Annotated in this window: 59 protein-coding genes, 1 other RNA gene and 1 pseudogene (2 of these 61 cut by a window edge); 19 read left to right on the top strand and 42 right to left on the bottom strand. The window is 65.0% G+C overall.

The window, feature by feature from the left end; translation table 11 throughout:
- The 3 genes from N5D20_RS10810 to N5D20_RS10800 all read right to left on the bottom strand — a co-directional run.
- Nucleotides 1–1,066: the 5' portion of a prephenate dehydrogenase gene (locus tag N5D20_RS10810; protein WP_197579544.1), read on the bottom strand. The gene continues 59 nt to the left of window position 1, outside the view; only the first 1,066 of its 1,125 coding nucleotides appear in the window; its start codon is at nt 1,064–1,066; the stop codon falls past the left edge of the window.
- The gene (gene pdxY, locus N5D20_RS10805) at nt 1,063–1,971 is read right to left on the bottom strand and encodes a pyridoxal kinase (RefSeq protein WP_010484478.1); all 909 of its coding nucleotides are present in this window, start codon (nt 1,969–1,971) and stop codon (nt 1,063–1,065) included. Before pdxY ends, N5D20_RS10810 begins: the two co-directional genes overlap by 4 nt.
- 586 nt (nt 1,972–2,557) lie before the next feature.
- On the bottom strand, nt 2,558–3,757 hold the full coding sequence (locus tag N5D20_RS10800; protein WP_197579543.1) for an MFS transporter: 1,200 nt from the start codon (nt 3,755–3,757) through the stop codon (nt 2,558–2,560).
- 72 nt (nt 3,758–3,829) lie between these two features.
- Here N5D20_RS10800 and N5D20_RS10795 point away from each other — a divergent pair, with 72 nt between their 5' ends.
- Nucleotides 3,830–4,627 carry a helix-turn-helix transcriptional regulator gene (locus N5D20_RS10795; RefSeq protein ID WP_197579542.1) on the top strand — a complete coding sequence of 266 codons (798 nt, stop codon included), beginning with the start codon at nt 3,830–3,832 and terminating at the stop codon, nt 4,625–4,627.
- A gap of 2 nt (nt 4,628–4,629) precedes the next feature.
- Here the strand turns inward: N5D20_RS10795 and N5D20_RS10790 are convergent, their stop codons facing one another.
- From N5D20_RS10790 to hrcA, 5 genes are all read right to left on the bottom strand, one after another.
- Nucleotides 4,630–5,520: a hypothetical protein gene (locus N5D20_RS10790; protein ID WP_279914382.1), complete on the bottom strand. Its 891-nt coding sequence runs from the start codon at nt 5,518–5,520 to the stop codon at nt 4,630–4,632.
- A 69-nt stretch (nt 5,521–5,589) separates the two neighbouring features.
- Nucleotides 5,590–6,717, bottom strand: a complete 1,128-nt coding sequence (gene dnaJ, locus N5D20_RS10785) for a molecular chaperone DnaJ (RefSeq protein ID WP_197579541.1) — start codon at nt 6,715–6,717, stop codon at nt 5,590–5,592.
- A 154-nt stretch (nt 6,718–6,871) separates the two neighbouring features.
- Nucleotides 6,872–8,797, bottom strand: coding sequence for a molecular chaperone DnaK (gene dnaK, locus N5D20_RS10780; RefSeq protein WP_197579540.1), 1,926 nt, complete (start codon nt 8,795–8,797; stop codon nt 6,872–6,874).
- Between the two features lie 182 nt (nt 8,798–8,979).
- A complete protein-coding gene (gene grpE / locus N5D20_RS10775) occupies nt 8,980–9,495 on the bottom strand; it encodes a nucleotide exchange factor GrpE (RefSeq protein ID WP_010484465.1) in 516 nt (171 codons plus the stop codon).
- A 63-nt stretch (nt 9,496–9,558) separates the two neighbouring features.
- Nucleotides 9,559–10,623 (bottom strand): heat-inducible transcriptional repressor HrcA, encoded by a 1,065-nt coding sequence (hrcA, locus tag N5D20_RS10770; protein ID WP_010484463.1) that lies wholly within the window; start codon nt 10,621–10,623, stop codon nt 9,559–9,561.
- A 115-nt stretch (nt 10,624–10,738) separates the two neighbouring features.
- Here hrcA and recN point away from each other — a divergent pair, with 115 nt between their 5' ends.
- Nucleotides 10,739–12,400 (top strand): DNA repair protein RecN, encoded by a 1,662-nt coding sequence (gene recN / locus N5D20_RS10765; protein ID WP_197579539.1) that lies wholly within the window; start codon nt 10,739–10,741, stop codon nt 12,398–12,400.
- A 134-nt stretch (nt 12,401–12,534) separates the two neighbouring features.
- Here recN and N5D20_RS10760 read toward each other — a convergent pair whose 3' ends face one another.
- Entirely contained in the window at nt 12,535–13,452 is a 918-nt protein-coding gene (locus N5D20_RS10760) for a LysR family transcriptional regulator (RefSeq protein WP_019338370.1), read from the bottom strand.
- Nucleotides 13,453–13,549: 97 nt separating this feature from the next.
- Here N5D20_RS10760 and N5D20_RS10755 point away from each other — a divergent pair, with 97 nt between their 5' ends.
- The gene (locus tag N5D20_RS10755; protein WP_197579197.1) at nt 13,550–14,794 is read left to right on the top strand and encodes an SGNH/GDSL hydrolase family protein; all 1,245 of its coding nucleotides are present in this window, start codon (nt 13,550–13,552) and stop codon (nt 14,792–14,794) included.
- 58 nt (nt 14,795–14,852) lie between these two features.
- Here the strand turns inward: N5D20_RS10755 and fur are convergent, their stop codons facing one another.
- Entirely contained in the window at nt 14,853–15,260 is a 408-nt protein-coding gene (gene fur / locus N5D20_RS10750; protein ID WP_005409235.1) for a ferric iron uptake transcriptional regulator, read from the bottom strand.
- Between the two features lie 103 nt (nt 15,261–15,363).
- On the opposite strand from fur, the gene bamE reads away from it, so the two are divergent.
- A complete protein-coding gene (gene bamE / locus N5D20_RS10745) occupies nt 15,364–15,756 on the top strand; it encodes an outer membrane protein assembly factor BamE (RefSeq protein ID WP_010484453.1) in 393 nt (130 codons plus the stop codon).
- A gap of 36 nt (nt 15,757–15,792) precedes the next feature.
- On the opposite strand, the gene N5D20_RS10740 is transcribed toward bamE, so the two are convergent.
- Together N5D20_RS10740 and N5D20_RS10735 are read right to left on the bottom strand one after the other, a co-directional pair.
- On the bottom strand, nt 15,793–16,050 hold the full coding sequence (locus N5D20_RS10740) for an RnfH family protein (RefSeq protein WP_049411568.1): 258 nt from the start codon (nt 16,048–16,050) through the stop codon (nt 15,793–15,795).
- Between the two features lie 3 nt (nt 16,051–16,053).
- Nucleotides 16,054–16,479 (bottom strand): type II toxin-antitoxin system RatA family toxin, encoded by a 426-nt coding sequence (locus tag N5D20_RS10735; RefSeq protein ID WP_010484449.1) that lies wholly within the window; start codon nt 16,477–16,479, stop codon nt 16,054–16,056.
- 57 nt (nt 16,480–16,536) lie between these two features.
- On the opposite strand from N5D20_RS10735, the gene smpB reads away from it, so the two are divergent.
- A complete protein-coding gene (smpB, locus tag N5D20_RS10730) occupies nt 16,537–17,040 on the top strand; it encodes an SsrA-binding protein SmpB (protein ID WP_010484447.1) in 504 nt (167 codons plus the stop codon).
- Between the two features lie 126 nt (nt 17,041–17,166).
- Here smpB and N5D20_RS10725 read toward each other — a convergent pair whose 3' ends face one another.
- The 13 genes from N5D20_RS10725 to N5D20_RS10665 form a co-directional block, all read right to left on the bottom strand.
- Nucleotides 17,167–17,739 carry a hypothetical protein gene (locus N5D20_RS10725; protein ID WP_049434935.1) on the bottom strand — a complete coding sequence of 191 codons (573 nt, stop codon included), beginning with the start codon at nt 17,737–17,739 and terminating at the stop codon, nt 17,167–17,169.
- Between the two features lie 142 nt (nt 17,740–17,881).
- Nucleotides 17,882–18,313, bottom strand: a complete 432-nt coding sequence (locus tag N5D20_RS10720) for a GNAT family N-acetyltransferase (protein WP_197579198.1) — start codon at nt 18,311–18,313, stop codon at nt 17,882–17,884.
- A gap of 85 nt (nt 18,314–18,398) precedes the next feature.
- Nucleotides 18,399–19,442 (bottom strand): hypothetical protein, encoded by a 1,044-nt coding sequence (locus N5D20_RS10715; RefSeq protein WP_279914385.1) that lies wholly within the window; start codon nt 19,440–19,442, stop codon nt 18,399–18,401.
- A gap of 439 nt (nt 19,443–19,881) precedes the next feature.
- Nucleotides 19,882–20,484, bottom strand: a complete 603-nt coding sequence (locus tag N5D20_RS10710; protein ID WP_197579200.1) for a hypothetical protein — start codon at nt 20,482–20,484, stop codon at nt 19,882–19,884.
- 510 nt (nt 20,485–20,994) lie between these two features.
- Nucleotides 20,995–21,927 carry an SOS response-associated peptidase family protein gene (locus tag N5D20_RS10705; protein WP_197579201.1) on the bottom strand — a complete coding sequence of 311 codons (933 nt, stop codon included), beginning with the start codon at nt 21,925–21,927 and terminating at the stop codon, nt 20,995–20,997.
- Between the two features lie 128 nt (nt 21,928–22,055).
- Complete coding sequence (locus N5D20_RS10700; protein ID WP_197579202.1) at nt 22,056–22,628, bottom strand: DUF4145 domain-containing protein; 573 nt, start codon at nt 22,626–22,628, stop codon at nt 22,056–22,058.
- Between the two features lie 359 nt (nt 22,629–22,987).
- The gene (locus N5D20_RS10695; RefSeq protein ID WP_197579203.1) at nt 22,988–23,407 is read right to left on the bottom strand and encodes a hypothetical protein; all 420 of its coding nucleotides are present in this window, start codon (nt 23,405–23,407) and stop codon (nt 22,988–22,990) included.
- Nucleotides 23,408–23,439: 32 nt separating this feature from the next.
- Nucleotides 23,440–23,649, bottom strand: coding sequence for a hypothetical protein (locus N5D20_RS10690; RefSeq protein ID WP_197579204.1), 210 nt, complete (start codon nt 23,647–23,649; stop codon nt 23,440–23,442).
- Between the two features lie 246 nt (nt 23,650–23,895).
- Nucleotides 23,896–24,192 carry a hypothetical protein gene (locus N5D20_RS10685; protein WP_197579205.1) on the bottom strand — a complete coding sequence of 99 codons (297 nt, stop codon included), beginning with the start codon at nt 24,190–24,192 and terminating at the stop codon, nt 23,896–23,898.
- 4 nt (nt 24,193–24,196) lie between these two features.
- Entirely contained in the window at nt 24,197–24,526 is a 330-nt protein-coding gene (locus N5D20_RS10680; RefSeq protein WP_154344351.1) for a hypothetical protein, read from the bottom strand.
- Nucleotides 24,523–24,849: a hypothetical protein gene (locus tag N5D20_RS10675; RefSeq protein WP_197579206.1), complete on the bottom strand. Its 327-nt coding sequence runs from the start codon at nt 24,847–24,849 to the stop codon at nt 24,523–24,525. The genes N5D20_RS10680 and N5D20_RS10675 overlap by 4 nt, the downstream gene beginning before the upstream one ends.
- 44 nt (nt 24,850–24,893) lie before the next feature.
- Nucleotides 24,894–25,178 (bottom strand): glycoside hydrolase family protein, encoded by a 285-nt coding sequence (locus N5D20_RS10670; RefSeq protein WP_279914384.1) that lies wholly within the window; start codon nt 25,176–25,178, stop codon nt 24,894–24,896.
- A gap of 163 nt (nt 25,179–25,341) precedes the next feature.
- Nucleotides 25,342–25,968: a hypothetical protein gene (locus tag N5D20_RS10665; RefSeq protein WP_279914380.1), complete on the bottom strand. Its 627-nt coding sequence runs from the start codon at nt 25,966–25,968 to the stop codon at nt 25,342–25,344.
- Nucleotides 25,969–26,157: 189 nt separating this feature from the next.
- Between N5D20_RS10665 and N5D20_RS10660 the strand changes: the two genes are divergently transcribed.
- Nucleotides 26,158–26,655 carry a hypothetical protein gene (locus tag N5D20_RS10660; RefSeq protein ID WP_197579208.1) on the top strand — a complete coding sequence of 166 codons (498 nt, stop codon included), beginning with the start codon at nt 26,158–26,160 and terminating at the stop codon, nt 26,653–26,655.
- A gap of 6 nt (nt 26,656–26,661) precedes the next feature.
- Here N5D20_RS10660 and N5D20_RS10655 read toward each other — a convergent pair whose 3' ends face one another.
- Complete coding sequence (locus N5D20_RS10655; protein WP_279914379.1) at nt 26,662–27,096, bottom strand: hypothetical protein; 435 nt, start codon at nt 27,094–27,096, stop codon at nt 26,662–26,664.
- Nucleotides 27,097–27,110: 14 nt separating this feature from the next.
- A complete protein-coding gene (locus tag N5D20_RS10650) occupies nt 27,111–27,710 on the bottom strand; it encodes a hypothetical protein (RefSeq protein ID WP_279914378.1) in 600 nt (199 codons plus the stop codon).
- Between the two features lie 291 nt (nt 27,711–28,001).
- Between N5D20_RS10650 and N5D20_RS10645 the strand changes: the two genes are divergently transcribed.
- Complete coding sequence (locus N5D20_RS10645; protein WP_279914376.1) at nt 28,002–28,511, top strand: site-specific integrase; 510 nt, start codon at nt 28,002–28,004, stop codon at nt 28,509–28,511.
- 40 nt (nt 28,512–28,551) lie between these two features.
- On the opposite strand, the gene N5D20_RS10640 is transcribed toward N5D20_RS10645, so the two are convergent.
- A complete protein-coding gene (locus N5D20_RS10640; protein WP_197579209.1) occupies nt 28,552–29,688 on the bottom strand; it encodes an XRE family transcriptional regulator in 1,137 nt (378 codons plus the stop codon).
- Entirely contained in the window at nt 29,678–30,319 is a 642-nt protein-coding gene (locus tag N5D20_RS10635; protein ID WP_229295571.1) for a hypothetical protein, read from the bottom strand. Before N5D20_RS10635 ends, N5D20_RS10640 begins: the two co-directional genes overlap by 11 nt.
- A 274-nt stretch (nt 30,320–30,593) precedes the next feature.
- Between N5D20_RS10635 and ssrA the strand changes: the two genes are divergently transcribed.
- The 3 genes from ssrA (at nt 30,594) to N5D20_RS10620 (ending at nt 33,456) form a co-directional block, all read left to right on the top strand.
- Nucleotides 30,594–30,986: a transfer-messenger RNA gene (gene ssrA / locus N5D20_RS10630) on the top strand.
- A 341-nt stretch (nt 30,987–31,327) separates the two neighbouring features.
- Nucleotides 31,328–32,827 carry a S8 family serine peptidase gene (locus N5D20_RS10625; RefSeq protein WP_279914375.1) on the top strand — a complete coding sequence of 500 codons (1,500 nt, stop codon included), beginning with the start codon at nt 31,328–31,330 and terminating at the stop codon, nt 32,825–32,827.
- 143 nt (nt 32,828–32,970) lie between these two features.
- A complete protein-coding gene (locus N5D20_RS10620; RefSeq protein WP_197579210.1) occupies nt 32,971–33,456 on the top strand; it encodes a hypothetical protein in 486 nt (161 codons plus the stop codon).
- 14 nt (nt 33,457–33,470) lie between these two features.
- Here N5D20_RS10620 and N5D20_RS10615 read toward each other — a convergent pair.
- Nucleotides 33,471–33,928: pseudogene (locus N5D20_RS10615) on the bottom strand (isoprenylcysteine carboxylmethyltransferase family protein).
- 153 nt (nt 33,929–34,081) lie between these two features.
- On the opposite strand from N5D20_RS10615, the gene N5D20_RS10610 reads away from it, so the two are divergent.
- Nucleotides 34,082–36,103: an alpha/beta fold hydrolase gene (locus N5D20_RS10610; protein ID WP_197579211.1), complete on the top strand. Its 2,022-nt coding sequence runs from the start codon at nt 34,082–34,084 to the stop codon at nt 36,101–36,103.
- A 75-nt stretch (nt 36,104–36,178) separates the two neighbouring features.
- Here the strand turns inward: N5D20_RS10610 and N5D20_RS10605 are convergent, their stop codons facing one another.
- Nucleotides 36,179–36,871: an alpha/beta hydrolase gene (locus N5D20_RS10605; protein WP_279914374.1), complete on the bottom strand. Its 693-nt coding sequence runs from the start codon at nt 36,869–36,871 to the stop codon at nt 36,179–36,181.
- Between the two features lie 17 nt (nt 36,872–36,888).
- Here N5D20_RS10605 and N5D20_RS10600 point away from each other — a divergent pair, with 17 nt between their 5' ends.
- The 6 genes from N5D20_RS10600 to N5D20_RS10575 all read left to right on the top strand — a co-directional run bounded on the left by N5D20_RS10600 (nt 36,889) and on the right by N5D20_RS10575 (nt 41,148).
- The gene (locus N5D20_RS10600; RefSeq protein ID WP_279914373.1) at nt 36,889–37,902 is read left to right on the top strand and encodes an AraC family transcriptional regulator; all 1,014 of its coding nucleotides are present in this window, start codon (nt 36,889–36,891) and stop codon (nt 37,900–37,902) included.
- A 70-nt stretch (nt 37,903–37,972) separates the two neighbouring features.
- Nucleotides 37,973–38,845 carry a glyoxalase III HchA gene (gene hchA, locus N5D20_RS10595; RefSeq protein WP_019338355.1) on the top strand — a complete coding sequence of 291 codons (873 nt, stop codon included), beginning with the start codon at nt 37,973–37,975 and terminating at the stop codon, nt 38,843–38,845.
- A 5-nt stretch (nt 38,846–38,850) separates the two neighbouring features.
- Nucleotides 38,851–39,555 carry a PA1136 family autoinducer-binding transcriptional regulator gene (locus N5D20_RS10590; protein WP_197579213.1) on the top strand — a complete coding sequence of 235 codons (705 nt, stop codon included), beginning with the start codon at nt 38,851–38,853 and terminating at the stop codon, nt 39,553–39,555.
- A gap of 87 nt (nt 39,556–39,642) precedes the next feature.
- Entirely contained in the window at nt 39,643–39,768 is a 126-nt protein-coding gene (locus N5D20_RS10585) for a hypothetical protein (RefSeq protein ID WP_279914372.1), read from the top strand.
- A gap of 141 nt (nt 39,769–39,909) precedes the next feature.
- Nucleotides 39,910–40,155, top strand: coding sequence for a hypothetical protein (locus N5D20_RS10580; RefSeq protein ID WP_197579214.1), 246 nt, complete (start codon nt 39,910–39,912; stop codon nt 40,153–40,155).
- A 138-nt stretch (nt 40,156–40,293) separates the two neighbouring features.
- The gene (locus N5D20_RS10575) at nt 40,294–41,148 is read left to right on the top strand and encodes an endonuclease/exonuclease/phosphatase family protein (protein WP_197579215.1); all 855 of its coding nucleotides are present in this window, start codon (nt 40,294–40,296) and stop codon (nt 41,146–41,148) included.
- A gap of 19 nt (nt 41,149–41,167) precedes the next feature.
- Here the strand turns inward: N5D20_RS10575 and N5D20_RS10570 are convergent, their stop codons facing one another.
- On the bottom strand, nt 41,168–41,431 hold the full coding sequence (locus N5D20_RS10570) for a hypothetical protein (RefSeq protein WP_010484415.1): 264 nt from the start codon (nt 41,429–41,431) through the stop codon (nt 41,168–41,170).
- Between the two features lie 139 nt (nt 41,432–41,570).
- On the opposite strand from N5D20_RS10570, the gene N5D20_RS10565 reads away from it, so the two are divergent.
- Entirely contained in the window at nt 41,571–41,948 is a 378-nt protein-coding gene (locus tag N5D20_RS10565) for a VOC family protein (protein WP_054171485.1), read from the top strand.
- A 41-nt stretch (nt 41,949–41,989) separates the two neighbouring features.
- Here the strand turns inward: N5D20_RS10565 and N5D20_RS10560 are convergent, their stop codons facing one another.
- The 6 genes from N5D20_RS10560 to N5D20_RS10535 form a co-directional block, all read right to left on the bottom strand.
- Entirely contained in the window at nt 41,990–43,411 is a 1,422-nt protein-coding gene (locus N5D20_RS10560; RefSeq protein ID WP_197579216.1) for an efflux transporter outer membrane subunit, read from the bottom strand.
- Nucleotides 43,405–44,142: an SDR family oxidoreductase gene (locus tag N5D20_RS10555; protein ID WP_043399260.1), complete on the bottom strand. Its 738-nt coding sequence runs from the start codon at nt 44,140–44,142 to the stop codon at nt 43,405–43,407. Before N5D20_RS10555 ends, N5D20_RS10560 begins: the two co-directional genes overlap by 7 nt.
- A gap of 64 nt (nt 44,143–44,206) precedes the next feature.
- Entirely contained in the window at nt 44,207–47,377 is a 3,171-nt protein-coding gene (locus N5D20_RS10550) for a multidrug efflux RND transporter permease subunit (RefSeq protein WP_054171484.1), read from the bottom strand.
- 112 nt (nt 47,378–47,489) lie between these two features.
- Complete coding sequence (locus tag N5D20_RS10545; RefSeq protein WP_032128263.1) at nt 47,490–48,716, bottom strand: efflux RND transporter periplasmic adaptor subunit; 1,227 nt, start codon at nt 48,714–48,716, stop codon at nt 47,490–47,492.
- A gap of 91 nt (nt 48,717–48,807) precedes the next feature.
- The gene (locus N5D20_RS10540) at nt 48,808–49,578 is read right to left on the bottom strand and encodes an SDR family NAD(P)-dependent oxidoreductase (RefSeq protein ID WP_049400332.1); all 771 of its coding nucleotides are present in this window, start codon (nt 49,576–49,578) and stop codon (nt 48,808–48,810) included.
- Entirely contained in the window at nt 49,575–49,802 is a 228-nt protein-coding gene (locus N5D20_RS10535) for a hypothetical protein (RefSeq protein ID WP_010484401.1), read from the bottom strand. The genes N5D20_RS10540 and N5D20_RS10535 overlap by 4 nt, the downstream gene beginning before the upstream one ends.
- A 147-nt stretch (nt 49,803–49,949) precedes the next feature.
- On the opposite strand from N5D20_RS10535, the gene N5D20_RS10530 reads away from it, so the two are divergent.
- Nucleotides 49,950–50,981, top strand: a complete 1,032-nt coding sequence (locus tag N5D20_RS10530) for a LysR family transcriptional regulator (protein WP_005409107.1) — start codon at nt 49,950–49,952, stop codon at nt 50,979–50,981.
- A gap of 330 nt (nt 50,982–51,311) precedes the next feature.
- On the opposite strand, the gene N5D20_RS10525 is transcribed toward N5D20_RS10530, so the two are convergent.
- The 4 genes from N5D20_RS10525 to N5D20_RS10510 all read right to left on the bottom strand — a co-directional run.
- Nucleotides 51,312–52,007, bottom strand: coding sequence for an OmpA family lipoprotein (locus N5D20_RS10525; RefSeq protein WP_008267948.1), 696 nt, complete (start codon nt 52,005–52,007; stop codon nt 51,312–51,314).
- Nucleotides 52,008–52,146: 139 nt separating this feature from the next.
- Nucleotides 52,147–53,562: a deoxyribodipyrimidine photo-lyase gene (locus N5D20_RS10520; RefSeq protein WP_197579225.1), complete on the bottom strand. Its 1,416-nt coding sequence runs from the start codon at nt 53,560–53,562 to the stop codon at nt 52,147–52,149.
- An 89-nt stretch (nt 53,563–53,651) separates the two neighbouring features.
- Nucleotides 53,652–54,266 carry an inorganic diphosphatase gene (locus tag N5D20_RS10515; protein ID WP_197579217.1) on the bottom strand — a complete coding sequence of 205 codons (615 nt, stop codon included), beginning with the start codon at nt 54,264–54,266 and terminating at the stop codon, nt 53,652–53,654.
- 10 nt (nt 54,267–54,276) lie between these two features.
- Nucleotides 54,277–55,133, bottom strand: partial view of a metallophosphoesterase family protein gene (locus tag N5D20_RS10510; RefSeq protein WP_279914383.1) — the 3' portion only. It continues 493 nt past the right edge of the window; 857 of the gene's 1,350 nt are visible here — the last part of the coding sequence; its start codon lies off the right edge, out of view; the stop codon is at nt 54,277–54,279.

Here is a 55,133-nt window from a genome sequence, read left to right as displayed (position 1 = left end):
CAACCGGGTCGCTGCCCGCCACGAATCCGATACGGAAATGCACTTCGCCGCCGGGCGTGCGCGAAGAATGGATCGAGGCCAGGCTGATGCGGTGCTGCTCGAACACGTTGAGCAGCTCACGCAGCGAGCCCGGCCGGTCTTCCGGCAGGTGCACCGACAACGCATTGCGCTCGGTCAGGTCAGCCAGCAGATAACCCACGCGTTCGAATGTGTAATTGCCGTCCGCAAGCGCCTGCTCGCCGAAGGCAGTGCGATTGGCCGACAGCAGCTGCTCCCGGAATGCAGCACGTGCACCGTCGTCACCCTGACCGACCTGCGCCTGCAGGGACTGCAGCTGGCCGACCAGCCGCTCCAGCATCGGCGCTACGTATGGGTTGCCGAACTGGATGTCTTCGTAGATCGCCGGGTTGAGCGACAGGATCCGCGAGATGATCGCCGTATCCAGCTCGAACGATGCCGACCGATACGGCATCATCGCGGCCAGATTGCCCAGCTGCGGCTGGTACTGGCGCAGCACGCCGGCCTGGGCCAGGTGAGTGGCATGCACCATCGCCTGTACCAGCGCCATCATCTGGTCGTGGTGCTGCGGCGTGGCGCGCACGCACTCAGCCTGCAACGCCGTGCACAGCGTATCGACCCACGGCTGCCACTGCTGCAGCCGCGCTTCGCAGACCACCATCACCCGGCCCTTCAGGGTCGGCGCCTTGGGCGGAGCCGTCATCGGGTGCAGGCCGACCACTTCGGCTTGAGAGGCCAACATCGCCTGGACCGGCGCTTCCTTTACCGAGGACACGTCCAGCCACAGCCGGTCCTGCTCGCGGCCGGCCGACTGCTGCACGTACTCGGCAATCAGAGCCGGCGTATGCCGGATCGGTGCCGAGAACACCAGCACGTCGGCCTGCGCCAGCAACTGTTGCGGCGTATGCGAGTCCGGATCGGCCGGATCGTGGCCGATCACCTGCAGCTGCATGTGCTGCTGGAAGAAGCGGGTCAGCCAGCGCCCGTAGGCGCCGGCACTGCCGATGATGCCGACCGTGCGCGGCGTACGTTCGAGCAGGCCGCTCATGCCACGCGTTCGGCGCGGAAGCGCGACCCTTCGGCCAGCGCGGCAGGCGCTGCGGCGATCACGTCGAACTCTTCGAAGCCGTTGTCCAGGGTCGCCTCCAGCGCCGCGTGGGTGCCCGCAATCGCACGCGAGATCGCCTGCTGCATCGATTCGCCGCGCAGCAGGAACGACACCACCAGCGACATCAGCACGTCGCCGGTACCGGCCACGTCCACCGGCAGCAGGGGCGAGGTCCAGCGCCAGGTCTCCTCGCGGCCGACCGCCAGGGTCACCAGTTCGCCCGGGTTGCCGCCCACGCTGTGCGCGATCACCCAGTGCGGGCCACGGTCCAGCAGCGTGCGTGCGGCGGCGATGGCATCGGCCTCGGCGAGTGCTGGCATGCCGGTCAGGCGATTCAATTCAAAGGCGTTCGGGGTCACCAGCCAGGCATGCGGCAACAACCGCTCTGCGAAGATCGCTTCCAGGCCCGGTTCCACGTAGGGGCCGGTGTGAGTATCACCGATCACCGGATCCAGGCAGTAACGCAGCTGCGGGCAGGCCGGCAGGATGTCGTCCAGCCAGTCGGCGAAGGCAGCACCGTTGGCCGTGCTGCCAAAGTAGCCGGAGACGAGCATCTTCGCCCGCTGCGGCAGGCCGCGCTCGTGGGTGCCCAGCAGCAGGTCGGCGAACCAGTCGGCGGGCAGCACACGGCCGCGGGTGGTGTCGTAGAACGGCGCATTGCTCAGCAACACGGTCGGGATCTCCGCCACGCGCACGCCGAGTGCGCGCATCGGCGGTACCGCGGCGCTGTTGCCGGCATGGCCGTAGACAAGTTGCGACTGGACCGAGATGACATCGATCGGCGACGGGCCGTCGGGCCGCTGGCGGCGGCCGTGGACCAAGTGGTTATCAAGGGATTCGCTCATGGCCGCATTCTACGCTCAAGGGGGTTTTCGGCAGGGCTTGCAGCCCTGCACCTGCCAAAGCTTCAAGCAACGGCAAAGGCAAAAGCCAAAGCGAGCTATCCGTGGGATGGCGGGGCGGTGTCGGAGTGCGGGGACGCCGTGAACCCGTCCATGGGGGCTTGGCCGCGGCATCCATGCCGCGGACACCCCGCACTCCGACACCGCCCCACCTTCGACAGGTTCACGCGGCTGTTGGTAACTGCGGCTGTTGTGCCGCACGGCTGTTGGTAGGTGTCGACCTTGGTCGACACATCTGTCAGACATCGAATGAATTCATCCACGCATGGCATGGATCTACCGTGTCGACCAAGGTCGACACCTACCAGAGCAGTAAGCCGTTCCGGCAGATCACGGAAAACTGTCGAAGGCGGGGTGGGTCCGGTTGCAGGGGTGTCCGCGGCATGGATGCCGCGGCCAAGCCCCCAGGGATGGGTTTACGGCGTCCCCTGCAACCGGACCCACCCCGCCAACCCACGGATAGCCCGCTTCTGCTGTTGACGTTGCCTCTGCAGGTGCAGGGCTGCAAGCCCTGCAAACCCACCCTCCCTCAGTGAGCAGCAGGCCGAGACGGCGGCAGCCATGCCGCCACGATGCCCAGCAGCGGCAGGAACGCGGTCAGCTGGTAGACGTACTCAATGCTGGTCTTGTCCGCCAGTAGGCCCAGCACGGCAGCACCCAGTCCACCCATGCCGAAGGCGAAGCCGAAGAACAGGCCGGACACCATGCCGATGCGGTGCGGCATCATCTCCTGCGCATACACCACGATCGCCGAGAACGCCGACGACAACACGAAACCGATCAGCACGGCCAGCACCGTGGTCCAGAACAGATCCGCATGCGGCAACATCAGGGCAAACGGGGCCACGCCGAGGATCGAGGTCCAGATGATCGGCTTGCGGCCGATGCGGTCACCCAGCGGGCCGCCGAGGAAGCCGCCGGCGGCGGACGCCACCAGGAACGCGAACAGGTGCAGCTGCGCCTGTGCCACCGGAATGCCGAAGTGGTGGATCAGGTAGAAGGTGAAGTAGCTGCCGATGCTGGCCATGTAGAAGTATTTGCTGAAGATCAGCACCAGCAGGAGCGCCAGCACCTTGGCCACGGTGCGCGACGGATGCCGCGGGGCCATCGACGCGGTGCTGGCCGGACGCGGGGTGCCCAGATGCAGCGCATACCAGCGGCCGACATAGGTCAGCAACGCGATGCCGATCAGGGCGGCGCCGGCAAACCACGATGCGGCATGCTGGCCATACGGCACGATCACCGCCGCGGCAATCAGCGGGCCCAGCGCGGTACCGAAGTTGCCGCCGACCTGGAACACCGACTGTGCAAAACCATGGCGACCGCCCGAGGCCAGCCGCGCGATGCGCGAGGCTTCCGGATGGAAGATGGCCGAACCAATACCGACCATCGCCGCCGCCATCAGCACCACCGCGTAGTTCGGTGCGAAGCCCAGCAGCAGCATGCCGCACAGGGTCGAGGCCATGCCGATCGGCAGCGAGTACGGCGCCGGGCGGCGGTCGGTGGCCATGCCGATCAAGGGCTGGAAGATCGAGGCGGTGAGCTGGTAGGTCAGCGTGATCAGGCCGATCTGGGTGAAGCTCAGGTTGAAGCCGCCCTTGATCACCGGATAGATGGCCAGGATCAGCGACTGCATCATGTCGTTGACGACATGCGAGGTGGAGATGGCGGCCAGCACGCCGGGGGCCACCGGGCGTGAGGTCGTTGTTGGAGAAGCCAGGGTCGACATGGACACAGTCAGGTTGGGGGCGAGCCACGCATGCTACGGTGACCTCCTCCTCCCTTCTGCCGCGTTCGGGTCATGGCATATCGCAAAAAGGACACCCCTTGCCAGGTCCGCGAGACTGCGCCGTGGAACGAGGTTCCGGTGCACCGCCCGGTGACCTGCCGCGCCCGCCATTACAAGCCCGGGACCCACATCGCGCCCCACCGGCACCGCCGTCACCAGCTGGTGTTCGCCATGTCCGGACTGATGGTGGTGCGTGCAGACGGCGGCCATTGGGTGGTGCCATCGACCCGCGCGATCTGGGTGCCGGCCGGTATGGCGCACGCCGTGGACTGCATCGCCGAGGTACACATGCGCAGCCTGTACGTGGAGCCGGACTTCGCGCCGCAGCTGCCGGACGAGGCATTTGCGGTACAGGTAGCGCCGCTGCTGCGCGAGCTGCTGCTGGCCGCCAGCCTGATCGAGACCGCGCATGTGGACGACAGCCGCGACGGCCGCCTGGTGCGCCTGCTGCTGGACGAGCTGCACCGCATGGACGTGCTGCCGCTGCACCTGCCCTCCCCCACCGACCCGCGCCTGCAGCGGATCTGCCAGCACATCCAGAAGCATCCCGGCGACGACGCCACGCTGCAGGATTGGGCGCAGGCGCTGCAGGTGGACGTGAAAACCATCCAGCGCCATTTCGCCAGCGAACTGGGCATGACGTTCGGCCAGTGGCGACAACAGGCGCGGCTGCTGGCCGCGATGGAACGGCTGGCCGTCGGCGACAAGGTCATCGATGTCGCGCTGGCGATGGGTTACGACAGCCCAAGCGCGTTCACCAGCATGTTCAAGCGGCAGCTGGGGCAGACACCGGCGGCGTTTTTTCGTTGATGCTAACGATCCGCGGGCACATGTGGATCGCGCATCAGACGAAATTCCCATGTATCACTGTCCACCAGCGGATAGTGCAACGGGAAAACCTGTCCTGCCACGCGTGCCTGCACCGGCACACCCTCGATCCGGCAACCTCCGGGCTGGTGGAATCCGACCAGCTCGGTAATGCTCAGATTGTCGGTGTCGTCCTCTGCAGAGAAGTACGCGGCAAACGCCGGATTGCCGCTGACACGACGCCGCAGTACGACCCGCCCAACGTCGGGTGCGTACCAGCTGATGCTTCGCTCCAGGCCCTCGACCACGCCATCACCTGCATTGGGCCTGTCCGCTCCGACAACTGCGCGCGCATTGGACTTCCGCCAGCGCGCTTCACGCTCGATGCGATAGGCGCTGATATCTCCCAGTGCAGTGCGCACGGTTTCGATGGCCGTTACCCGGCTCTGGCCCTGTTCTTCGTAGTCGTAACGATAACGGCCGGAACGCGCGTTGAACTCTCCGGGCTCCTCGAACCTGTCCTGCCACTGGTCACCCACCTTGAGCGGGAAGCGCAGCAGCACTTTGTCGCCCTTGCGCAGCGGATTGACGTCGGCGTACGTATCGATCCATTCACGCCGTAGAGTTCCCTCCGCGATCTCCAGTTCACGCTGACCGTTCTGGGCTACCTTCAGCAGCATTGGCGTCGCCGGGAAACCCGCTCCGCCGGAGTAGGTCCATTGCGTGCCCGGAGCTGATGTCGGCGCTTCCTGCGGGCCGGACAAGGGCGCGTCCAGGCGGCACTCTTCGGCCGATACCGTGCCGATGAAGGACAAGGCTGCAGTCAACGCCCCGCACAGAATGGCGCGAGGTGCCATGCGCGGTTCGAAATGCAGGTGCAGGATCATGTCGCGCATTGTAAGACCCTCGGACACGAAAACGCCGGGCATCGCCCGGCGCTACCGTTCAACGCTTGGGTTGAAAACTCAGGACGTCATCCGGTCCCAGAAGCCCTTCACGCCATCGATGAAGGTGGCCGACTTCGGCGAATGCTTGCGCGCTTCCTCACCGACGAAGGTGGCTTCGAACTGCTCCAGCAGCTTGCGCTGCTCGTTGGTGAGGTTGACCGGGGTCTCCACCACCACACGGCAGTACAGGTCGCCCTCGCTGCGGCTGCGCACCGAACGCACGCCCTTGCCACGCAGGCGGAACAGCTTGCCGGTCTGGGTCTCGGCCGGAATGCGGATCTCCGCTTCGCCGCCGAGAGTGGCCACGCGCACGGTGTCGCCCAGTGCGGCCTGCGAGATGCGGATCGGCACTTCGCAGTGCAGGTCGTCGCCATCGCGCTGGAAGATCGCATGCTCACGCACGCGCACTTCCACGTACAGGTCACCCGGCGGCGTACCGGCCGGGCCGGCTTCGCCCTCGCCCTGCAGGCGGATGCGATCGCCGGTATCGACGCCGGCCGGCACCTTCACCGACAGCACCTTGTCTTCCTCGACACGGCCATTGCCGTGGCAGGTCTTGCAGGGCTTGGCGATGATCTGGCCACGGCCGCCGCAGTTGTGGCAGGCCTGCTGCATGGCGAAGATGCCGCGCTGGATGCGCACCTGGCCACGGCCATGGCAGACGTTGCAGGTCTCGACCTTGCCGTCTTCGGAGCCACTGCCATCGCAGTCGCCACACTCGGCCAGGGTCGGGATCTCGATGCGGCGCTCGACGCCGCGCACGGCTTCTTCGAGGTCCAGCTCCATCACGTAGCCGATGTCGGCGCCGCGACGGGCCTGGCGCGGACCACCGCCGCCGCCGCCAAAGATGTTGCCGAAGATATCGCCGAAGATATCGTTCATGTCCGGGCCGCCCGGACCGCCGCCGCCACCCATGCCGTGCTCGAACGCGGCGTGGCCGTGGCTGTCATACATGCGGCGCTTGTTGCCGTCGGACAGTACTTCGTAGGCTTCCTTGCACTCCTTGAAGGAGGCTTCGGCCGCCGTATCGCCCGGGTTGCGGTCCGGGTGGAACTTCATCGCGCAGCGGCGGTAAGCCTTCTTCAGCTCGTCGTCGGTGGCGGTGCGGGCAACGCCCAGCACTTCGTAGTAATCGCGCTTGCTCATATCGTGAATCGGGTTCCGGAAAGTCGGGATTCGTCAAAGCGGAAGAGCGGAACCAGGTCCGCTCTTGCGTCGGGCGCCCCGACACGCCGGTGGGCGGTCAGGACCCTGATGCGACAACGGGACGCTGATGGCCAGCGTCCCGTGTCGGTCCGGATCAGGACTTCTTGTCGTCCTTGACTTCGGTGAACTCGGCGTCGACCACGTCATCCTGCGCCTTGCCTGCGTTGCCGGCTTCGGCACCCGGGGCAGCACCGCCCTGGTCGGCCGAAGCGGCAGCGAACAGCGACTGGCCAGCTTCTTCCAGCGCCTTCGACTTGGCTTCGATCTGTGCCTTGTCGTCACCCTTCATCGCGGTTTCCAGATCGGCCAGGGCCGCCTCGACCTTGCCGATCACTTCGCCACCGACCTTGCTGCCGTGCTCGGTGATCGCGCCGCGGGTGCCGTGGATCAGGGCGTCGGCCTGGTTGCGGGCCTGCACCAGTTCCTGGAACTTCTTGTCTTCTTCGCGGTTGGCTTCCGCGTCGGCGACCATGCGTGCGATCTCTTCCTCGGACAGACCCGAACCGGCCTTGATCTCGACCTTCTGTTCCTTGTTGGTCTTCTTGTCCTTGGCCGACACGTGCAGGATGCCGTTGGCGTCGATGTCGAAGGACACTTCCACCTGCGGCAGGCCGCGCGGCGCCGGCTCGATGCCGGACAGGTCGAACTTGGCCAGCGACTTGTTGAAGCGGGCCTGTTCGCGCTCACCCTGCAGCACGTGCACGGTCACGGCCGACTGGTTGTCCTCGGCGGTGGAGAACACCTGCGAGGCCTTGGTCGGGATGGTGGTGTTCTTCTCGATGATCTTGGTGAACACGCCACCCATGGTTTCGATGCCCAGCGACAGCGGGGTCACGTCCAGCAGCAGCACGTCCTTGACGTCGCCACCCAGGACGCCGCCCTGGATCGCAGCACCCAGTGCCACGGCTTCGTCCGGGTTGACGTCCTTGCGCGGTTCCTTGCCGAAGAACTCGGTCACCGCCTGCTGCACCTTCGGCATGCGGGTCTGGCCACCGACCAGGATCACTTCGCTGATGTCGCTCGAACGCAGGCCGGCATCGTTCAGGGCGACGCGGCACGGCTCGATCGACTTCTTGATCAGGTCTTCCACCAGCGCTTCCAGCTTGGCGCGGGTCAGCTTGATGTTCAGGTGCTTCGGACCCGACGCGTCAGCGGTGACGTAGGGCAGGTTCACTTCGGTCTGCTGGGCGCTGGACAGCTCGATCTTGGCGCGCTCGGCAGCATCCTTCAGGCGCTGCAGGGCCAGCGGATCCTTGCGCAGGTCGATGCCCTGGTCCTTGTTGAATTCTTCAACCAGGTACTCGATGACGCGGTTGTCGAAGTCTTCGCCGCCCAGGAAGGTGTCGCCGTTGGTGGCCAGCACTTCGAACTGCTTCTCGCCGTCGACGTTGGCGATCTCGATCACCGAGACGTCGAAGGTGCCGCCGCCCAGGTCGTACACCACGATCTTGCGATCCTTGTTGTCGCCCTTGTCCAGGCCATAGGCCAGCGCGGCCGCGGTCGGCTCGTTGATGATGCGCTTGACGTCCAGGCCGGCGATGCGGCCGGCGTCCTTGGTCGCCTGGCGCTGGCTGTCGTTGAAGTAGGCCGGCACGGTGATGACCGCTTCGGTGACCTTCTCACCGAGGAAGTCCTCGGCGGTCTTCTTCATCTTTTCCAGCACCTTGGCCGAGATTTCCTGCGGGGCCATCTTCTTGCCGTCGCTGGTCGACACCCAGGCATCGCCATTGTCATGGGCGAGGATGCCGTACGGGACGTGGGCGATGTCCTTCTGCACTTCGGCGTCGGTGAACTTGCGGCCGATCAGGCGCTTCACCGCGTAGAAGGTGTTCTTCGGGTTGGTCACGGCCTGGCGCTTGGCCGAGGCGCCGACCAGGACTTCGCCGTCCTTGGTGTAGGCGACGATCGACGGGGTGGTGCGATCGCCTTCCGAATTCTCGATGACGCGGGCCTTGCCGCCGTCCATGATCGCCACGCACGAGTTGGTGGTGCCGAGGTCGATACCAATGATCTTGCCCATGGGGGAGACTCCTGAGGATGCTTGTTGGGGTCAGTCCGGCCGTTCGGCCGGTGGATGAATACGATGTGGGGGAGGCTCGTGGAACATTCAAGCCATCTCCCGAACGCTGTGTTCAGCGCCTGGAAAACCTTGCCAGGCATGGCCTGGCTCGACCGGGGCCGGGCATCACCCGGCCCAGTCAATCAATCGGCGGCCACCACCACCAGCGCCGGCCGCAGCAGGCGCTCGTTCAGCAGGTAGCCCTTCTGGAACACGGTCACCACGCTGCCCGGGGCGGCGCCCGGGGCCGGCACCTGGCTGATGGCCTGGTGGTGTTCCGGGTTGAACGGCTGGCCAGTCGGGTCCAGCAGGACCAGACCGTTGTCGGCGGCAACCTTCAGCAGCTGCTTGTAGGTCAGCTCCAGGCCTTCGCGCAGCGGGTGCGGGTCGTCGCCGGCGGCCTTCAGGCCGGCATCCAGGCTGTCGAACACCGGCAGCAGCTCGCCGAGCAGCTTCTCGTTGGCGAACTTGCGGGCCTGCTCGATGTCACGGGCCACGCGCTTGCGCTGGTTCTCCAGGTCGGCGCGCTCACGCAGCGCATCGGCCTTGATCTGCTCGACTTCGGCGCGCAGGCGCTCCACTTCGTCGTTGACGCCGGCGGCGGCAGCCGCATCAGCGGCACTCTGCTGGGATTCGATATCTGGCTGTTCGTGGTTCATGTCTGGGTCCCTGGCGGTCACTCTCCGCCTCCACCCACCCTAGTGTGGGCGGGATGCTGCGTTTCAAGCGTCGGATGTTCCGGGAGTGCGCCCGGCCGGTGAAAAGGCCGCGCCGAGCACATCGGCGGTGGCCTGCACCAGCGGGATCATGCGGTCGTAGGCCATCCGCTTGGGGCCGATCACGCCCAGCACGCCCAGCACCTGGCCGTTGGCGGTGTACGGGGCGGTGACCAGCGAGACGCCCTGCAGCGGCATCATCCCCGTCTCCTCGCCGATGAAGATGCGCACGCCCGGCGCCTGGATGGTCCGCTCCAGCAGCTGCAGGATCTCGCGCTTGCTGGAGAACAGCTCGAACAGTTCACGCAGGCGCTCCAGGTCGGACAGGTCCTGCACCCCCATCAGGCGGGTCTGGCCGGCCACCAGCATGTCGTCGGCCGCTGGCTGCAGGGCCTGCTCGGCCAGCTCGATGCTGTGCGCCAGCAGCTGTTCCAGCTCGGAGCGGGCGTCGCGCAGTTCCAGAAGCAGGCGGGTGCGGATCTCGGCCATCGGCAGGCCGGCGAAATGGGCATTGAGGTAGTTGGCGACCTGCTCCAGCTGGCCTGGCGCGAACTCCTGCCGGGTCTCGATGACCCGGTTCTGCACCTCGTTGTCGGCGAACACCAGGATCGCCAGTACGCGGCGCCCGTCCAGCGCCACGAAATCGATCTGGCGGAAGGCGAACTGCTCGCGCCGCGGCGCGCTGACCACGCCGACGAAGTGGCTCATGGCCGACAGCAGCTCCGAGGCGCTGCCGAGCAGGGCCTGGGTGCTGCCGCCGCCAGCCAGTTCCTGACGCAACCGGGCCAGCTCGCCCTCGCCCGGCGGCTGCATCTGCAGCAGGCTGTCGACGAACACCCGGTAGCCGTGTGCGGTCGGGACGCGCCCGGCCGAGGTGTGCGGCGAGGCCAGCAGCCCCAGGTCCTCCAGGTCGCCGAGGATGTTGCGGATGGTGGCCGGGCTGACCTCCAGGCCGGCCACGCGCGCCAACGTCTGCGAGCCGACCGGCTCACCGTCCTGGATGTAACGCGCGATCAGCGTGCGCAGCAGATGGCGCGCACGCGGGGCAAGCTGGTCGGGAGAACCGTGCATGGAATCAACCTGTGAGACACGGACACTAGATAATGGCGGCGCATCACCTTGGCAAGTCATTGGACCTCCCTCGCCCACGTGCTAGCGTTGCGCGGCTGCTGATACCCCCTTACCCATGCTCAGACATCTTTCGATCAAGGATTTTGCCGTCGTCCGCGCCACCGAACTGGAGTTCGGGCCAGGCATGACCGTCGTTTCAGGCGAGACCGGCGCCGGCAAGTCGCTGATGGTCGACGCGCTGGGCTTCCTGTCCGGCCTGCGCGCCGACAGCGGCGTGGTCCGCCACGGCGCCGCGCGCGCCGAGCTTTCGGCCGAGTTCGCGCTGGACCAGCTGCAGGCCGCGCGCCAGTGGCTGGCCGACAACGAGCTGGACGACGAAGAACAATGCCAGCTGCGCCGCGTGATCCGTGCCGACGGCGGTTCGCGGGCGTGGATCAATGGCCGCCCGGTGACCCTGGCCCAGCTGGGCGACCTGGCCTCGTTGCTGGTGGAGATCCACGGCCAGCACGAACAGCAGGCCCTGCTGGCGCGCCCGTCGCAGCTGGCCCTGCTGGATGCCTATGCCGGCAACGAGAACGAGCGCCGCCAGGTGCGCCGCGCCGCGGCCGCATGGCAGGCACTGGTCGATGAATCGCTGGCGCTGTCGCAACAGGGCGACGTGAGTGACCGAATCGGCTTCCTGGAGCACCAGCTGCGCGAACTGGACCGCGAAGACCTGGAGCCGGAGTCGATCGTGGCGCTCGGTGCCAGCCATCGCCGCCAGGCCCACGCCAGCGCCCTGCTGAGCGCCTGCCAGGCCGCCAGCAACCAGCTCAACGGCGATGACGGCAGCTCCGCGCTGGACCTGCTGCAGCAGGTGCGCCACGAGCTGTCGCGCCTGATCGAACACGACCCGCGCCTGGGCGAGGTGGACGGCCTGATCGAGAACGCCTCGATCCAGCTGCACGAAGCCCTGTCGCTGCTGGACCGGGTGCACGATGACCTCGATGCCGACCCGGAGCAGTTCGAAGAGAACGAGCGCCGTCTCGGCCGCCTGCACGACCTGGCCCGCAAGCACCGCGTGCCGATGGACGAACTGGGCGCGCAGCGCGAGCGCATGCACGCCGAAGTGGAGCAGCTGCGCGGCGCCGACGAACGCTTGCAGCGCCTGGCCGGCGAGATCGACAAGGCCGCCGCCGCCTGGCGTGTGCAGGCTGAAGTGCTGACCGCCAGCCGTCGCAGCGCTGCTGCCGAACTCTCGGCCACCACCACCGGCATCATCGCCGAGCTCGGCATGGGCGGTGGCCAGTTCCTGATCGAGCTGGAGCCGCAGGATGCCGGCAAGCCCGATCCGCAGGGTGCCGAGCGCGTGGAGTTCCTGGTCGCGGCCAATGCCGGCCAGCCGCCGCGCGCACTGCGCAAGGTGGCCTCAGGCGGTGAACTGTCGCGCATTTCGCTGGCCATCGAAGTGGCCGCGCTGGACCTGGATGCGGTGCCGACCATGGTGTTCGACGAGGTCGACTCCGGCATCGGCGGCGCCGTGGCCGACATTGTCGGCCAGAAGCTGCGCGCCCTCGGCGAGAAGCGCCAGGTGCTGTGCGTGACCCACCTGCCACAGGTCGCTTCCAAGGGCCATGCCCATTACCGGGTCAGCAAGGCCCCGGTGGAAGGCATGACCCAGAGCGCGGTGGAAAAACTGGACAGCAAGGCACGCGAGGAAGAGCTGGCGCGCATGCTCGGCGGCGTGGAAGTGAGCAAGGAAGCGCGCGCCGCCGCACGCAAGCTGCTGCAGGCCTGAGGCCTGTTCACGGTTATCCACGCATCGCGTGGATCTACAACCCACCCGCACGGTAGTGCCGGCCGCTGGCCGGCAACCCAACACCGGTGGACGATGTTCGAGAGGTTGCCGGCCAGCGGCCGGCACTACCCGTATCACCCCAACGGCCGCTCCAGATCCACGTTCTCCACCAGGTAATCCAGGAACGCGCGCACCCGCAGCGGCAGGTAGCCGCCCTGTCCCAGGAACACCGCGTGCACCTCTTCCAGGTCACCGGGATTGGCTTCCTCCAGCACCGGCAGCAGGCGTCCGGCAGCGATGTCGGCCTGCACCTGGAACGCTGCCAGCCGTGCCATGCCCAGACCACCCAGCACCAGCTGCCGCAGTGCATCACCGTTGCTGGCGCGGGCATTGCCACTGGGCAGCACCATCCGCTCGCGTCCGTCCTGCAGCAATGGCCAGCCCTGCATCGCCCGGGCATGGCCGATGTCCAGCCGATTGTGCGACTGCAGCTCCTCAGCGTCGCGCGGCAGCCCATGCCGCTGCGCGTAGGCCGGCGCGGCCACGATCATCATCCGCGTCGCGCCCAGCCGCCGCGCCACCAGGCTGGAGCTCTTCAGCGGCCCGGCCCGCACCGCCACATCGGTGCGCTGCTCCAGCAGGTCGATCACCTCGTCGTTGAGGGTCAGGTCCACGCCCACCTGCGGGTTGCGCTCCAGGAACGCCGGCAGCAGCGGCAACAGGAAGTGCTGGCCAAACGGCACGTTGGAATTGACCCGCAGCCGTCCGCGCGGCTCGGCATGTGCGCTGGCGCAGCGTTCGGCCTCCTCCAGGTCGGCCAGCACGCGCAGGCCACGTTCATAGAACGCGCAGCCTTCCGGGGTCAGCTGTAGCTGGCGGGTGGAGCGTTGCAGCAGGCGCGTGCCCAGCCGCTGTTCCAGCCGGGCCACCAGCTTGCTCACCGCCGAGGGCGTCATGTCCAGGGTGCGGGCGGCGGCGGAGAAGCCACCGGTCTCGATCACCCGCACGAACACTTCCAGCTCGCCGGATCGGTTGATGTCAGGTCGCGCCATGGCAATGAATCCAGTTCACAGATGATTATCCATGCGCAGTCTAGTTCACAGATAACCACGGAATCACCATGGTGGTCCCTCCACCCGGGACCGCCCGATGAACCGCTTGAGCCACCTCACCGCCACCGCCCTGCTCGCCCTGTCCGGTGTCGCCAGTGCCGCATCCGCCCCGCACTGGGTTGCCAGCTGGCAGGCCAGCCCGCAACCGGTCTGGGGCGCGGATTTTCTGTTCCCGACCCTGGTCCCGGCCACGCTGCATGACCAGACCTTCCGCCAGACCGCGCGCATCAGCCTGGGCGGGCCTCGGCTGCGGGTGCGGCTGAGCAATGCTTACGGCACCCAGCCGCTGCGGATCGGGGCAGCGAGCGTGGCTGCCCGGGCGGGGGACACACCGCAGCCGCTCAGTTTCGACGGCCAGCCCGGGGTGCTGATCTCCCCCGGGCAGGAACGGCTGAGCGATCCGCTGCCACTGGTCACGGATGACCGGCAGGCACTGCAGGTCAGTGTCTTCGTGCCGGGGCCGACGCCGGTGCAGACGTTCCATTGGGAAGGCCGCCAGACCAGTTGGACTGCGCCCGGCGACCAGAGCCGGGCCCAGGCTCTGAGCGCGGCCAGCAGCACCACTGCCCGCCTGTTCCTGGCCGGCATCGAGGTCGAGGCCGCCGCCCGCGCACGTAGCGTGGTGGTGATCGGCGACTCGATCACCGACGGCGCCACCGCCAGCCTCGACCAGGACCAGCGCTGGACCGACCACCTGGCCGCGCGCCTGGCACCGCGGGGCATCGCCGTGGTCAACGCCGGTATATCCGGGGGGCGGCTGCTGCGCGACGGCATGGGTGAGTCGGTTCTGGCCCGCTTGCAGCGCGATGCACTGGATCAGCCCGGCGTGGCCAGTGTGATCGTGCTGATCGGCATCAACGACATCAGCTGGCCTGGCACCGCGTTCGCCCGCAACCAGGCCCGGCCCGCGCTGGCGGAACTACAGGCGGGGTATCGCGCCCTGGCCGAGCAGGCCCGAGGCCGAGGTATCCGGATCGTAGGCGCCACCCTGGCACCGTTCGCCGGCGCCCTGCCCGACACGCCGCTGGATGACTACTACCACCCGGACAAGGATGTCCTGCGCCGGCAGCTCAATGCGTGGCTGCGCACGGACAGCCCTTTTGACGCGGTGATCGACCTGGACGCCGCGCTGCGGGACCCGGCCGATCCGTCACAGATGGCGGCCGCCTACGACTCCGGTGACCACCTGCACCCGGGCGATGCGGGTAACCGGGCCATGGCCGAGGCGGTCGATCTTGAGGTGCTCATGGGGCCATCCACGCATGGCGTAGATCTACCGTAAGCAACGAAAAACCCCGGGCAAGCCCGGGGTTTCGTCGCATCCAGCTGGCCGGAACGGCTTACTTGCGCTTTTTGCGCACGTACAGCACCAGCGAGTGCTCTTCCAGCTCGTAGCCGTGGTCGGCAGCGATCTTGCGCTGCAGCTCCTCGATCTCGTGGCTCTCGAACTCGATGATCTTGCCGCTGTCCACGTCGACCATGTGGTCATGGTGGCCGCCACGGTCCAGCTCGTAGACGGCCTGGCCGCCTTCGAAATTGTGCTTGAGCACGAGACCGGCGGCCTCGAACTGGGTCAACACCCGGTAGACCGTCGCCAGGCCGATCTCGTCGCCATGCTCAAGCAGCTGGCGGTAGATATCTTCGGCGGTCATGTGGTGCTGGGCATTGCGCTGTTCAAGCAGCGCCAGGATCCGCATCCGTGGATGGGTCACCTTCAGGCCGACTTTTCGCAGGTCGTGGGTTTCCATAGGTCTCCGTTCATTGGCGATTTAGCGCCAGCTGCCTCGGATTGGGTCGCGGTGGCACGCCGGGAGTGTATCATCGGTTTGATTTCCCCAACCGCCAGTCCCGATGCGCAATCTCCTGTTGGTCGCCGCCGTCGCCCTGTCCACCACCGGGTGCGGCATCATCTACAAGCAACCCATCTATCAGGGCAACCTGATCCGGGAAGATGCCGTGGCCAAGCTGCAGGTCGGGCAGAGCAAGCAGCAGGTCACTGCGCTGCTGGGCACCCCGTCCATTCCGGACCCGTTCCACGCCCAGCGCTGGGACTACACCTCCAGCCAGCGCGTGAACCGCCTGGGCCGCACCGAGGTGAAGAACTTCACCGTGTTCTTCGACAATGACAACGTGACCCGCTGGGAAGGCGATTACTTCCCGGGTAACGACAAGGCCCTGGCCCAGCAGACCGTGCGCCAGTTCGGCCGCAATCTGCCGAAGGACAAGAAGAAGAAGGGTCGCTGACGCCCCCTGCCCGTCCGCACGGACGGGCGGCAGGAATCAACCGCCGAGCGCGCGACGCCGGCGGTTGTCCTTGGGGTCGGCCTGCAACGGGCGTAGCAGCTCGATGCGGTCGCCATCCAGCAGTACCTGCTGCGGGCGCGCCAGTACCCCATGCACGGCCGCCGCCGGGCAGCCGGCACCGCCTTCCAGCGCAGCAGCGGCAATGGCCTCGGCCACGGTCGCGCCCTCGTCCAGCTGCAACCGGCGCGAGAGCACCCGCTGCGGCCAGGCCAGCACCACCTCGACCTCGATCATTGCTCAGGCCTCGTCGGCAACGCGGATGAAGTCGTTGACCATGCGGTCGGCCAGGCTCTGGAAGCCCAACGCCAGCGCCGGCCCCAGCAGGCGCGAACTGGGCTCGAAGTCCAGGGTCAGGGTAACTTTGCAGGCATCTTCGGCCAGCGCATGGAACTCCCAGCGGCCATGCAGCTGCTTGAACGGGCCATCGCGCAGCTGCATGTCGATGCTGTGCGGGCGCTGCAGGGTGTTTTCAGTCTGGAACCAGGTGCTGAACGAGCCCAGGCCCAGATCCAGGCGCGCTACCAGTCGGTCCTCGCCCTGCTCCAGGATCTGGGCAGCCGAACACCAGCGGAAACGGCGCGGATAGGCCTGGACATCATTGACCAGGTCGAACATGCGCGCGGCCGAATGTTCGACCAGGGCGCTGCGGCGGATAGTAGGCATGAATACAGGACGTTTCGGCAATCGACCGGGCGGGCCCGAATCGGAGACAATACGGAAATGAGCAAGAACAGCGGCAAGGATAAAGCAAAGAGCGCGACGGCCAACAAAACCATCGCGTTGAACAAGCGTGCCCGCCACGAGTACCACATCGAAGACCGCTTCGAAGCCGGCCTGGCCCTGCAGGGCTGGGAGGTGAAATCGATCCGTGCTGGCCGCGGCAACATCGTCGACGCCTACGCCTACGTGAAGGATGGTGAGATCTTCCTGATCGGCGCGCAGATCACGCCGTTGATCCAGGCCTCGACCCATGTCGTGGCCAACGACCGGCGCGATCGCAAGCTGCTGCTGCACCGGAGCGAGATCGACAAGCTGGTTGGCAAGGTCGAGCGCGATGGCTACACGATCGTGCCCACCGCGATGTACTGGAGCAAGAACAAGATCAAGCTCGAAGTCGCGCTGGCCAAGGGCAAGCAGACCCACGACAAGCGCGATGCCGCCAAGGACCGCGACTGGGCGATCGAGAAGCAGCGTGTCATGCGTCGCGGCAACCGCGACGCGTAAGGCGGTTGCGCAGCACCCTGTAGGGTCGAGCCATGCTCGACTGCTTTGGCTTTCTGCAGAGCCGAGCCACGCTCGGCTTCGGCAAGAAGAGCAGCCGAGCGCAGGCTCAGCTCTACAAGACGCTGGTCACCCCGCCAGCATGCCCTGCCTGCGCACCCGCGGCGCCAGTGCCGCGTGCATCACCGCCAGGTGCATCACCACTGCCAGCTCCGGCGCGTAACGATCATCGCCCGAGCGCCACTGCTGGGCCAGCTGTGCGGCATCAGCCGGCAGCAACGCCAGCAGCTGGGCATCGTCCAGCGCGTCGGCCGCGCCCTGCAGCTGGCGGGCCATCTGTCGCGACTGCCACACGTGCACACCAATGCTCAGGCTGGCCAGCGACATCAGCACCACGGCCAGCCCGTGCTCGAACCACTGCGACAGCACTTCCGGCCCCCACAACAGGGCTGCCAGCACCGCCAGGCCCGGCAGGCGCCACCCCAGCCAATGGATGCGACCACGCTGCGACCAGTGCACCACCACCGCGCTGGCGACCAGTGCTGCAGCGGCCGTGGCCGGCAACTCGGTCACCCAGGTGGCCGCCAGCAGCACCGCCAGCACCGCCCATACCCAGCCCGGCGGCAACGCGCGTCGCTGGTAATCGGCTCCGACCGGCCCGATCAGCTGCCGCAGGCTGCGTTGTTGGCTTGCATCGGTCACCCACCGTCTCCGTGTCTGTCCTGGCCTGGATGGTCGTCGCCAGTGTGTCGCAAATTCGTGCCCACGAAGTTAGCAATCCGCTATGACAGACGCTCTACAACAAGTTGCGGATTGACAGCGCCTGCAGGACGACCGCAGACGCTCACACCATCGACAGATCCTTGCTGAGGAACACTCTGCTCGCCCCGGAAGGATCGCATGGCACCTCGCCGAACACGGTCCACCCCTGCTTCACATAGAAGTCCGGCGCCTGGAAGCTGAGGGTGTACAGAACGCCGGAACGGCAACCGCGGCGGCGCGCCTCATCTTCTGCGGCCTTCAGTACACGCGACCCAAGCCCGCTACCCCGGTATGCAGGCGGCAGATGGAACAGATCCACGAACCACAGCCCCAGCGAGGTCCGGCCTGTAAGGCCGCCGACGACCTTGCCACTGGCCGGATCGGTGACCAGCACAGCCAGCGTGCGCCGATCAGCATAGCCAGCAGCCTCAAGATTGAACTGATCCAGGCCGGTGCCAATCAATTCCAGTGCCTCGGTACTGGGTGCATCGGTTACAGCGATTTCAGGCTGCATGGCACCCCTCCATTGGCTGCATATCAAGACTCTGGATGCTATCAACTCTGCCACGCGCTAAGCGGTCCCGCTGCAGCCTTTGATGCTATTCCGGCGTTGCTCCAGCACAGACAGATGCTGCAGCGCTCAACAACGGGCCAGCCTCCAGCCGCGGCGCAGGAGCGGTTGCCGGGAATGCTGCCGCAATGGCCTTGGCGGCGCGATCCGCATGCGGCTGGATGTACCACGAAGACGCAGCCGACAGCGTGCCATCGCGAACCAGTCGCTCAAACCGATACTGCCCCCAGTAAATCGCCAGGGGTTCCTCAAGGGCATTCAATGGGTTTCGCAGCGTGAGCGCCGCAGGGCACAACCCCGCAAAAGCTTCAGCCAGCGCCCGGCGCTGCTTCGATGGCTGCCCTACCGAGAGGAAGTGGCTGTACTCGTGCATCACGATCGGCGCCCAGTCCTCCTCGGCATCGAAGGTCGAAAACAGAAAAATGTAGCCGCCCCGCAGCTTTGCCTGGGTCTGCGCCGCCTCCGGCCACCACAGGAAGCGCACCTGGAAGGTGGGCGGCGCATCCACGCCGAAGAAGGTCTTCATCTGGCCCGCAAGCTCGTCTACCCGCACCGACTTCAGTTGCCGGTCAAGCGCTGCCTGCTGCGCACTGAACGGTTTCCGCCCAGCCAACAGCTGTCGCGCGCGCGGGACGAAACGCGCGTAGTACTGGCGCAGCAGCACCTGATCGCTGTGGTTCTGGAGCGCAATCGCAGCCTCCGCGGCAATGTCGAAAGAAGCGGCATCCAGGAAATGGCTGGCGTAGGGATCGCCGTCACGGGTATCGGCACCGGCGAACAGCCGGTCAGCAGGCGCAGCCGTCGCCTCATGATCCTGTGCCACGAGGGACGTGCGTTGGCGGAAGGCCGCATAGGCGGCAAGCAGGCGGCGATCCCGATCGTCCAGGCCGAAGCGCCGCTCCCACGCCTTCTGGTAGGCCAAGGAGGTGTATCCCGGCAGCCAGTCCGGCAGGTTGTCGAGCAGGTTGAACAGGTCCAGCGAGGCACTGTAGCCAACTTCCACCGTCGAGCGCGGGGGCTCGGCGGCTACGACGGTCGGCATCTGCATTGCCAGGATGCCCAAGGCAAGCACTCCCGACCATAGAAGTCGCATCCAGCCGAAGCGTGTGGGAACGACCATGGAATGTCCGCAGAATGGCGCCCGGAAATTCGAGCACGTCGCCGCATGGGTGGCAACCTGCCAAACGACAGGGGAGCCGTACCGCCCTGCCTGGTGTCCGCGTGACTGTTCAGCGGGATTGGCGTAACATTGGCCTCGTTGGGCGGGTTCTTGGTCAACATTTGGTCAACCAAGAGCCTGAAAGCCTTGCAATACTTGAAGAAACCGGGGGTGCATTGTCCCCGTGACGCCATCGGCGCCGGTTTCCAAACCGCAGAAATAATGAAGCCCGTCAATGCCTTAGCTTGATGGGCTTTTTTGTTCATGACTGCCGCATGGGCAGGAATTGGCATAGATTGGCAGCAACTTACCAGCTTTCTTGCCAGCTTTTAAAGCTGGCATGATGCTTCTCTCACTGCGCGGGTGCATCCACGAGCTGCTGGCGCTCGTCCTCCAGATCTCTGATCGCCTTTCCCGCTAATCGCTGTAGTGCAGCGAATTCAGCCTCAGCACCTTGCCATAGTGACCAAGACTCCTTGGCGGAGTACGCGCCCACTGATTTCCAGAACTCGCCTAGGAACAGGTTGACCTGACCGGCAACATCTGGCGTATGAAGCCGAGTAGACAGTGGCAACAGTTGGGCTGCACAACGCTGCGCCTCAGATTCCAGTTCAGGGGCTACCAGTGCTCGGTGCCAACTCTCCTTGGGCTGCGGGGCGTTGAGCCTAGCGACTCGAAGGTCCCTGCCAGCTTGTAGAAGGTTCACAGCAGCGGCTTGGACTGCAATTAAGTTCGAGCGCTCGGCATCTAGTCGCCGCGTTTTAAGCAAATCGCGTCGCTGCTCCAGCCTCAAAGTCCTCTGAGCAGCATCTCTACGTCGTTCAATTGCATAGTCGAGCACCCACTTCAACAGGATGCCGAGAATCAGTGACACTACCGGCAAACCATACTTCCAGAAGTTTCCTGCGGACTCTACAGAAGGCGCCGCAGGCGCAATCAGAATTTCAATAGGCATCGAGCCCCCTTCATCCATGGAGAGTGCATATCGTGCCTGAACGATTTGACGAATCGCGCAATTCTTCAAATCGCAGGCGCAGGAGGACCTACCCCATCCACCCGAACGGTGGCTCAGTGTTTGCTCTGGCCAGCCTGTTGGCCCGCACAGCCGCCCGCCAGGTCGTGATCTTGGCGACGTCTTCCCTGAGCCGGGCCTCGTGCCTGGTGACCCAGAGCTCGGCGCCGGCGCGGCCTTGGTCGTAGTTGCTGCATCGGCGCGACGGACCACCTGGTCCACACCGGTGACGATCGAGCGTCGCAACCCAGCTCCCATCGTCGACACGCTGGGACAAGACAACTATCCAGACGCCTTCGTAGGCGATCACGGTCAGCGTATCGCCCGGCCGACTGGCAGAGCGGGTGGTCCAGTAGAAGGAGTCGGGAAGCGGCATGGCCGGCAGGATACGAATGGCGGTTGCAGCGGCTGCGATTGTGAGCACTCTATTGCCACGCCACCGTCGCTCCCCTCCTACGCCGCGAGCTGGTGCTCGTAGAAGGGGTGACGCTTGTCGTCGAAGATCCGATACAACGCGGCCAGGTCAGCCGGGTCCGGATGGAGCCAGGCGTCGACGTGCTCGGGCTTGATGTTGATGATCGTCCGATCGTGGCCAGCCGCAGCGACTTCGGGCTCGGGATCGTCGGTGATCGCCGCGAACGACAGGAGATCGGGCTCTTTCCCCGCGGGGTCCGTCCAGTACGACCACAGGCAGGCCACCAGCATCGGTTCGCCAGTGCGCGGGGTGAACTGCACCACCTGGTTCTTGCCGTCCGGACCTTCCACGTTCTCGTAGAACGTCTCCACCACCATCAGGCCGTGGGTGTGGCCGAATGCCGGCGCCCAGAATTTCTCCAGACTGTCCCGCCGCGCGTTGTAGGTGCCGGGGTAGCGTTGATCGTAGCTGGCTGGCTTCCCTGCCAGGCGGCACTGGTAGCGCATGGGCTTGATGACCAGCTTGCCACCCTCGGAAATGATCCCCGGGGCGTAAACCCCGGGGAAGATCCGGCTGTCACGGTCCTTCGGTTCGGAGCGTTTGAGGTCCGCCAGCTTGGCCAGGACGCGCTCGATCTTGTTGCCGGCAACCCGAACGTCGTTCTGAGCTTTCTTCGTTTCCTTGACCTGCAGCGCGCGCTCGGCATCGGCCAGGCGCTTGCGGTTGGCGAACAGCTCTTGCTCCAGCACCGCGGCCTCGGCCCGGTTCCACTGCTCGACCTCCGCCCACACCGCAAGCTCCGCCGGCGTGGCGCCGGCCCGGAAAGCGTCGTCCATGGCCTTCGGGGTCTTGGGCCGCTTCTTGCCCGGGTCGTGGGCGTACAGCGCTGCGAACTCCTGCAGGGACAGCGTGGCGCCAGTCATGCGGACCAGCTTCTGGTAGGCAGCTGTGATCTGGGCGGAATAGCACATGGCCGGATTTCAGCATACTGCCTCCACACCGCGGTGAGGATGTTCTCACGACAGATCTATCCCGAAATCAGCGGCTCATGCCCTCTCTCAGGCTTACTGACGCCAGACTCCTCATACGCCACAATCATTCACGCCTCCCTACCTCCACTACCAATCAGCTTCTCTGCCAATGCCGCCGCTTTCTCCTTCCTATTACCGAAGAACGCGTCGAGCACGTACTCAAACAACTCAAAGCAATCCAACAAGGCGTCTCGCTCTACGGCGCTACCATGAGAACCGAGATTCCCAACTATTCGCAACGCTTTAAAGATCGCCTTATGATCAGCATCACCCCCTTCAAACGATTTAATCCTAGCATCCAAACTAAGATATCGCCCAGAATTCTTCGCCTTCCGCGGAACTCGGAAATGATCCAGAAGGCATTCCAGCGCCGCTCGAAGGTGATTTGCTGAGGATCGCCGATCGGCCCAAAAACTCCAGCTGGCTCGCCGAATGCTATTAGCCACAGAATCTGGAACGCCCTCAGGAACTCTCGCAATAGACAGCGAAGGATTGAAGCACTTTGGATCCAGGAACCATTCCCATTCACCATCACCAATGGGCGTGCCATCTTCCGCAACTTCGCCAGGATTTTTCGACCAAGTGACGTCTCCCAGCACAGCCACCACCTCACCACAAATTTGACGATCACAGATCATCATCAAGTTGAACTTTGAAACCTCATCAGAAGGGTCCCACCAATCCTCACCAGCCTGAGCCTTCGAGTATTCGGCTTCAAATTTCTGGAGCGTCTCCGGCCTCGCCCTGAGAATTCCGATTCCACATGTCGGGCACGGGAAAGCTGGAAAGTTTCCTTCGAAATATGATCCCCACAAGAGGCTACGACAAGCGTCCATACCCTACATATTCCCATTACTATTCGATCAATAGATTCTGATGAAAGAATGAAAAATATTCAATCAGCGTTTGCTTGAAGCAGATCCCTTATCAGTCTAAGGGCAAGTCTCTCGCGATCTGGGTCACACTGATCAAAGGGACCGCCGAAGCGGCCCCTGGGACCTCAGAGGTCCGGCAAGCCCAATCGTCTCCGCATAGCCGCGAGGAGCACGAACGAGGTCCGCACCATCGCGTGCTGGTCGCGTGTCAGCTGGTCATACATATCCAGCACCTCCGGAGGGATCTGCCCTACCCGGCCTGCCTTGAAAGCCTCCATCGAGACCACCTGAGCCTTGTGGCGCTCATCTTCCATGACCTTCTCCAGCGTCTGGCGGCGGGAGTGCCGCCCCCGAGATGCCTTGGGTCCCACCTCTAAGCCTGTTGCAGGGGAAAGAAAACCAGCACCACTGTCCCTCGGTTGGGCTTTCTCCTGCGATCCCTTTCCACTGGCCACCACCTGCAAGTCCTTCTTGTCCATCAACCAATGCCCCTGTATCGATAGGGCCGGCACCATCGCCGGCGTCTTCACATTGGTTTCATCCAAGCAGATCCGATGGCGGCGCAAAGTTGCAGCAACTACTCCGTCACGGCTTTGTTCAGACGAGCGGCCAGCTTCGGGTTGAGGATGATGCCGGCCTCGGCCCTGGCGCTATAGCGGGCGCGGTTCTTGATGGACTGCTGCAGACCGCTCGAGGTGATCGCCAGCTCCGGGTTGGCCTTGTTGAAGGCGCCGATCTTGCTGAGCACCGAAGCCCGGTCGCTGGCGTCGCCGTTGCGCAGGGCCATGGAACAGGTCGTCGAGCAACGGCGAGGCACCGAGTGCACGGCCCGTGGACGGTGCGGCATCCGGTTTGCTTGCGACCAGCACCGGTGCGAGGCGACGTGCCAGCTGCTCGACGGCGATATGCAGCTCCTGCTGAGTTCGCGCCAGGTTCTTCACCGCGGATTCGATCGGGGTCTGCGGGTCCGCCAGTGGACCTGTACCAGCTTGCTGGTTCGACATGTTGCTCTCCTATGGCGCCGGAATGGCGCTCAAAGCTGGATTACGTTCGTGGCGTCGAGCCGGCGCAGGCACTGTTCGCAGGCCTTACGTCGCACGTCGCAGGTGCGGAGCTTGTCCGCCAACTGGCCGACCACGTCTCCACCGATGTTGTCCCAGGCGTCTGCAGCGGCAGGATCTGCAGTCACACGCACGCCGGTGTCTTCGCCGGCATCGACGCACGGGCGGAAGCACATCGCGTCACACTGCGCCGGCAAACGCTGCAGGTGCTGCGCGCAGCCGGCCAGCAGCATCAGTGCCGCGATCCCGGGGGCGTGGTGCAGCCGCATGGCCTCAGCGCTGCGGCCAGTGCCAACGGCCGGGGTGGCTGCCAGATTCTTCGCTGGCCTCGTCGCGGCTGGTCACCCACAACACGTCGTTGCCGTCCAGGAACACCTGGGCGTTGACCTGGCCGTTCGGCTGTACCGCAACGACCATCGCGGGCAACACGTCACCAGCGGCGACCTTGTTGCCGATGTGTGCTTGGGCCCCCACCGGCCAGGTGCTGTCGAGCAGCCGCTCCTGGATGGACGGACCGTCGGTCCGGCGCGCATTGATGCGGAGCGCGTCGGTGTCGCTAAGGGTGTAGTGGACGATCCGTCCGATCGAGGCCTTCTGGGTCACTTCGCGGTCCTGCTGGTCGGCCCGAGGGCCTGGTTGATGGCGTCGACCCGGGCCTGACCCGGGGCGCGGTTGGCTAGCAGCGGTTGCGCTGCAGCCGCTGCTCGGTAGATGGTCTTGGTACGCTCACCGCGCGCGGCGATCGCCTCCAGGCGCTGCAGCAGCTGGCCACTGTCGGACTGGGCCTGGCGCGCGATTCCGGCCGTCACCTCGAGCGTGTCTTCGAGGGTGGCGGCCCGCGCTGCAGCTGCTGCCTCACGGCGATCGCCGTACCGCCTGACGTTGAGCCACAGCGAGAGGCCCAGCAAGCTGGCCAGGATGGCCACCCACTTCCAGGCTGCCCACCAGGCAGAGATGACCGACCTGCTGATCACTGCAGGTGGCCCTGACAGGTGGCCATTTCCCACTGCCGGCGATCGATGATGCCGCCACACTTGGAGCTCCACTGCGGCAGCGTGCAGTCGCGCTTGGCACCGGCGATCGTGACGTAGCGCCACTTCCACATCTCGGTGCATGCAGCCTGGCGCTCGCCGGCGTTGAGCCGCTTCGCCGCGGTGCTGGCGCAGAAGGCCGGCGTGCCGATGTTGTAGGCGAAGTGGCCCCAGGCCTTGACCTCGTGGAACTCGAACTCGCCGCGGACGCACTGATTGACCAGTGGACTCCCACGTCCTGGTCAATCAACGGCCTTTGAATTGAGGTGCCCACAAGAACGCCCACTATGGGAATTCAAACCTACTTTCGGTTCCCGAGGCAACTGAGGTTCCTCATGAGGAAGAAATCTTCCTCATGAGGAACAAGTGAGGTCATGTGTCTGAACACTAATCACCAAGCCTAGCGAACTGCTGTAGTTGTCCTTCAACATTCCGACGTATTCCCGCCACATCGGGATCTCGGACTGGATGATACTCATCAGTCTCAAGCACATCTTGGTAGTCGGAGTCTGGCCAGAAAAACTCTTCGAGGGTTTTGAGTCTTGCCGATGCAAGTCCCAGCATCATCTTCTTTCTGGAGTCCTGCTCCGTCTCTAGTGCGAGTTCAAGCTTGCGAATTCTCTCGACTGCTCGCCCAGCTGAACGTGCATTCTTCAGGACCTTGTCATAACCATCCATCACGTCTTTCAGCGCCTGAGACGGCTGTTCCCCAAGGAGCGCCTGAACTCTGAAATGCATCGCAGCAAGTTGTGCAACAAGCTCTGTGTACTGCGCGGATCGCAGCTCAACCACAGCGTAGAAAGCTCGAGCAAAGTAGTGCTCATCGCTCTCATCTGGACGCCGCTCAACCAGGTCCAACTCCTCCTGCCACATGCTCGGCTTCTGTATGACCTCAATCGCGTCTAGCACCCGGTAGGCCAACGTTAGTCCTTCTTCGGCAACCGCTTGCTGCTTCCCCAGCTTCGCTTGCGTTTTCCAGCTTGAAAGACCCCACACGCCAACGCCACCGAGCACCAACGCGCCAACTCCCTGCGCGACTGCACCGAACCCCTGTGTCACTACTGGCCAATTGATCTCCAGTGCCCAGCATCCCATTCATTCCCCCCGCGGCATACGCCGTCTTTCCATGAAGGCGCGTCATGCACCTCCCTAACAAACCTTAACAAATGCGATAATCCCGGCCAATACAGGGAGGGTGTCGCAATGGTTGAGACGTTTCTCGGCTTGACGGATTTGCAGATGAAGGCGGTGACTGCCTTTGGTCAGTTGGCCCTCGCTACGACAGTGGCTTATATCGCCTTCCAGCAGTGGAAGACAGCACGTCACAAACTGAAACTCGACATGTTCGATCGCCGATTCGCAGCCCACGAGGAGCTCCGGCACCTCGCAACGTCGTTTCGAGGCAAACGGCAGATGCAAGATGCGGACGCAATCTTGGCGCTGGAGCCCACGTTCCGCTATCTGTTCGGGCAACCCAGCAGCATTTTGGTGCGGCACATGGCAGGAGTTGCGATGCGCGCCGCTGCGCAGACGAGCGCCGTTGAGACTCCGATTGGCCTACTCGGGCGAGATCCAGATCCCGTAAGCCTTGAGCGATGGAAGGAATCACAAGACAAGATCACCGCACTGATGACCGAGTTTCACACACTCCATACCCAGGCCACCGCAGCCACTGCCGACCATCTCACCCTCAAGCACTGACTATCGCTAGCTCTCGGCGTTCCACAGCGCCCTGCGAAATCCCCGCCTGCCACTATGGAGCGCCTCCAGCAGGACTGCGCTGGCGCACTTGTGGGCCTTGATGTAGTTGCCCTTGCGCATCTTGGCTGACTTGGCCAGACCGACGAACGGCTGGCGCCGCTCCGGCCACACCAGTTCGTGGGCTGCGTCGTAGATCACCAGGCGCAGGCGCCAGCGATCGGCGGGCTTGCCGAGGTCCAACGGCCGCGGTCGCATTGAACGCACGTCCTTGGCCACCTGACGGTAGGCAGCGAGGGAGAGCCTCGCGATCGCCGCCGAACCCATCCTCGTCGCTACGGCGAGCGCGGTGTGCTTCTCCAGCGGATTGCGCATGTAGCCGACCGCGCCGGCGATGTCGCTGCTGCCCAGCGGCGCCAAGGTGCTGCGCCCTTCCACCGGCATCCGGTAGCTGCCTCCTACCAATAGGCGCGACAGCAGCTCCAGGACATCACCCTTGCCTTCGTCGTCGAATCCCTCAGCACCTGGGCATAGGCCTCCGGGTGCTGGTCCTCGAAAGCCGGCAGGGTCCCGCGGGCCCACTTCCCGCCGCCGAGCTGCTTCAGCCATCCGTCGGTCGCACAGAAGCGGCGCGGATCCACGCCATGCGCACCCACAGCGTCCGCGTAGCCCGGGCCGTCAAGGGCGCCTGCTGCGCCGGCGGCGGCGTCTGCCTCTGCAGCAGCGTCACGGAGCTCGTCCTCTTCTGCTCGACGTCGGACGCGTTCGGCAGCAGAGCCTGAATTGTTGGCATGGTCGGTCCCCTCGGGTTTCGGTGTTACGGGCAGTGCCAGGCCTGCAGCCATCGTCTGGCGCAGGGAGCGGTTGAGGTCGTGGTCGTCGGCGGTGAGCTGGCGGAATCGCGGCTGCAGCTCCAGCCAGCTGCTGATCGTCATCGGCTTTCCCAGCACACGGCGGTGCCGCACGAACCTGGCCAGGACTTGCGGGTCCAGACCCGCCGGCAAACGGGGGATGCCCATCAGCTCGCGATTGACCTCGTCGACGCTGAGCTGCGGCATCACCGCTTCGTCGTCGCGCGCCTGCGCGTTTGACGATTCAATGACCTTTACTGACCTTTCATGACCTTTAGGGTCCGTCTCGCGGACCGGTTGAGTACGCGAGACGGACCGGTCAGGTCCGCCAGACGTACCGGTCGAGTCCGCGAGACGCACAGGTCGTTCTTGCGTACCGGTATCTCCCGCGTACCGGTCGGCGCCCTCAGTCTCTTCCGACCCGTCCGTGACGCGTACCGGTTCAGCCTCCGTAACTACTGCCAGTTCAACTTCGCCACGGGCCTGCGGACCTCAGAAATGATCGGCCTCTGCTGGTCGGACATCGACTGGCGCAAGGGAACGGTCAAGATCCGGCGCGCCTGGGTGATGGGGAAGATGAAGGCCCCGAAAACCGAGTCCGGCGTGCGTGAGGTGCAGCTGCTGCAACCTGCGATCGATGCCCTGAAGGCTCAGCGCGCCCACACCGCCACCGCTGGCGAGTTCGTCTTCCACGATCCCAGGACGAACGCCCGGTGGGGGTCGGATCAGAGCATCCGCGCCAGCGAATGGCAGCGCGCGCTGCGCAAGGCTGGGGTCCGCTACCGTTACCCGTATCAGATGCGCCACACCTTCGCCTCCCAGGCGCTCAGCGCCGGCGAGAACGTAATGTGGGTGGCACGGCAGATGGGGCACCGCGATTGGACGATCACCGCCAAGAAGTACGGCCGGTGGATCCCATCAATGGTGCCAGACGCTGGGGCTAAAACTGCGGGAGTATGGTTGGCCGCATCTGCGGCGGCCAACCTAACGCAAGGGGTAGAAATTTAGCCACGCGCGACACCTCCGGTCCAACTGATCCATTGGACGATCAAGATTTCGGCCGGAATTGCACCACATTCTCCATTCGCGGCGGCATCAGCTCTGCAGGAGTCGCTTCCAAAGCACTTGCCAAGATTGGCAGAGGAAGCCGAGCTTCAGCAGCGAACTGATGGAGCGGGATACCCGCCTCAGCTGCCAAGTAGTCAGCCGCGCGACGGAACAGCCGGGAAGTCTCTCTCTGAGCATCATCGCCTGGCTCTGTGCGGCTCCAGTTCCTCTGCCGCTTCTGGATGTTCAGATACTTCACCTGATCCTGGCTGAGGATACCAAGCACCTGCAGCCTCTTAATGATCGCCGCGACGGAAACACCCCACCTCTTCTTCAGCAAGAGCAGTGCATCCAATGAGGTGCTATAGACATCCTTTAAGAAGGACTCAGCCGGTAGCATCAAGGCACCTGCAAACCGCCAAGCTTGGTCTTCCACCAATCGGAATGTCTCGAGGTCCAGCTCACCCTCAACGGAAATGGACTCATGGAGCACCAGATGACCAAATTCATGCGCCACGTTCAACCGCGAGCGATCCCGCGTCGCGTCGGATGAAACTACGATAAAAGGTCTCTCACCGTAGTAAGCAGACAGTCCATCCATTCCGTCCGGCAACGGGAAGTGCATCACAGGAATCGATCGATTCTCCACCAGCAGCGTTACGTCGGAAATCGGCCCCAATCCCAGACCGAGCTCTTTGCGGACCGCATTAGCAACTTCTTCAACCTCATCGCCGCTCAGCGATAACGGGTCGACATCCGGCGAGATCTTCGGAATGTCTGCGTCAGCGTAATCCACATGCTCCTGCATCGCATCCATAACCGCAGCAGCCATATCCAAGACCGCAGCTGCACGCTGCTGATCCAGGATTGTGTCACGCGTGCGGCGAAGTGAACGATAGTGAACCAAGGAGCGCGGGCTGCGCTCAACTGGCCCCACCCCCCTCCAGAAGAACTCGATTGGAAAATCCAGTTCTGCGGCGATTCGCAGCAACGTCTCAGGCGCAGGCACGCGGTCCCCGTTCTCAAACTGGCTCAACCCCTGCCGCGTCACGTCCGTACGCGCGCCCAGATCCGCCAGCGTCATGCGACGCAGCGCGCGGGCCTGCTTCAGACGCCGTGGTTCAAACTTAGCTTGCACGATTGCCCTGCTCTGCGCGCTCTACGGCCTTGCGCTTAAATGCCTCATTCAGCCTATCTTGCACCTCTTCAACAGCTCCCTTCAAAGGGGACTGCATATCCAAAATCAGAGGCGCCAGTCTTGATGCATGCTGATCACGGTTCGGGATCTGCAGCAACACAAATTTTGGCTTGGTCACGCCTGCGTGCACAAGCTGCACGTAGGCACTCTTCTCCACAAGACTCATGTCGGGCTCTTCCCCGGTAGCCGCGAACAGATCAGGCGTGCGCATCACAAGCTCTGCACGCGATGCGGCCTTGCGGACCGCTCGGCTCCCATTGGCACCTGCGTAATGGGTGGTGAAGATGGTCTGCCCAACTTGGAGCTGCAAGAAGCAGTAGTTGCGATGCCGATTCCACGCAGTAGAGGTGAAAAAGAGCCTCGTCTCCGCTGCCTTCGCCTCCAATGCGTGCTGGACTGAGATGTCTCTCAAATAGCTAAGACCTCTTCGACCTTGAACAAAGCCGCCGAGCATCGGAGTGGAGGCAGCCAATTTTGCCAGGGCCGCGTAGGCTTCAGGGACCGCTTGCCCGAGCGCTTCACAGTGACGCTCGGTAACGCCACAGTGCTCCAGAATCTGAACAGTATCCATCAGTTGACAAAACCTCTGGTTTGGAAGGGACCGGTTGACACCACTGGTGTCCGCAAATTTCCACCAAACACCCGACTTTGTCAACAAGAACGTTCTGCAGATCCCATACAATCGGCGGTGGCGGGTGTGGAAGCCGTGCTTGAAAACTGAATACGTCCGCCCCTGGCCCGTGACTGTTCATGAAGATTGCCGTACTATCCGTCTCGTTGGGCAGGGTCACTGCCAGCTTTTTGCCAGCATTGACCCCAAAAGCCTTGCAATACTTGAAGAAACCGGGGGTGCATTGGTTTCGACGGGGGTTGTGAAGTCGCCTGGCGCATGCCGAGGGGGTAGCTTTCCTCGTAAATCCAGCTGCAAAACTCTAGTTGCCAACGACGACAACTACGCTCCGGTCGCTCTCGCAGCCTAAAAACTGCGGTGCGTGACCTTCTGCCGACTTAGGCGGAGCCTCGAAACTGCTTGTGTCCATGCTCGCAGCGTAGAGTCATTATCATGGAATCGCGCTGGGCGGCTGCCTGTCAGTCCGGCACTAGAACACAACAGGCTGGTTCCCGGGTGCGCTTTGCACACCGTGCTGCTCGGGGATGAGATTCAACGGTGAGCTAAGCATGTAGTGCTGGGGATGGAGTGCCTTCGGACGGCGGTTCAATTCCGCCCACCTCCACCAACGAACGGTTCGTCAAGGACCGGAGAAGCCCGGAAATTCCACCAACGTGGGTTTCCGGGCTTTTTTATTGGCTGCTCTACGTCGCTACGAAGTTCGACGTCGCGGCGCAATCGCGGTCCGATGCCGTCAAGCAATGTCGGCACCGCGCATCTTCTCTCGCTTTCTACATCACTAAATCACTTCAGAATTTTCCCACCCTCTCCTTGGGGGGGATGTGTCCGCGAAGCCGTTCGTCCCTGGTCGCCATCAAGAGGAGACCACGGAGCACCCGCACCCTTCACATGAAGCCGCGCCCGAGGGCACGGCCTGTTCGACACATCTTTCACAAAGGAACTGTATCCATGCGTACGTCGCTTCGGGTTTCCCTCGCCAGCGCCATCACCCTGGTTCTGGTCAGCGCCCCCGCCTTCGCCCAACCCACCGAACGGGTATGGACGCGAGGCATGGCCAGCAACGAGCAGTACAGCAGTTTCATCGTCAAGTACCGGGACGGCAGCAGCAAGCGCGTTTCGGCCACCACCGCACAGGATGCGCTGAAGAAGCGCCTCGGCATCCAGCAACGCAGCAAGCGCTCGATCGGCGCTGCGCCGGCCCCAGCCGTGACCCACCAGCGCCGCATGGGCGGTGGCGCCGACGTTGTCACCACGGACAAGGCGCTGGATCTTCCGGAAGCGCAGATCCTGATGCAGCGCATCGCCGACGATCCGGACGTCGAGTATGTGCAGCCGAACTACATGATGAGCGCGTTCACCACACCGAACGATCCGCGCTACGGCGAGCAGTGGCACTACAGCAATCCGACCAGTGGTGCGCGCCTGCCGGCCGCGTGGGACCGCTCCACCGGCCAGGGTGTAGTGGTGGCTGTGGTCGATTCGGGGTATCTGAACAACAACGACCTGCAGGCGAACCTGTTGCCGGGTTACGACATGATATCGTCCACCCGCCCGTTCAGCGATTGGCAGTGCATCATCGGGGGAATGAATCCCGGCTGTGGTGGCTCCGACGATGGCGACGGACGCGACGCCGATGCCTTCGATGCCTCGGGCATTGCACACGGCACGCACGTCGCTGGAACGGTCGCGGCGGTGACCAACAACCAGATCGGCGTCGCCGGCGTGGCCTACAACGCGAAGGTCGTGCCGGTGCGCGTACTCGGCAACCAGGGCAATGGCGGTTCCGCCGACATCATCGACGGCATGCTCTGGAGTGCGGGTATCAAGGTGCCCAACGTCCCGGCCAATGCCAACCCGGCTGAAGTCATCAATCTCAGCCTCGGCGGCCGCCGGGCCTGCTCGCCGGCCGAGCAGGATGCAATCGACGACATCACCGCGCAAGGCACGATCGTGGTGGTCGCCGCCGGCAACAGCAATCTGGATGTGTCCGAGTTTGCTCCGGCGAACTGCAAGGGCGTGATTGCGGTTGCCGCCAACGACCAGGGCGGTCGTCGTGCGTTCTACTCCAACTATGGCGCAGGCATCCACATCACCGCACCCGGTGGTGAAACCTGGTCCTGCCGCGCGTCCGTCGGCGAGTTCCTGCCGCTGGCCACACCGCCGAACCAGACCAACTGCGCACCGACCCGCCAGCATCCGGCACAGGGCATCCTGTCCACCGTGGGCAACAACGCCTTCGACTTCATGTCCGGCACCTCGATGGCGGCGCCGCACGTCGCCGGCATCGTCGCGCTGATGCAGGCGGTGGCGCCGGTGCCCAAGACCACCGACCAGGTCAAGGACATCCTGCGTCGCACTGCGCGCCCGATCGCGGCAGCAAACTGCCCGGGGGGTTGCGGGCCAGGCATTGTCGACGCCGCAGAAGCGGTGAAGGCGGCCAGCAACTGATGGCATGGCGCAGCGGCCCGGCAAGGTCGCTGCGCCTTCGTCGCGCATCCGATCTGTACACGCAGGCAACATCAGCAGGCCCATAATCCGGTTCCGCGCCCGGTGCCGGGCGCGCTGCTCCGTCACGTACAGAAGGACCTGCAATGAGAACCAGAAACACCGCGTTCGCCGTGGTCATGACCGCTCTGGCCGCGACCTCGGCTACCCACGCAGCCCCGCCTGCCATCGCCCCCGCCGGCACCGCAACGCTGGAAGCCCTCCTGGCCTGCAAGGCAGGTTCGAACTTCAGCGAAGCCGAGGCCATCGATGCCCTGCAGGCAGCCGGCCTGGCCAGGAAGCCTGGCGGCACATTCGAGCCGGAAACCACGCCAGTCGCCCTGTTCGGCGGTACCGTCACCCATGCCGATGTGAATGTCGCCGAGGGCGAGAAGAGCGTCTTCGTCTACTTGAACGGTGTCGATCCGAAGCGCCTCGCCAAGACCTGGTCGGTGACCACGGTCAACGAATACGCCAACACCGAAGAGCCCTCGTACGTGAAGCGCATCGACAAGCGCCACACCCTGCACGTGATTGCCGGTGACGATTACGAAGGTTATTCCGCCGCCGTGAAGTGCCAGATCGCGCCGTAACGGCCTGACCCGCGCTACAGCCAGCGCCGTACTCGCTGGCGGAAGGCTGCGTATGCCTCAGGAAAGCGGGCCGACAGTGCTCTTCCGGTACGATCTGCCACCGGTTGATGTACAGCACGAACAGCGGCACAGCCAGCAGTGCGGCCAGGTTCTGCAGGTACAGCATGGCGCCTGCCAGGATAGTGGCCTGGCCCAGATACATCGGGTTGCGCGTGTAGCGGTACACGCCGTGCGTGACCAGCACGCTCGACGTCGCCGGCCGCAGGGGGTTGACCGTGGTGCCCACGCGCCGGAAGGCCAGCTTCGGCAGCAGGTTCAAGACCACGCCGAAGGCCATCACCAGACCCGCAGGCAACTCAGGCATGGGTAGCTGCAACGCCCCGCCCGGCTGCCATCGGCTGCCCAGATAGCCGATGGCGGCGCACAACAGCATCGCAAGAGGCGGAGGAACACGGGTCTCAAGCCAGCGCATCGCAGCCCTGCATTCATCCTGTTCACCCCAGTGTCACACGGAAATGCCTGAATCGCCCGGTTGGCGGCACTTCCGCGCTCCAAACCGACCGCCCGGTATCTTCCGCTTTGACATGTCGACCGCTAGAGTGGCGCCACCGCGCAGGAGGATCGTATGGCAACCACGGGCTTGGGCTTCATCGGCCGCACGACCCTCATCATCACCGTGTTGCTCACCCTGGTCGGCTGCGCCACGTTGCGCCAGTTCGGGCCGTCGGTGCAGGTGGCCTCGGTCACCCCCGGCCAGTACATCGCCCTGAAGCGCGGCGACATCCTCACCACCGGCAAGCTCAGTTCGGCCACCATGGAAACCCTGCGCGTGGCCGGTCTCGACGAAGGCGTCTGCGCCAAGTCCGGCCTGCCCTGCATCGAAGCGATGGAAGGCAGCATCGTGGTGCGCGAGGAGGACAAGCGCTCAAGCCTGGCCGAGCTCTGGCTGCAGTATGCGATGACCCTGCCCGCGCCCAAGCGCGAGTACTCCACCTCCGGCCGTGCCAAGAGCGCGATCACCGAGCTGGATGCCGATTTCCAACCGCGCCTGGACGCGTGGATGCAGGTCGCGCGCCAAGCCTACGCCTATCTGTTCTTCACCGAGCGCACCGCCAACCAGCGTGGTTTCGAAGACCGCCAGACCCAGGTGCGCGACTACTACAACCTGGCCGTGCAGGAAGCCTCGGTGCAGTTGTACAACGCGTATGCCACCGGGCGCGTGCACAGCCAGGCCAGCCATTTCCAGCTGGGCCGCTGGACCTTCGTGCTGGCACCTTCAGGCGAGGCATCGCCGCTGGATACGCGTACCCCCACCGAACTGGTACCGGCGGCCTCGCTGTCGTTCACCGGCACGCTGCGCAGCGTGCATCGCCGCGATGGCTTCGGTGCCGAACTGGTGGCCGTGATGGAGGATCCGGCCGCCACCACCGCCACCACGCCGCCGGCCACAACACCCGCCGCGCAGGCCGCCACACCGGTGACGCAGAGCTGGAGCGAGATGCCGTCGCCATCGATGACGGTACTGCTGCGCTTCTCCGGAAAGAACCTGTGGGAAGTGCTGCACGACGACGAGCCGGAACTGGAGATCCACGATCCCTACCAGGTCACGGAAGTCACCCTGCATGGGCAGCAGGTGCCATTGGCCGCGAACTTCACCGCAGGCTACGCATTGTGGCTGGCGCGCTCCAACTTCAGCCACCAGTCGCTGCGCTCGCTGTTCGGCGGCAAGGGCGGCATCGACACGCCGCATCTGTACATGATGCAGCCCTACGATCCGAACCGCCGCGTGCTGCTGATGATCCATGGCCTGGCCAGCAGTCCGGAAGCCTGGGTCAACGTCGCCAACGAGCTGATGCGCGACGACGAGATCCGCCAGGACTTCCAGGTCTGGCAGTTCTACTACCCCACCAACATGCCCATCGCGATGAGCCACGATTCGATGCGCCACACGCTGGATGAGGTGTTCAAGCATTTCGACCCCAGCGGCAAGGCGCAGGCTTCGCATGACATGGTGCTGGTCGGGCACAGCATGGGTGGCGTGATCGCGCGGCTGATGATCTCCTCTTCCGGCGATCATCTGGTCGACACCCTGCTGGAGACTGCGCAGATGACGCCGGCACAGCGTGAACTGCTGCGTACCAAGGGCGCACCGGTACTGACCTTCCTGCCGGAGCCGGAAGTATCGCGCGTGGTATTCATCGCCACGCCACACCGCGGCACCGATGTGGCGGGCACCCGCCTGGGCCGCTGGATCGGTCGCCTGGTGCGGTTGCCGCTGACCGTGCTGGAAGACGTCGCCACTATCGCCAACGACGGCCAGATCGATCGCAACGACGGCAAGCACGGCTACCAGATGAACAGCATCCAGAATCTGGACAAGGACGATCCCTTCGTCCGCGCCGTGGCCGACCTGCCGATGTCGCCGAAGGTGCACTACCACTCGATCATCGCGCGGGCCAAGGCCGATGGTCCGCTGGAAAAGACCGACGACGGGCTGGTTCCTTACTGGAGCTCGCACCTGCCGCACGCGGATTCGGAGAAGGTGATCGTGTCCGGGCACAGCGTGCAGGAAGCCACGCCGGCCATCGTCGAACTACGGCGGATCCTGCATGAAGACATGCAGGAGCACGACCGGCAGAACCAGTAACGCACAGCGTGGCGGCATCACGGCAGCGGTATCCGGGCTGACCGGGACACCGCCACCGCGGCAAGACCGGGAAACTCAGCCTTGTCCGTCGGACGCAGCTTCGGTGATCAGTTCGGCCACCGCTACCGGCTGCGATGCCAGCGATGCATGACTGGCATCCAGCGTGATGCTGGCACGTGGCTGCATGCGCGCCGCCATGCGCCGCTGGTTGTCAGGGTGAATCATGTGGTCAGCGCTGGAGACCTGATACCAGCTCGGCTTGTGCCGCCACGCCGGATCACTGACGGCATCACCGAACGTGCTCGCCAGCGGCGCCTTCTGGGTGACCGCCATCACCCGCGCCTCGTCGGCCTGCAGGTCCTGGCAGAAACTCTCGTGGAATTTGCCGGGTTGCAGCCACAGGTAGCCGTCGCTGTCCGGCGCCAGATTGGCCGCCGCCTGCGGCAGCCGTTGCTGGGTGATGCCGCCAGGGCTCTCGCCCGCATCCGGCGCGAACGCGGCGATGAAGACCAGGCCGGTCACGTTGGGTTCGTTTCCGGCTTCGGAGATCACCGCGCCCCCATACGAATGGCCGACCAGCAGCACCGGCCCCGCAACCTGGCGGATCATGCGCCGGGTCCGCTCCGCGTCGTCGGCCAGCGACGTCAACGGCAGCTCCACGGCATGCAGATCGTGGAAGCCCCGGCGATCAAGCTCCAGGATCACCTTGGCCCAATGCGCGGCGCCGCCCCAGAAACCATGAACCAGAATGATGCTTGGCTTGCTCATCTTGCAGAACTCCTCACTTGGATGGGATCGTTGCCCGACAGCCATCAGCGCTGCCTGAAGCCACCCGACCAGACTACGGATCGCCCCTGCCAGCGGCGATGCACGGACTCCTGAAAACCATGCCAAGGCTCCACACCACCGAATCGCTTCAGGCCGGCTCCGACGCCTTGTTTGCGATCTTCCAGGCCTCGCGCATGCACGGCGGCGACATCACCCGCCACGTCGTGCAGCCCGGTGGATCCCGCATCATTGCCGGGGGGCGCGGCTGCTTCCATTTCATCGAACAGAGCACGGCACGCCTGCATGCGGATGCCGCGGTGGTGCCCCTGCAGACCGGCGAGCTGCTGTTGATGCCGCATGGCCGGACACATCGCATCGACTGTGCCGGCGACGCCCCGCAACCTGCCCATCTGACCACGGCATCCTTTGGATTTGATGGCCCGGGCAGCCAGCTGCTGCTTGATGCCCTGCCCGGCTGGCTGCATGTTCCCGGGGTTGACCGGATGCCGAACGGATTTCCCGCCAGCTCAGCCGATTGGGTGGCGGTAACCCTGGGCGCAATCCAGGTTGAAGCGGCCCGGCCCACGCTGGGTAGTGGGCTGATGCTGTCACGCCTGCTGGACCTGTTGTTTGTCTGGACGCTGCGCTACTGGCTGGGAACCTCCAGCCCCCACAACTGCCAGCGTCTGCACGCACTGGCCGACCCATTGATCGGGCGGGCACTGGCGTTGATGCAGGCACACCCCGCACAGGCATGGACGGTCGAGTCTCTGGCGGCAAGCCTGAATCAGTCCCGCTCGAACTTCGCGCAGCGGTTCAGCCTGGCCACCGGCATGTCACCAATGCGTTATCTCGCTGGATCGCGATTGCAGCTGGCCGCGGAGCTGCTGCGCAGCGGAAACCGGCGGGTTTCGCAGATCGCCGGAGACGTCGGGTATCTCTCCGAACCAGCATTCAGCCGTGCGTTCCGCCGTGCTTTCGGCATGAGCCCGAATGCCTGGCGTCAACAGATGGCAGCGTCGCGCGAATGAGGGGAAAACCCTCATCGCGCCTGCGCATCAGCCCTTCTATGCTGGCTCCACTACCCCACTGGAGGTCCGCATGAACACGCAAGAACCCAGCCGCCATCCCAGCCCCGACCCGGCCGAGCGCGACGCCTTCTTCCCGTCTCCGTACTCGCTGTCACAGTTCACGTCGGCGAAGAGCGACCTGTCCGGTGCCGACTATCCCGACGCGCGCCGCGACGGCCGCTGGAAGGTGCTGATGATCGCTGCGGACGAACGCTATCTGCCCACTGCCAACGGCCACCTGTTCTCCACCGGCAACCATCCGGTGGAAACCCTGCTGCCGATGTACCACCTGGACAAAGCCGGCTTCGACATCGATGTGGCCACGCTGTCCGGCAACGCCGCGAAGTTCGAGTGGTGGGCGTTCCCGCGCGAGGACAAGGAGATCGGCGGACTGTACGACCGCTACGAGGCCCGCTTCCGCCAGCCACTGCCGTTGGATGAGGTGGTGGCAGGCCTCGATGCCGCATCGGATTATGCAGCCGTGTTCATTCCCGGTGGCCATGGCGCCCTTATCGGATTGCCGCAGAGTCGCGCGGTAAAGGCAGCCCTGCACTGGGCGATGGCCGAGCAACGCCACATCATCACCCTCTGCCATGGTCCGGCCGCGTTGCTGGCCGCAGGCGTCGACGAGGCCGACGGTGGTTCGCTGTTCCGCGGCTACCGCATCTGTGCCTTCCCCGATGCAATGGACCGGCAGACGCCGGAGATCGGCTACATGCCCGGGCAGCTGCCGTGGTTCTTCGGTGAACGCCTGGCGCAGCAGGGCGTGCAGATCGTCAATGACGGCATCGATGGCAGCGTGCTGCAGGACCGCCTGCTGCTGACCGGCGACAGCCCGCTGGCCGGCAATGCGCTGGGCAAGCTGGCCGCGCGCACGCTGCTCGACGCACTGGCCGGGCGCTGACCGGGATGGGCGATCTGGTGCAGGCGTTGCTGGAACTGGAACGCGCTCGCTCACTGAGTTCGGTGGGCGCGGTACTGCGCAGCATCTCTGCACCACTCGGCTACGATCGCGTGCTGGTGTTCGCCACCGGCACGGGGTTGGAGCGCGGTACCCAGCGCGTGTACTGGATCGAGGGCGACTGGTTCGGCGACGGCAGCAGTACCGACCTCGCGCGCTACCTGCACGCCTGTCCGGTCAATCGCCACGTGCTGGACAGTGACGCGCCGTTCTTCTGGAGCAAGCGCCAGGGCGTTCGCGGCGAACGCTATCAGGTGGTGAAGCAGCCTCGTGGTGAAGGCCTGCACGGCCTGCAGGTGCCGGTGTTCGGCACCACCGGCCTGGAAGGCGCGATCAGTTTTGCCGGGACAGCGATCGATGCATCGGCCAGCGCGCGGCTGCTGCTGGATGCTGCTGCAGCTGCAGCATTCCGTGCCGCACGCCGGCTTGCAGAGACACCCGGCGAACTTTCCGGACGTACGTTGAGCACGCGCGAACGCGAGGTGCTGCGCTGGGTCGCCGCCGGCCGTCGCCAGGCGGAGATCGCGGCCACGCTGGGGCTTTCCGCTCGTACAGTGGAAAATCACCTGCGTCGCGCGCGCCAGCGTCTGGGAGTGGCAACCACCGCGCAGGCGGTACGCGCTGCCAGTCGGCGCGGCGAGATCGAGGACTGATCCGGGCGAGACACTTCCGGCGGCCTGGCTCGCGTGTTACACACGCCATGCGCATGTGCGCGATTGCAGAAAGCAAGGATGATGCTTATGAAACTGCAACTGGCTTCGATGGCGGCACTGATTGTGGCGTTCGCTGGAATGATGTCGTCCGGCACGGCGAGCGCGGGGGGGGCCGACCCAGCCCGGCAGCATAACCCGCTGCGAACCGTTTGAAGTGGAGCGTTATCGCTTCCACCAGCATTGCATCGTGACCATGCCCGACGTGGACGGTGAGATCTTCCTCAGCGAGTACTGGATCGACGAGTACGGCAATCCCTATCTGATGTAAGCCCCCCATCGACAAGGAACGTGAGGATGAGACTGCATCAAGGTTTTCCGGCATGTGCGATTGCCGCCGTGCTGGCCGTGGCCGCACTGGCTCCGGTCGGCACCACGATGGCGGCCGAAGTCGTCGAGGTCCAGGAGGAATGCGTGCCCTTCCGCATCGCTGGCAACGTATTCCACCAGCGCTGCACGTCGTACGTGATCTACGACGACGGCACCCGCGAAGTCACCGGCCATTACAACCGTGACGAGAACGGGATGATCTACGACCCCTGATCGCGTCCGCGCGATCCGCCGGGCGGCGCCTTCACCGCCCGCCCGGCATCTCCCAGCCGCCCGTCCCGGCATACCACTGCCCCCGCCTTCCATGGCATGCTCCATGAAACCGTTTTCATGGAATGGAGGGATTCCACGATGTTGTCGCGTTTCCGTCGCCCGGCGCTGAGTGCGCTGCTGGCGCTTGCTCTGCCTGCCGTTGCCTGGGCCGTCACGCCGGCGCCGTTGAAGGTGATGTCATTCAACGTCCGTACCCCGGCTGACACCGAGCCGGGCAAGCGCTGGCCCGACCGCCGTGATGCGATGGTCAAGGTGATCCTCGACGCGCACCCGGCGGTGATCGGCACCCAGGAGCTGGTGAAGGAACAGGCCGACTACCTGTCAGGGCACCTGCCCGGCTACCGCTGGTTCGGTGAAGGCCGCCGCGGTGGCAGCGGCGATGAACACATGGGCGTGTTCTACGAAAGCAAGGTGCTGGCCATCGAGGAATCCGGCAACTTCTGGCTTTCGGATACGCCGGACGTCCCTGGCAGCATCACCTGGGGCAACCTGTACCCGCGCATGGTTACCTGGGCCCTGTTCCGGCGCCTGGACGACGGCCGTCGCTTCTATTTCATGAATACCCACCTGCCCTACCGCGACGAGGACGAACCACGCCGGGTGAAGGGTGCCGAGCTGATCGGCAAGCGCCTGGAAGCACTGCCGGCCGACCTGCCGGTGGTGTTGACCGGTGACTTCAACAGCGAGCCCGGCGGTGACACCTACAAGGCGTTCACCCGCCTCCTGCTGGACACCCGTACCCAGGTGAGGGCTCCGCAGGGCCCGCGCCTGACCTTCCACGACTTCACCGGCAAGGCCACCGTGCAGCTGGACTGGGTGCTGGTGCGCGGCTTCCATGCGCGCAGCTTCCTTACCGATGATCGTCGCATCGATGGCGTGCTGCCGTCGGACCACTTCCCGTTGGTGGTCGAGCTGGACTGGCCGAAGCACTGATTCTCTGCGGCAGCCGTGGCTACGGCGGCGGCTGCCGCGACAACAGCCGGTACAACGCCTGGTGCTGGTTGCGCGCCTGGCAGATGCGGGCGCCGACGGCAAGGAACACGGCAACGCCGATCAGCCCGAGCCCCAGCATCGGATCGGGCAGCCGCAGGAAACCGATGGCTGCGGCCATCGTCGCCAACACCATCAGCACTACGACCGCTACCGACAGCCCTGCTCCAGGTGGTCCCGGATCACCAAACAGCATGCGCTGGGTATCGCGTTTGTCATCGCTCATCGCCTTCCCTCCTGGACTCTGCCCCACTAGTTACACCGCAGGCCCCGGTTCTGGCAGAGTCAGAAACGTCATGACTGTGACAACGTCCACAGCACGCGACGCGCTACCCTTCCTCCATTCCCAATCTGCGGAGGACGTCATGGCGCACCAGAGCCGTCTGGCCGGATTCATCATCGACTGCCAGGACACGCCCGCTGACGAAGGCGCACGCTTCTGGGCGGCCGCACTCGGCCTGCAGGCGCAGCCATCGTATGCCGAAGATGGCGCCGAGTACGCCGACCTGCAGGGCGCGCCCGCAGGCCTGAACGTGGAAGTACAGCGGGTCGCTCACCCATCGCGGGTGCACCTGGACATCGAGAGCGACGACATCGATGCCGAGGCAGATCGACTGGAAAAACTCGGCGCGCGCCGGATCGGCTTCGTCAAACGCTGGTGGGTAATGGAAGCACCGACCGGCCATCGCTTCTGCATCGTGCGCATGCGCGAGCGCGAGGTGCCTGCCAATCACTGGCCCTGAAAAAAGAAAGGGACGGAAGCCACTGCTTCCGTCCCCTGCGGTTACTCCACCTGCGCCACGCTCGGCGGCTGCGGTGATTGCCCCCAGCCACCCAGTGCCTTGTACACGCCCACCACGCTGACGTTGACCTCGGACTCGGCGGCCGCCAACGCATCATCGGCCGCCAGTTGCGTGCGCTGCGCATCCAGCAGGGTCAGGAAGTCCTCCGAGCCCTCGCGGTAGCGGATCTGCGCCAGCGACTCAGCGCGGCGTGCCGCCTGCGCCTGCTCGACCACGATCGCCAGCCGCGCCTGCTGCTTGGAATAGCGGGTCAGCGCGTTTTCGGTGTCTTCCAGTGCCAGCAGCACGGCTTGCTCATACTGTGCTGCCACGCCTTCGGCCTCGGCCTTGCTGGCGCGCAGGCGTGCACGCACGGTACCGAAGTCAAATGCCGCCCAGCTCAGCGATGGGGTCAGCGACCAGGCCTTGTTGTTGCCATTGACCAGGCCACTGGCATCGCCGCCGAGGAAGCCGACGAAGCCGGACAGCGACAACCGCGGGAACAGATCCGCCGTAGCCACGCCGACGCGGGCGGTCGCGGCCGCCAGGCGACGCTCCGCCACGCGCACGTCGGCGCGTTGGCGCAGCAGCTCGCGGGTATCGCCCAGCGGCAGTGCCTTGGCGAATGCCGGCACTTCGTGCGGCGCAAGCATGGCGGTCAGCGTCTCCGGCCGCTGGCCCAGCAGAACCGCCAGACGATTGCGCGACTGCGTTTCGGCCACTTCCAGCAGCGGGATATCGGCCTCGATCGCCTTCAGCCGCGCACGACTGCTCTGCACGTCCAGCTCACTGCCGGCGCCCAGCTCCCAGCGCGCCTCGGTCAGCTTCTGCGTCTCGCGCAGATTGACCAGGGTGTGCTGGGCCACGGCGATGCGCTTCTGCGTGCCGCGCAGCTCGAAGTAGTTGCGCGCCACTTCGGCAGCGATCAGTACCTGCGCGTCGGCTAGGTTGGCCTGCTCTGCGTCGAGGTCGGCGCGCGCGGCTTCTGCAGCACGGCGCTTGCGGCCGAACAGATCCAGCTCCCAGCCGGCATCGAAGCCGAGCTGGTAGCTTTCACTGAACACCCGCTGCCCACCCAGCTGCGGATCGGGTTGCTTGCGGCGGTCGTAGCTACCGCCTGCGGTGATGTGCGGCGCCTGGTCGAAGCGGCTTTCGACGAACACCGCGCGGGCCTGGCTGACGCGGGCCACGGCCACGCGAAGATCCAGGTTGTCCGACAGTGCGCCATGCACCAGCTGTTCCAGCACCGGATCATCGAACTGCGCCCACCAGCTGGCGACCGGCGAGACGGTACTGAACACCGGCTGTTGTGCGCTCTGGAGGACCACCGGCTCCTGCATCGGAGCCTTGTAGTTCGGGCCGACGCTGACACAGCCTGCCAGCACCAGGCTGGAGACGGCCATCGCCAACGTGCGGATCACCATGGCAGCACCTCGCCCAGGTAGGTGAAGCTGCCACTGGCGCCGGATTCACCGATCAGCGCCATTTCCACGCTGGAACGTGCGCCTTCGCTGATTTCGATTTCGCCGTTGCCGCCGTTCATGTCGGTCTTCACGTAACCCGGATGCACGGTGTTGACCTTGATCGGGGTATTGCGCAGTTCGTAGGCCAGGCTCAGGGTCCAGCTGTTCACCGCTGCCTTGGAGGCGTTGTAGGCCGGCACCTTGAAATCGTAGATGCCCGACGCCGGGTCGGCGTGCAGGGTCTGCGAGCCGAGCATGCTCGACACGTTGACGATACGCCCGGACTTGGCCTGCTTGACCAGCGGCAGGAACGCCTGGGTGACCGCCACCAGTGCATACACGTTGGTGTCGAAGGTGCGCTTCCAGGTATCCAGCGACTGCTCCGACGGCGCCTGCGCCGGGTTTTCGATCATGATGCCGGCGTTGTTGACCAGGATGTCGAGGCGCCCATGGCGCTGGCGTACCTGTTCGACCGCTTCGGCGATGCTGGCTGCATCGGTCACGTCCAGCTGGATGGCTTCCACCGGCAGGCCCTCGGCCTGCAGCTTCAGTGCCAGTTCGACGGCGGTCTCGCGCTTGCGCCCGGCCAGCAGCGTGTGCACGCCGGCCTGCGCCAGCTGGCGCACGGTTTCCAGGCCGATGCCGCGGGTTGCGCCGGTGACCAGCGCGATCTTGTTCTGATGGGTGTTCATGGATTCTTGCCTTGTGAGGGGGAAGCCACCGCCGGCCAGTGACCGGCGGCGACGGGGTTCCATGTCAGTGGTGGATGGTCGGCTCGCCGTGCTGCACCAGCTGGCCACCACCGTTGCGGGTGACGAACTTGCGCAGTGCCACGTAGAACACCGGGGTCAGGAACAGGCCGAACAGGGTCACGCCCAGCATGCCGGCGAACACGGTGATACCAGTCACCGAGCGCACCTCGGCACCTGCACCATGCGACAGCACCAGCGGCACGGTGCCGGCAATGAAGGCGATGGAGGTCATCACGATCGGGCGCAGACGCAGGCGGCAGGCTTCCAGTGCCGATTCAACGATGCCCTTGCCGCCCATTTCCAGCTCTCTGGCGAACTCGACGATCAGGATCGCGTTCTTGCACGCCAATCCCATCAGCACCACAAGGCCAACCTGCACGAACACGTTGTTGTCACCACCGGTCAACCACACGCCGAACAGCGCGGACAGCAGGGTCATCGGCACGATCAGGATCACCGCCAGCGGCAGCGACCAGCTCTCGTACAGCGCAGCCAGCACCAGGAAGGCCAGCATGATCGCCACCGGGAAGACAATGAAGGCCGCCTTGCCCTGGGTCGCCTGCTGATAGCTCAGGTCGGTCCATTCGGTGGTCATGCCTACCGGCAGCACCTTGCCGGCGATCTCGGTCAGCTTGTTCATCGCCTCGGCGGAAGACAGCAGGCGCGGGTCGGCTTCACCGGCCAGGTCAGCCGCCGGATAGCCATTGAAGCGCAGCACCGGGTCCGGGCCGAAGGTCTGCTTGATGGTGACCATCGAACCGATCGGCACCATCTCGCCGCGGTCGTTGCGGGTGCGCAGCTTGCCGATGTCCTCGACCGTCTCGCGGTACGGACCGTCGGCCTGGGCGATCACCTGCCAGGTACGACCGAACTGGTTGAAGTCGTTGACGTAGGCCGAGCCGAGGTAGGTCTGCAGGGTGTCGAACAGTTCGGTGAGCTGCACGCCCTGTGCCTTGGCCTTGACGCGGTCGACCTCGGCATCCAGCTGCGGCACATTGGCCTGGTAGCTGGAAATCGGGAAGGCCATGCCCGGCGTCTGCGCAACAGTACCCTGCATCGCCTGCACGGCATTCTGCAGCGCGCCGTAACCCAGGTTGCCACGGTCCTCGATGAACATCTGGTAGCCGTTGCCGTTGCCCAGGCCGAGGATCGGCGGCGGCATCATCGCGAAGGCAAAGCCCTCCTGCAGGCCAGCGATCTTCTGGTTGATCTCGGCGTTGATCTGCGCGGCGGTACGACCATGGCGCTCGGCGAACGGTTTGAGCGGAATGAACGCCACACCGGTGTTCGGCGTATTGGTGAACTGCAGCGCGTTCAGACCCGGGAACGAGATGGTGTGGGCCACGCCATCGGTTTCCTGGGCGATCTTGGCGACCTTGCGCAGCATTTCATCGGTACGCGCGATCGACGAGCCTTCCGGCAGCTTCACACCCGCGATCAGGTACAGCTTGTCCTGGGTCGGGATGAAGCCCGGCGGCACCAGCTTGAAGATCACGCCGGTACCGACCAGCAGGATCGCGTAGACCACGAACACCGCGCCACGACGGCCGAGGATGCGGGCCACGCCACGCTCGTACTTCTCCGAGCTGGACTTGAAGAAGCGGTTGAACGGACGGAACACCCAGCCGAACAGGCGGTCGATCAGGCGGCTCGGGCCGTCCTTCGGGGCACCGTGGGCCTTTAGCAGGCGCGCGGCCAGGGCCGGCGACAGGGTCAGCGAGTTGATCGCCGAGATCACCGTGGAAATGGCGATGGTGACCGCGAACTGCTTGTAGAACTGGCCGGTGACACCGGACAGGAACGCCATCGGCACGAACACGGCACACAGCACCAGCGCGATCGCCACGATCGGGCCGGACACCTCGCGCATGGCCTGGTGTGCCGCCGCGGTGGGCGACAGCCCTTCCTCGATGTTGCGTTCGACGTTTTCCACCACCACGATCGCGTCGTCGACCACGATGCCGATCGCCAGTACCAGGCCGAACAGGCTCAGCGTGTTGATCGAGAAGCCCAGCAGGTACAGCGCGGCGAAGGTACCGACCACCGACACCGGCACCGCGATCAACGGGATGATCGAGGCACGCCAGGTCTGCAGGAACAGGATCACCACCAGCACCACCAGCGCGATGGCTTCCAGCAACGTGGAGACCACGGCCTTGATCGAGTCGCGCACGAAGATGGTGGTGTCATACACCGCTTCGTACTTCACATCGGCCGGCATGGCCTTCTGCATCTCGTCCATCGTCGAGATGACCTGGTCACGGATCTCCAGCGCATTCGCACCCGGCGACTGGAAGATACCGATACCGACGGCATTCTTGCCATCCAGCTGCGAGCGCAGGGTGTAGTCACCGGCACCCAGTTCCAGACGGGCCACATCGGCCAGGCGTACGATCTCACCGTCCACACCGCTCTTGAGCACGATGTCGCCGAATTCCTTTTCGGTCTTCAGGCGGCCCTGGGCATTGATCAGGGTCAGGAACTGGCTGTTCGGCAGCGGTTCGGCACCGAGCTGGCCGGCCGAGACCTGCACGTTCTGTTCGCGCATGGCGCGCACCACGTCACTGGCAGTCAGGCCGCGCGAGGCCACCTTGTCCGGGTCCAGCCAGGCGCGCATGGCGTAGTCGCCGCCACCGAAGATCTGCGCGTCACCCACGCCCGGAATACGCGCCAGCGCATCCTTGACGTGCAGGCGCGCGTAGTTGCGCAGGTACAGGGTGTCGTACTTGCCTTGCGGCGAGGTCAGGTGCACCACCATCAGGAAGGTCGGCGACTGCTTCTGCGTGGTCACGCCCTGGCGGCGCACGTCTTCAGGCAGACGCGCCTGCGCCTGCGCCACGCGGTTCTGCACCTTCACCGCCGCCGCGTCCGGGTCGGTGCCCGGGCGGAAGGTGACGGTCATCTGCAGCACGCCGTCCGAGCCGGCAACCGACTTCAGGTACATCATGCCTTCTACGCCGTTGATGGCCTCTTCAAGCGGCGTGGCGACGGTCTCGGCAATGACCTTGGGGTTGGCGCCCGGATACACCGTGCGCACGACCACCGACGGCGGCACCACTTCCGGGTACTCGCTGATCGGCAGGATCGGAATCGTGATCAGGCCTGCGGCGAAGATCACGATCGACAGCACCGCCGCGAAGATCGGCCTGTCGATGAAGAAACGGGAAAAGTCCATGGAGGAATTCCTGGGAAAGGCGTTCGGCGGGCAACAGCCGGCCTGCCCCTCGTCACTTTGACGAAGGCAGGAACGGCTGCCGCTGGCGCCGGCAGCTAAGCGGGGACGCGGATCAGTGGTTCAGTGCGGCAGTCGCATCGCGGCCCGGTGCCGGCGGCGCGGCCTGCGGCTGCATCGCCACCGCCTTGGCCTGCACCGGCATGCCCGGCATGAAGACCTTCTGCACGCCGTCGATGATCACCTTGTCGCCGGCGGCCAGGCCGTGCTCGACAATGCGCAGGCCATCGGCGGTGCGGCCGAGCTGGATGTCACGGCGCTGGGCCTTGCCATCCTTGTCGACCACGTACACGTACTTGCGATCCTGGTCGGTCAGAACAGCCTTCTCGTCGATCAGCAGGGCCTGGAACTGGCCGCTGCCGAGCAGCTGCACGCGGGCGAACAGGCCTGGCGTGAACTGGCGATCGGCGTTGTCCAGCAGCGCGCGGACGCGGATGGTGCCGGTGCTGCGGGCGACCTGGTTGTCGAGGAAGTCGACCTTGCCCGAATGCGGGTAGCCCTCTTCGCCGGACAGGCCGACCTTCACCGGCAGATCGCTGTCACGCTCGCTCGGGCGCTCGCCCTTGCGTGCCATCTGGGCGTAACGCAGGAAGGTGCTTTCATCGGCATCGAAGTAGACGAAGACGGTATCCAGCGAGACCAGCGTGGTCAGCACGCTGGCGCTGTCGCCGGCGGTGACCAGGTTGCCGGCGGTGACCATCGCGCGGCCGGCACGGCCGTCGATCGGCGCACGCACCTTGGTGAACTCCAGGTTGAGGCGGGCCGCATCCAGCGCAGCCTGCGCCGCCTGCACGGCGGCACCGGACTGGTCGGCTGCAGCGCGACGCTGCTCGGCCGTCTCGGTGGAAATGGCCTGCTGCTCGGACAAGCGCTTGGCACGCTCGGATTCGCTGCGGGCCAGCGTGGCCTGGGTGCGGGCGCGGGCGAGTTCGGCAGCGGCGCGATCGTACTCGGCCTGGTAGCTGCGCGCGTCGATGGTGAAGAGCACTTCGCCCTTCTTCACTTCCTGGCCTTCGACATAGTTGACCTTGTCGATGTAGCCGGACACGCGCGGGCGCAGTTCAACGCTCTGTACCGCTTCGACGCGGCCGCTGAACTCGTCCCACTGGCTGACCTGCTTGACCAGCACCGGCGCAGCGCTGACCTGCGGCGGCGGCGGCGCACCGGCTTCTTCGGCGTGGCCGCCGCTGCAGGCCGCAAGCACGGCGGCGGCGAGGATCGACACGCCGACCATCGCAATGCGATGGCCGAAACGATGTGGAGTGGAATTGGGGGAAGTCATGGCATGCATCCGTACGGAGGGGTGGTACAGCTAGATGAGAACGTGTTGCAAAAACAGGCGGCGTATCCTGCGACCTCAACCATGGTCGAGGTCAAGCGACGCCCGCGGTATCGCGCCAGAGGGGAGGAACGTCCAGGTGCAGCAGGCCGCGCGGCAATTCGGCATCACTGCTGTCGCAGCGGACGATGGCGCGGTTGTCGCGGCAGCCATCAAGCAGGGAGACCACGCGGCGGCCGACCAGCAGCGAGCTGGGCCACTCGATGCAGGCATTGGCCGCGTTGGCAGGCGTACACACCGGGCTGCAGACTTCCAGCATCTGCGCACGCACGCCCAGCGCCTGCGCTTCCTGGTGCACCACCTGCGCGTACATGCGCAGCGCGGCAGTAGTGATCGAGGTCTCGCCGTAGCCCGCCCATGGCTTGGCGTTGGCCGGGCTGCCGATCATCACGTAGCGGCGCGCATGCACGTTGTCCTGCAGCAGCGGCAGCAGATGACGCACCGCGTGCACGTGCGGCATGAGGTCGGCCTGCATCGCGCCCAGCAGTTCATCGCCATTGCGGTCGGTCACCCGGCCGCGACGGTAAGGACCACCCATTGCGGCGATCACGGCGGCCAGCGGACGCGGGCGATGCGCGATGCGTTCGGCCAGTGCGCGCGCCGAGCCGTCATCGCTGAGCGAACCCAGCAGCGTCTCCAGGCCCGGCTCGTCGGCGAACTGCTCATGCAGCGCCGCCAGCCGGCCCGGATCGCGACCGACCACCAGCACCGGGCTGCCGGCTTCCAGCAATGCACCAACCACGCCCTGGCCGACGGCACCGGTGCCGCCGAGGACCAGGACTTCGGGCGTCAGCATCCCATTCACGGGACATTTCCTCCCAAATCCGGGATAGTCCCGATTCGACGCAGCCGGTCGCCCTTGTGCGGGACCAGGCGGATGGCACCGCCACGCTGCTGACGCATGGGCGCGGTAAACTCACGAAAGTCCTTGTGTACCAAGGAACTCGGGCGGACTTCAACGGTCATTGCCAGGTCCAGGCTGCTCTGGCCGGCGTTCCGGAGACGGGCAAGAATGTTGCGCAGGCTCATGGCGGACGGGCTCCAATTAACGAATGGCGCCACGATAGACCTCAAACCTTTACTTGATTAGTCCTGATTAAGGGGAATAATCATCCCGCTCCCGGTCCAATCGTTCTGTCACGATTGTGCCATCCCCGACGTCCAGGATCCCAGACCATGTCCCACGATCTCAACGAGACGCTGATCTTCGTCAAAGTGGTCGAGCAAGGCAGTTTCATTGCCGCTGCCAAATCGCTCGGCCTGCCCAAGACCACGGTCAGCCGCAAGGTGCAGGAACTGGAGACGCGCCTGGGTGCGCGCCTGCTGCACCGGACCACGCGCCGCCTCGGCCTGACCGAAGCCGGTTCGATCTATCACGAACATTGCCAACGCATCGCACGCGAGCTTGAAGAAGCCGAGAGCGCAGTGAGCCAGTTGCAGTCCGGGCCGCGTGGCTGGCTGCGCTTCACTGTGCCTTACTCGATCGGCATCACCTGGATTGCGCCGCTGCTGGGCCAGTTCCATGCCCAGTATCCAGAGATCCGCCTGGACATGCATATGGGCAACGAGAAGCTGGACCTGATTGCCGGCGAAGCCGATCTGGCGCTGCGCGTGGGTGCCCTGCCCGATTCCAATCTGGTCGCGCGCAAGCTCGGCAGCCTGCGCACGCAGGTGTTCGCCAGCCCAGCCTACATCGAACGTTATGGCGAGCCGCTGCATCCGGAAGAATTGCAGTTCCATCGCATCCTGGCGATGCGCAAGCCGTACCACACCGGCAACTCGCCGCGCTTCACCTGGCAGCTGGGCGAGAACGGCGGCGAGCTGCGCGACTTCCCTGTTACCCCGCTGATGACCGCCAACGACATGTCTGCGCTCAATGGTGCGCTGGTGTGCGGCGAAGGCCTGCTGCTGACCGGCGACGTGATGGCCAAGCCGTTCGTTGAATCGGGCATGGTGCGCCGCGTGCTGGCCGGCTGGACCGGCCCGGAAGTGGACTTCAACGCCGTGTTCGCCGGTGGCCGCCTGGTCTCGCCGAAGGTGCGTGCGTTCGTCGACTTCCTGGTCGAGAAGCTCAACTTCGACGCCAACTACATGCTGGCGCAATGCCCGGGCGCGAAGCTGGCACAGCAGCAGAAAGAAAAGGAAGACGCTGCGCTGGAAAGCAGCGGCAAGCGGATCCTGGAGAAGGTGGCCGCTTCGGCGGCATGACCGAGGGTATCCACGCATGGCGTGGATCTACCCGAGCGCGCGATGCCGCTTTCTGTAGCGTCGAAGGTAGCGGCAGGAGCCGCTACCAACGTCGCTTGCGACGGCCCGACGGGTGCCGGTCAGGACGACCGGCATAGCCATGCTCGACTGCCTTTCGAACGGCGCCGACCAAAGTTGGCATCTACCAGAAGAGGTAGCCGAGCGTGGCTCGGCTCTACAGGCGCTATCGGCGTGCCGAGCAATGCTCGGCACCCACAAAAATGCCGCCTGCAAGGGCGGCATTTCCGTTCCGGCCGATGGCCGGAACGGCTCAAGCAGTAACGCGTAGCGTTACTGCTTGAGCGGAATCACACGGATTTCGACGCGGCGGTTCTTTGCACGGCCGGCATCGGTGCTGTTGTCGGCAATCGGGTACGACTTGCCGGCGCCAAGCGTTTCGATACGCACGCTCTGCACGCCCTGGCCGATCAGGTATTGCGCGACCGAGTCGGCGCGTTCCTTCGACAGGCGATTGTTGACCGCGTCGCTGCCGATGCTGTCGGTGTGACCGACCACTTCGATCATGGTCTGGTTGTAGTCGCGCAGGGTGCCTGCCACGCCGTTGAGCGAACCGTAGAACTGCGGCTTCAGGGTCGCCTTGCCGAAGTCGAAGGTGATGCCGTCCGGCAGGTTCAGCATGATGTTGTCGCCCTGGCGCTGCACATCGATGCCGGTGTTGGCGGTGCGCTCGCGCAGTGCGCGTTCCTGGCGATCCTGATACTGGCCGACCGCGGCGCCGCTGAGCGCGCCGATACCAGCACCAATCAGGGCATGCTGGCGGCGCTCGGTGGCGCTGTCGCCGGTCAGCAGGCCGGCGGCCACGCCGATGGCGGTACCGATCAGTGCGTTGCGGCCGGTGCGGTTCTGCTGCTCGGTCGGGTTGCCGTACTGGTCACTCTGTACGTAGGAGCCGCCGGTGGCGCAGGCCGACAGGACGGCCGCACTCATCAGGGCCAATGCGACGTTGCGGGTGGTGTTGCGGATCATGAGGTTCTCCTTGGTTTCCGGTCGGCCGGCGGCCTGCGGGCGCAAAGAGAATAAACAGCCCGATGCGATGCCGGAATGATGATCGGGCACGCCGACAGGGCCGCGTTCAGCTAACTGACCGGATCACTCAACCCGCACTTTACCCCGCTCCTGACTGCCGGTAGGCAGCCAGCGCGGCATCGCGGCCAGCCGCCAGATCCACCAGCGGCGTACGCGGATAGCCCGGGGCATGCGCCGCCAGCAGCAGCGGATGCTGCCACGGCGCGAAGCGCGCCTTCACCGGCAGCGCCGCCAGTTCGGGCACCCAGCGGCTGATGTAGCGGGCCTGCGGGTCGAACTTCTCGGCCTGGGTGACTGGGTTGAACACACGGAAGTACGGCGCGGCATCGGCACCGGTCCCAGCCACCCATTGCCAGCCCATCGTGTTGTTGGCCAGGTCGGCATCGACCAGGGTGTCCCAGAACCAGCGTGCGCCATGCAGCCAGTGCGCGCGCAGGTGCTTGCACAGATAGCTGGCCACGATCATCCGCACCCGGTTGTGCATGTAACCGGTGTGCCACAGCTCGCGCAGGCCGGCGTCGACGATCGGCACGCCAGTGTTGCCGCGCTGCCAGTCGTGCAGCTGCGCTGCACTCGGTTTGGCCCACGGGAAACGGTCAAAACGCGGATTGAGGTTGTCAGTCGGCGTCTTCGGGAAGTGATGCAGCAGGTGGTAAGCGAAGTCACGCCAGCCCAGTTGCCGCAGATAGCCGTCGATGTCGGCGTCAGTGCCCGCACTGCGCAGGCCTTCCAGCGCATGGGCAATACGCCACGGCGCGATCTCGCCGAAATGCAGGTGCGGCGACATTCGCGAGGTGCCCACGCGATCCGGCAGGTCGCGCTGCTCACGGTAACCGCGCAACGCGCCATCCTCAAACACCGACAGCGCCTCCAGCGCACCGGCTTCGCCCGGCTGCCAGTGCTCCCAGAAGCCGGTATCCCAGTCCAGCGTCGGTGCCAGCTGGAGATCATCCAGTGCGAGGCTGTCGACCGCGTGTGCCGCCAGTGCCTTCGGTGCGGCATGCAGCGAAGGCAGGCGCCAATGACTGAGTACGTTGCGCCAGTACGGCGTGAATACCTTGTACGGTTGGCCCTGCTGGGTCGCGATATCCCACGGCTCGAAAAGCAGGCTGCCATTGCAGCTCTGCGCGTCGATGCCCTGCTCGCGCAGCGTGCGCTTGATGGTGGCGTCGCGTGGTTGGGTGGCAGGTTCGTACTTGCGGTTCCAGTACACGGCTTCGGCGCCGGTCTGCTCGATCAGGGCCTGCAGCGTCGGCAAGCTGTCACCGCTGCGCAGCACCAGCGAGGAACCCCGGGCGCGCAGGTCGGTATCCAATGCCGCCAGGGAACGGTGCCGCCACGCATCGGAGGCGGCACCCGGCGCCCACTCGCCTTCTTCGTGCGGCGCATGGATGTAGACCGGCACCACGTCGTGACCGGCATCCAACGCGGCCTGCAGGGCCGGATTGTCCTGCAGCCGCAGATCACGGCGAAACCATACCAACGCTACCGACACATGCACCGCCTTCATTGTGGAAGGCGCACATGATAGCCAGCGGCGGTGAAGGAGATGCGCGCGCCCGGCCATCCACGCGTGGCGTGGGTCTACTGCTTGAATCGCTCCATCGCTTCACTGATCAGCGCGCGCGCCTCGGCGGCGTTGCCCCATCCGTTGAACTGTACCGGGTTGCGCCCCGCCGGCAGGTCCTTGTAGACCCGGAAGAAGGCCTCGATGCGCTGCCGTTCGATCTCTGGCAGATCGGCCAGATCGCGGATGTTGGCGTAGCTCGGATCAACCTTGTCGGTCGGCACGCCGATGATCTTCTCGTCGTGCTCGCCGCCGTCGATCATCTTCAGGTAGCCGATCGGCCGGAAGCGCACGATCACGCCCGGATGCAGCGGTTCGCGGGTCAGCACCAGTGCATCCAGCGGATCGTTGTCACCGGCCAGGGTGCGCGGCATCGAACCGTAGTTGGCCGGATAGGCGACCGGCATCGACTGGAAACGGTCCACATGGACCAGGCCATCGTCCTTGATCTCGTACTTGGTGAAGCTGCCGGCCGGAATCTCCACCGCCAGATTCACCTCCTGCGGGGCCTGCTTCGGCTGCGCCACCAGGAACGGATGCAGCACGGTATCGGCGGCGGTCACTGCACTGGCCAGCAACAGCAGGGCGGCGCCGATGGCAGCGTGCGGAAGGATGCGACGGGGCGTGGTCATCGGTGCGTCCTCATTCCCAGCAGCGGTCGGCACGACCCTTGGCGGTCTGCGCGCGCGGGCAGCCGCGTGGCGTGATGCGGCCTTCGGTCAGCTCCGTGCGCTGCTTGCCACCCTTGGCATCACGGCGCAGTTCGAAGGCATCGTAGAGACGGCCGGTCACGGTGCGCGCTTCATAGCGCAGGTGCTGCGGGTCGATGTTCAACACCTGGAACAACTGGGTGTCCTCAGCCACCGGGTCCATCGTCCTGCGCGCTTCGTCGGAAAGGCGATACTGCTTCGGCCCCGCCACGGTGACCACATACTGCGGCGTCGCGGCCTGCCCTTCACCACGGCGACCATAGGTGTGATCGTGGCCCTGCAGCACCAGGTCGACGTTGTGGCGGCGTACCACCGGCAGCAGCAGGTCACGCAACGCGGCGTTCTCGCGTCCTTCGCGCGGCGAGTAGAACGGCTGGTGCAGCAGCACGATGGTCCACGGCTGCGGATTGCCGCCCAGTACCTTGTCCAGCCACTGTGCCTGTGCCTTGGCGGTGCCCAGGTCGAGTGCCGAAGTGCCATCGACCACGGCCACGCGCACGCCCTGCGCATCGAACCAGTAGCTGGTCTGCTGTGCGGCGCTGGCGCCATTGCCCGGCAGCGCGAACGTCACCGGCCAATGCTTGCCCAGCACGCGGCGTTCCTGCGGGGTGTCCTCGAACTCCTCGAAATACTCGTGGTTGCCGATGGCCGGGGCCACCAGCGTTTCCTGCGCCAGCCAGCTGGTAGCAGCAAACCACTCTCCCCACTCGCTGTCATCCATGTTGTCGCCGCCGCTGACCAGGTCGCCGGCAAACAGGCTCATGCGTGCCTGCGGTGCGGCCTTCTGCG

The sequence above is a fragment of the Stenotrophomonas sp. GD03877 genome (genome assembly GCF_029840555.1).
GTDB lineage: Bacteria > Pseudomonadota > Gammaproteobacteria > Xanthomonadales > Xanthomonadaceae > Stenotrophomonas > Stenotrophomonas geniculata.
Note: the sequence above shows the minus strand (reverse complement) of the source record. Positions and strands in the feature narration are given on the sequence as shown.

Excerpts from the sequence above, each read along its gene's own strand:
- N5D20_RS10690 (WP_197579204.1), bottom strand. The coding sequence starts at position 23,649 with ATGGCCCTGCGCAACGGCGACGCCAGCGACCGGGCTTCGGTGCTCAGC.
- N5D20_RS10720 (WP_197579198.1), bottom strand. The coding sequence starts at position 18,313 with ATGCAGCCTGAAATCGCTGTAACCGATGCACCCAGTACCGAGGCACTG.
- hrcA (WP_010484463.1), bottom strand. The coding sequence starts at position 10,623 with ATGCACGGTTCTCCCGACCAGCTTGCCCCGCGTGCGCGCCATCTGCTG.
- N5D20_RS10645 (WP_279914376.1), top strand. The coding sequence starts at position 28,002 with ATGATCGGCCTCTGCTGGTCGGACATCGACTGGCGCAAGGGAACGGTC.
- N5D20_RS10685 (WP_197579205.1), bottom strand. The coding sequence starts at position 24,192 with ATGCGGCTGCACCACGCCCCCGGGATCGCGGCACTGATGCTGCTGGCC.
- N5D20_RS10585 (WP_279914372.1), top strand. The coding sequence starts at position 39,643 with ATGAAACTGCAACTGGCTTCGATGGCGGCACTGATTGTGGCGTTCGCT.
- fur (WP_005409235.1), bottom strand. The coding sequence starts at position 15,260 with ATGGAAACCCACGACCTGCGAAAAGTCGGCCTGAAGGTGACCCATCCA.
- N5D20_RS10550 (WP_054171484.1), bottom strand. The coding sequence starts at position 47,377 with ATGGACTTTTCCCGTTTCTTCATCGACAGGCCGATCTTCGCGGCGGTG.
- N5D20_RS10735 (WP_010484449.1), bottom strand. The coding sequence starts at position 16,479 with ATGCCTACTATCCGCCGCAGCGCCCTGGTCGAACATTCGGCCGCGCGC.
- N5D20_RS10565 (WP_054171485.1), top strand. The coding sequence starts at position 41,571 with ATGGCGCACCAGAGCCGTCTGGCCGGATTCATCATCGACTGCCAGGAC.
- N5D20_RS10575 (WP_197579215.1), top strand. The coding sequence starts at position 40,294 with ATGTTGTCGCGTTTCCGTCGCCCGGCGCTGAGTGCGCTGCTGGCGCTT.
- smpB (WP_010484447.1), top strand. The coding sequence starts at position 16,537 with ATGAGCAAGAACAGCGGCAAGGATAAAGCAAAGAGCGCGACGGCCAAC.
- N5D20_RS10545 (WP_032128263.1), bottom strand. The coding sequence starts at position 48,716 with ATGACTTCCCCCAATTCCACTCCACATCGTTTCGGCCATCGCATTGCG.
- N5D20_RS10740 (WP_049411568.1), bottom strand. The coding sequence starts at position 16,050 with ATGATCGAGGTCGAGGTGGTGCTGGCCTGGCCGCAGCGGGTGCTCTCG.
- N5D20_RS10610 (WP_197579211.1), top strand. The coding sequence starts at position 34,082 with ATGGCAACCACGGGCTTGGGCTTCATCGGCCGCACGACCCTCATCATC.
- N5D20_RS10800 (WP_197579543.1), bottom strand. The coding sequence starts at position 3,757 with ATGTCGACCCTGGCTTCTCCAACAACGACCTCACGCCCGGTGGCCCCC.
- N5D20_RS10580 (WP_197579214.1), top strand. The coding sequence starts at position 39,910 with ATGAGACTGCATCAAGGTTTTCCGGCATGTGCGATTGCCGCCGTGCTG.
- grpE (WP_010484465.1), bottom strand. The coding sequence starts at position 9,495 with ATGAACCACGAACAGCCAGATATCGAATCCCAGCAGAGTGCCGCTGAT.
- dnaJ (WP_197579541.1), bottom strand. The coding sequence starts at position 6,717 with ATGAGCAAGCGCGATTACTACGAAGTGCTGGGCGTTGCCCGCACCGCC.
- N5D20_RS10655 (WP_279914379.1), bottom strand. The coding sequence starts at position 27,096 with ATGCCGGTGGAAGGGCGCAGCACCTTGGCGCCGCTGGGCAGCAGCGAC.
- N5D20_RS10660 (WP_197579208.1), top strand. The coding sequence starts at position 26,158 with ATGGTTGAGACGTTTCTCGGCTTGACGGATTTGCAGATGAAGGCGGTG.
- N5D20_RS10620 (WP_197579210.1), top strand. The coding sequence starts at position 32,971 with ATGAGAACCAGAAACACCGCGTTCGCCGTGGTCATGACCGCTCTGGCC.
- N5D20_RS10570 (WP_010484415.1), bottom strand. The coding sequence starts at position 41,431 with ATGAGCGATGACAAACGCGATACCCAGCGCATGCTGTTTGGTGATCCG.
- N5D20_RS10530 (WP_005409107.1), top strand. The coding sequence starts at position 49,950 with ATGTCCCACGATCTCAACGAGACGCTGATCTTCGTCAAAGTGGTCGAG.
- N5D20_RS10795 (WP_197579542.1), top strand. The coding sequence starts at position 3,830 with ATGGCATATCGCAAAAAGGACACCCCTTGCCAGGTCCGCGAGACTGCG.
- N5D20_RS10700 (WP_197579202.1), bottom strand. The coding sequence starts at position 22,628 with ATGATGATCTGTGATCGTCAAATTTGTGGTGAGGTGGTGGCTGTGCTG.
- N5D20_RS10650 (WP_279914378.1), bottom strand. The coding sequence starts at position 27,710 with ATGCCGCAGCTCAGCGTCGACGAGGTCAATCGCGAGCTGATGGGCATC.
- N5D20_RS10705 (WP_197579201.1), bottom strand. The coding sequence starts at position 21,927 with ATGTGCTATTCCGCCCAGATCACAGCTGCCTACCAGAAGCTGGTCCGC.
- N5D20_RS10525 (WP_008267948.1), bottom strand. The coding sequence starts at position 52,007 with ATGATCCGCAACACCACCCGCAACGTCGCATTGGCCCTGATGAGTGCG.
- N5D20_RS10605 (WP_279914374.1), bottom strand. The coding sequence starts at position 36,871 with ATGAGCAAGCCAAGCATCATTCTGGTTCATGGTTTCTGGGGCGGCGCC.
- bamE (WP_010484453.1), top strand. The coding sequence starts at position 15,364 with ATGCGCAATCTCCTGTTGGTCGCCGCCGTCGCCCTGTCCACCACCGGG.
- hchA (WP_019338355.1), top strand. The coding sequence starts at position 37,973 with ATGAACACGCAAGAACCCAGCCGCCATCCCAGCCCCGACCCGGCCGAG.
- recN (WP_197579539.1), top strand. The coding sequence starts at position 10,739 with ATGCTCAGACATCTTTCGATCAAGGATTTTGCCGTCGTCCGCGCCACC.
- N5D20_RS10755 (WP_197579197.1), top strand. The coding sequence starts at position 13,550 with ATGAACCGCTTGAGCCACCTCACCGCCACCGCCCTGCTCGCCCTGTCC.
- N5D20_RS10760 (WP_019338370.1), bottom strand. The coding sequence starts at position 13,452 with ATGGCGCGACCTGACATCAACCGATCCGGCGAGCTGGAAGTGTTCGTG.
- dnaK (WP_197579540.1), bottom strand. The coding sequence starts at position 8,797 with ATGGGCAAGATCATTGGTATCGACCTCGGCACCACCAACTCGTGCGTG.
- N5D20_RS10555 (WP_043399260.1), bottom strand. The coding sequence starts at position 44,142 with ATGAACACCCATCAGAACAAGATCGCGCTGGTCACCGGCGCAACCCGC.
- N5D20_RS10625 (WP_279914375.1), top strand. The coding sequence starts at position 31,328 with ATGCGTACGTCGCTTCGGGTTTCCCTCGCCAGCGCCATCACCCTGGTT.
- pdxY (WP_010484478.1), bottom strand. The coding sequence starts at position 1,971 with ATGAGCGAATCCCTTGATAACCACTTGGTCCACGGCCGCCGCCAGCGG.
- N5D20_RS10790 (WP_279914382.1), bottom strand. The coding sequence starts at position 5,520 with ATGCGCGACATGATCCTGCACCTGCATTTCGAACCGCGCATGGCACCT.
- N5D20_RS10560 (WP_197579216.1), bottom strand. The coding sequence starts at position 43,411 with ATGGTGATCCGCACGTTGGCGATGGCCGTCTCCAGCCTGGTGCTGGCA.
- N5D20_RS10515 (WP_197579217.1), bottom strand. The coding sequence starts at position 54,266 with ATGACCACGCCCCGTCGCATCCTTCCGCACGCTGCCATCGGCGCCGCC.
- N5D20_RS10635 (WP_229295571.1), bottom strand. The coding sequence starts at position 30,319 with ATGGATACTGTTCAGATTCTGGAGCACTGTGGCGTTACCGAGCGTCAC.
- N5D20_RS10590 (WP_197579213.1), top strand. The coding sequence starts at position 38,851 with ATGGGCGATCTGGTGCAGGCGTTGCTGGAACTGGAACGCGCTCGCTCA.
- N5D20_RS10535 (WP_010484401.1), bottom strand. The coding sequence starts at position 49,802 with ATGAGCCTGCGCAACATTCTTGCCCGTCTCCGGAACGCCGGCCAGAGC.
- N5D20_RS10710 (WP_197579200.1), bottom strand. The coding sequence starts at position 20,484 with ATGCCTATTGAAATTCTGATTGCGCCTGCGGCGCCTTCTGTAGAGTCC.